Annotated in this window: 49 protein-coding genes, 1 tRNA gene and 1 pseudogene (1 of these 51 running past the window's edge); 45 read left to right on the forward strand and 6 right to left on the reverse strand. The window is 45.5% G+C overall.

Going from position 1 to position 49,138, the window contains the following annotated elements; translation table 11 throughout:
• Positions 1-157, reverse strand: the 5' end (the start) of a protein-coding gene (locus RIG68_RS20965; RefSeq protein ID WP_350126801.1) for a TetR/AcrR family transcriptional regulator. Its footprint begins 428 nt before the window's first position; the window shows 157 of its 585 coding nt (coding positions 1-157); it begins with the start codon at positions 155-157; its stop codon lies beyond the left edge, outside the window.
• 541 nt (positions 158-698) lie between these two features.
• Between RIG68_RS20965 and RIG68_RS20970 the strand changes: the two genes are divergently transcribed.
• The 43 genes and pseudogenes from RIG68_RS20970 (at position 699) to RIG68_RS21180 (ending at position 44,851) form a co-directional block, all read left to right on the forward strand.
• Positions 699-2,276 carry a solute:sodium symporter family transporter gene (locus RIG68_RS20970; RefSeq protein ID WP_350126804.1) on the forward strand — a complete coding sequence of 526 codons (1,578 nt, stop codon included), beginning with the start codon at positions 699-701 and terminating at the stop codon, positions 2,274-2,276.
• Positions 2,277-2,329: 53 nt separating this feature from the next.
• The gene (locus tag RIG68_RS20975; protein WP_350126807.1) at positions 2,330-3,187 is read left to right on the forward strand and encodes an inositol oxygenase family protein; all 858 of its coding nucleotides are present in this window, start codon (positions 2,330-2,332) and stop codon (positions 3,185-3,187) included.
• Between the two features lie 62 nt (positions 3,188-3,249).
• The gene (locus RIG68_RS20980; protein WP_350126810.1) at positions 3,250-4,986 is read left to right on the forward strand and encodes an arylsulfatase; all 1,737 of its coding nucleotides are present in this window, start codon (positions 3,250-3,252) and stop codon (positions 4,984-4,986) included.
• Positions 4,987-5,093: 107 nt separating this feature from the next.
• Positions 5,094-5,167: transfer RNA gene (locus RIG68_RS20985), tRNA-Pro, on the forward strand.
• 284 nt (positions 5,168-5,451) lie between these two features.
• Positions 5,452-6,699 carry a site-specific integrase gene (locus RIG68_RS20990; protein ID WP_350126813.1) on the forward strand — a complete coding sequence of 416 codons (1,248 nt, stop codon included), beginning with the start codon at positions 5,452-5,454 and terminating at the stop codon, positions 6,697-6,699.
• A 79-nt stretch (positions 6,700-6,778) separates the two neighbouring features.
• Positions 6,779-7,147, forward strand: a complete 369-nt coding sequence (locus tag RIG68_RS20995; protein ID WP_236587567.1) for an ArsR/SmtB family transcription factor — start codon at positions 6,779-6,781, stop codon at positions 7,145-7,147.
• Positions 7,144-7,533 carry a metal-sensing transcriptional repressor gene (locus tag RIG68_RS21000; RefSeq protein ID WP_201430308.1) on the forward strand — a complete coding sequence of 130 codons (390 nt, stop codon included), beginning with the start codon at positions 7,144-7,146 and terminating at the stop codon, positions 7,531-7,533. Before RIG68_RS20995 ends, RIG68_RS21000 begins: the two co-directional genes overlap by 4 nt.
• A gap of 34 nt (positions 7,534-7,567) precedes the next feature.
• Complete coding sequence (locus RIG68_RS21005; RefSeq protein WP_143156028.1) at positions 7,568-7,771, forward strand: hypothetical protein; 204 nt, start codon at positions 7,568-7,570, stop codon at positions 7,769-7,771.
• A gap of 42 nt (positions 7,772-7,813) precedes the next feature.
• The gene (gene merTP / locus RIG68_RS21010; RefSeq protein WP_350126816.1) at positions 7,814-8,413 is read left to right on the forward strand and encodes a mercuric transport protein MerTP; all 600 of its coding nucleotides are present in this window, start codon (positions 7,814-7,816) and stop codon (positions 8,411-8,413) included.
• Positions 8,414-8,626 (forward strand): GDCCVxC domain-containing (seleno)protein, encoded by a 213-nt coding sequence (locus RIG68_RS21015; protein ID WP_073094976.1) that lies wholly within the window; start codon positions 8,414-8,416, stop codon positions 8,624-8,626.
• Between the two features lie 149 nt (positions 8,627-8,775).
• Positions 8,776-9,156, forward strand: coding sequence for an HYC_CC_PP family protein (locus tag RIG68_RS21020; RefSeq protein WP_201430306.1), 381 nt, complete (start codon positions 8,776-8,778; stop codon positions 9,154-9,156).
• Between the two features lie 172 nt (positions 9,157-9,328).
• Positions 9,329-10,627: a hypothetical protein gene (locus RIG68_RS21025; protein WP_350126819.1), complete on the forward strand. Its 1,299-nt coding sequence runs from the start codon at positions 9,329-9,331 to the stop codon at positions 10,625-10,627.
• A gap of 221 nt (positions 10,628-10,848) precedes the next feature.
• Entirely contained in the window at positions 10,849-11,283 is a 435-nt protein-coding gene (locus RIG68_RS21030) for an HYC_CC_PP family protein (RefSeq protein ID WP_502880674.1), read from the forward strand.
• A 108-nt stretch (positions 11,284-11,391) separates the two neighbouring features.
• Positions 11,392-15,273, forward strand: coding sequence for an efflux RND transporter permease subunit (locus RIG68_RS21035; RefSeq protein ID WP_350126825.1), 3,882 nt, complete (start codon positions 11,392-11,394; stop codon positions 15,271-15,273).
• Entirely contained in the window at positions 15,270-16,502 is a 1,233-nt protein-coding gene (locus RIG68_RS21040; protein WP_350126828.1) for a TolC family protein, read from the forward strand. The genes RIG68_RS21035 and RIG68_RS21040 overlap by 4 nt, the downstream gene beginning before the upstream one ends.
• Before the next feature lies 1 nt (position 16,503).
• Positions 16,504-18,306 carry an efflux RND transporter periplasmic adaptor subunit gene (locus RIG68_RS21045; RefSeq protein WP_350126831.1) on the forward strand — a complete coding sequence of 601 codons (1,803 nt, stop codon included), beginning with the start codon at positions 16,504-16,506 and terminating at the stop codon, positions 18,304-18,306.
• Between the two features lie 140 nt (positions 18,307-18,446).
• Entirely contained in the window at positions 18,447-18,959 is a 513-nt protein-coding gene (locus RIG68_RS21050) for a DUF3347 domain-containing protein (protein WP_350126834.1), read from the forward strand.
• Positions 18,960-19,038: 79 nt separating this feature from the next.
• Positions 19,039-19,491: a 5-fold beta-flower protein gene (locus RIG68_RS21055; protein ID WP_350126837.1), complete on the forward strand. Its 453-nt coding sequence runs from the start codon at positions 19,039-19,041 to the stop codon at positions 19,489-19,491.
• Between the two features lie 96 nt (positions 19,492-19,587).
• A complete protein-coding gene (locus RIG68_RS21060; protein WP_350126840.1) occupies positions 19,588-20,025 on the forward strand; it encodes a hypothetical protein in 438 nt (145 codons plus the stop codon).
• A gap of 24 nt (positions 20,026-20,049) precedes the next feature.
• Positions 20,050-20,514 (forward strand): nuclear transport factor 2 family protein, encoded by a 465-nt coding sequence (locus RIG68_RS21065; RefSeq protein WP_221444439.1) that lies wholly within the window; start codon positions 20,050-20,052, stop codon positions 20,512-20,514.
• 19 nt (positions 20,515-20,533) lie between these two features.
• Entirely contained in the window at positions 20,534-21,220 is a 687-nt protein-coding gene (locus RIG68_RS21070; RefSeq protein ID WP_350126843.1) for a DUF2231 domain-containing protein, read from the forward strand.
• Positions 21,221-21,467: 247 nt separating this feature from the next.
• On the forward strand, positions 21,468-22,136 hold the full coding sequence (locus RIG68_RS21075) for a class I SAM-dependent methyltransferase (protein WP_350126846.1): 669 nt from the start codon (positions 21,468-21,470) through the stop codon (positions 22,134-22,136).
• A 55-nt stretch (positions 22,137-22,191) separates the two neighbouring features.
• Positions 22,192-22,773 (forward strand): DUF2911 domain-containing protein, encoded by a 582-nt coding sequence (locus RIG68_RS21080; protein WP_350126849.1) that lies wholly within the window; start codon positions 22,192-22,194, stop codon positions 22,771-22,773.
• A gap of 19 nt (positions 22,774-22,792) precedes the next feature.
• A complete protein-coding gene (locus tag RIG68_RS21085; protein ID WP_350126852.1) occupies positions 22,793-24,856 on the forward strand; it encodes a copper-translocating P-type ATPase in 2,064 nt (687 codons plus the stop codon).
• Positions 24,857-24,935: 79 nt separating this feature from the next.
• Complete coding sequence (locus RIG68_RS21090) at positions 24,936-25,331, forward strand: hypothetical protein (protein ID WP_350126855.1); 396 nt, start codon at positions 24,936-24,938, stop codon at positions 25,329-25,331.
• A 152-nt stretch (positions 25,332-25,483) separates the two neighbouring features.
• Positions 25,484-29,860 (forward strand): CusA/CzcA family heavy metal efflux RND transporter, encoded by a 4,377-nt coding sequence (locus RIG68_RS21095; protein ID WP_350126858.1) that lies wholly within the window; start codon positions 25,484-25,486, stop codon positions 29,858-29,860.
• A gap of 15 nt (positions 29,861-29,875) precedes the next feature.
• Entirely contained in the window at positions 29,876-31,078 is a 1,203-nt protein-coding gene (locus RIG68_RS21100; RefSeq protein ID WP_350126861.1) for an efflux RND transporter periplasmic adaptor subunit, read from the forward strand.
• Positions 31,079-31,090: 12 nt separating this feature from the next.
• On the forward strand, positions 31,091-31,507 hold the full coding sequence (locus tag RIG68_RS21105) for a Fur family transcriptional regulator (protein WP_349530781.1): 417 nt from the start codon (positions 31,091-31,093) through the stop codon (positions 31,505-31,507).
• A gap of 58 nt (positions 31,508-31,565) precedes the next feature.
• Positions 31,566-31,934, forward strand: coding sequence for a DUF3703 domain-containing protein (locus RIG68_RS21110; RefSeq protein ID WP_350126864.1), 369 nt, complete (start codon positions 31,566-31,568; stop codon positions 31,932-31,934).
• 14 nt (positions 31,935-31,948) lie between these two features.
• A complete protein-coding gene (locus tag RIG68_RS21115; RefSeq protein WP_349530783.1) occupies positions 31,949-32,566 on the forward strand; it encodes a hypothetical protein in 618 nt (205 codons plus the stop codon).
• A gap of 15 nt (positions 32,567-32,581) precedes the next feature.
• Positions 32,582-34,534, forward strand: coding sequence for a heavy metal translocating P-type ATPase (locus RIG68_RS21120; RefSeq protein ID WP_349530784.1), 1,953 nt, complete (start codon positions 32,582-32,584; stop codon positions 34,532-34,534).
• 39 nt (positions 34,535-34,573) lie between these two features.
• Positions 34,574-35,422 carry an RteC domain-containing protein gene (locus RIG68_RS21125; protein WP_350126867.1) on the forward strand — a complete coding sequence of 283 codons (849 nt, stop codon included), beginning with the start codon at positions 34,574-34,576 and terminating at the stop codon, positions 35,420-35,422.
• Between the two features lie 89 nt (positions 35,423-35,511).
• Complete coding sequence (locus tag RIG68_RS21130) at positions 35,512-35,793, forward strand: helix-turn-helix domain-containing protein (protein ID WP_350126870.1); 282 nt, start codon at positions 35,512-35,514, stop codon at positions 35,791-35,793.
• A gap of 15 nt (positions 35,794-35,808) precedes the next feature.
• Positions 35,809-36,573 (forward strand): hypothetical protein, encoded by a 765-nt coding sequence (locus RIG68_RS21135; RefSeq protein WP_350126873.1) that lies wholly within the window; start codon positions 35,809-35,811, stop codon positions 36,571-36,573.
• Entirely contained in the window at positions 36,557-37,222 is a 666-nt protein-coding gene (locus RIG68_RS21140) for a P-loop NTPase family protein (protein ID WP_350126876.1), read from the forward strand. Before RIG68_RS21135 ends, RIG68_RS21140 begins: the two co-directional genes overlap by 17 nt.
• 133 nt (positions 37,223-37,355) lie before the next feature.
• Positions 37,356-38,450 carry a Fic family protein gene (locus RIG68_RS21145; RefSeq protein ID WP_350126879.1) on the forward strand — a complete coding sequence of 365 codons (1,095 nt, stop codon included), beginning with the start codon at positions 37,356-37,358 and terminating at the stop codon, positions 38,448-38,450.
• Positions 38,451-38,453: 3 nt separating this feature from the next.
• A pseudogene (locus RIG68_RS21150) lies at positions 38,454-38,636 on the forward strand (HNH endonuclease signature motif containing protein); the annotation flags it as partial.
• Positions 38,637-38,693: 57 nt separating this feature from the next.
• On the forward strand, positions 38,694-39,128 hold the full coding sequence (locus RIG68_RS21155) for a hypothetical protein (protein WP_350126929.1): 435 nt from the start codon (positions 38,694-38,696) through the stop codon (positions 39,126-39,128).
• Between the two features lie 27 nt (positions 39,129-39,155).
• Entirely contained in the window at positions 39,156-39,740 is a 585-nt protein-coding gene (locus RIG68_RS21160; protein WP_350126882.1) for a Crp/Fnr family transcriptional regulator, read from the forward strand.
• 69 nt (positions 39,741-39,809) lie between these two features.
• Positions 39,810-40,913, forward strand: coding sequence for an MBL fold metallo-hydrolase (locus RIG68_RS21165; protein ID WP_350126885.1), 1,104 nt, complete (start codon positions 39,810-39,812; stop codon positions 40,911-40,913).
• Between the two features lie 6 nt (positions 40,914-40,919).
• The gene (locus RIG68_RS21170; RefSeq protein WP_350126888.1) at positions 40,920-42,113 is read left to right on the forward strand and encodes an MFS transporter; all 1,194 of its coding nucleotides are present in this window, start codon (positions 40,920-40,922) and stop codon (positions 42,111-42,113) included.
• Positions 42,114-42,211: 98 nt separating this feature from the next.
• Positions 42,212-43,168 carry a helix-turn-helix domain-containing protein gene (locus RIG68_RS21175; RefSeq protein WP_350126891.1) on the forward strand — a complete coding sequence of 319 codons (957 nt, stop codon included), beginning with the start codon at positions 42,212-42,214 and terminating at the stop codon, positions 43,166-43,168.
• 93 nt (positions 43,169-43,261) lie between these two features.
• Positions 43,262-44,851: a DUF2147 domain-containing protein gene (locus tag RIG68_RS21180; RefSeq protein WP_350126894.1), complete on the forward strand. Its 1,590-nt coding sequence runs from the start codon at positions 43,262-43,264 to the stop codon at positions 44,849-44,851.
• A 656-nt stretch (positions 44,852-45,507) separates the two neighbouring features.
• On the opposite strand, the gene RIG68_RS21185 is transcribed toward RIG68_RS21180, so the two are convergent.
• The gene (locus tag RIG68_RS21185) at positions 45,508-45,708 is read right to left on the reverse strand and encodes a hypothetical protein (protein WP_350126897.1); all 201 of its coding nucleotides are present in this window, start codon (positions 45,706-45,708) and stop codon (positions 45,508-45,510) included.
• Between the two features lie 286 nt (positions 45,709-45,994).
• Here RIG68_RS21185 and RIG68_RS21190 point away from each other — a divergent pair, with 286 nt between their 5' ends.
• A complete protein-coding gene (locus RIG68_RS21190) occupies positions 45,995-46,417 on the forward strand; it encodes a DUF6943 family protein (RefSeq protein ID WP_350126900.1) in 423 nt (140 codons plus the stop codon).
• Between the two features lie 63 nt (positions 46,418-46,480).
• On the opposite strand, the gene RIG68_RS21195 is transcribed toward RIG68_RS21190, so the two are convergent.
• The 4 genes from RIG68_RS21195 to RIG68_RS21210 are packed head-to-tail and all read right to left on the reverse strand — an operon-like array spanning position 46,481 to position 48,103.
• A complete protein-coding gene (locus RIG68_RS21195) occupies positions 46,481-46,690 on the reverse strand; it encodes a hypothetical protein (protein WP_350126903.1) in 210 nt (69 codons plus the stop codon).
• A complete protein-coding gene (locus RIG68_RS21200; protein WP_350126906.1) occupies positions 46,683-46,913 on the reverse strand; it encodes a hypothetical protein in 231 nt (76 codons plus the stop codon). Before RIG68_RS21200 ends, RIG68_RS21195 begins: the two co-directional genes overlap by 8 nt.
• A complete protein-coding gene (locus RIG68_RS21205; protein ID WP_350126909.1) occupies positions 46,910-47,317 on the reverse strand; it encodes a DUF5675 family protein in 408 nt (135 codons plus the stop codon). The genes RIG68_RS21200 and RIG68_RS21205 overlap by 4 nt, the downstream gene beginning before the upstream one ends.
• 12 nt (positions 47,318-47,329) lie before the next feature.
• Positions 47,330-48,103 carry a hypothetical protein gene (locus RIG68_RS21210; protein WP_350126912.1) on the reverse strand — a complete coding sequence of 258 codons (774 nt, stop codon included), beginning with the start codon at positions 48,101-48,103 and terminating at the stop codon, positions 47,330-47,332.
• A 189-nt stretch (positions 48,104-48,292) separates the two neighbouring features.
• Here RIG68_RS21210 and RIG68_RS21215 point away from each other — a divergent pair, with 189 nt between their 5' ends.
• Positions 48,293-48,493, forward strand: a complete 201-nt coding sequence (locus RIG68_RS21215; RefSeq protein WP_350126915.1) for a hypothetical protein — start codon at positions 48,293-48,295, stop codon at positions 48,491-48,493.
• The last annotated feature ends 645 nt before the right edge of the window (positions 48,494-49,138 follow it).

The following is a 49,138-nucleotide window of genomic DNA, read 5'->3' on the forward strand; positions in this document are numbered from 1 at the left end:
CTAACTGATACTCTATCAACCTCCAATACAAGTCCACCAAATAGATTAAAAGGCGGTGTTTGTTTTCAAAGTATCTGTATACACTTGATTCAGTTGTATTTAGATTTTTTGCCAGCTTTTTGAATGTAAACTGTTCAAAGCCCATGCTTTGTATCATGGTGGAACTGTGTTGAAGAATATTCCTTCCCAATTCGGACGTTGCTGGATTTCGAACGTAAAGTTTTTCGTTCAGTTGTATTTGTATTTGCCAGTTCATACACTACTTTCTGATCAGCAAAGGTAAGACTTATTGCGGGTTGGTGCATAGCAAGGAGTAAAGGCCAGGGTTCTGAAGTAAGGGAAATGGCTTTCAATTGTGATGCTATACTAACCAGCGCCGTCATTTTTGACCGTTCGTTTTGGCAGTAAGTGATACTCACAGGAAAGCCTGATGTATCAATACTTCAGTGGTCATTATTTCACTTCGCGACATGTTCGGGCAGCTAGTATTCGAGACTTATTCGCAAAAAATTCTTTTTTTCTCGCTTTCAGTCAAAACAAGCACCTTTCAATCCCAACAAAGCATCAGGCCATAACGGCCCGTGGCTTTTCTCACCTGGGTTCTTTCTCCTTTATTCATTACAGCCAAAATTTGGACATTTTTTCTGTTATTGGCAATATTATCGTTTGAACCTATCTACACTACACCCTTTACATATATGCTACTCACCGTTTTATCATTTCTGGCTTTTACCGGTTTCGTTGCCCTCTTTTCGTGGTACAAGCTCCGTAAAGACAAGCTGGACACACAGGATGGTTATTTTCTCGGTGGCCGGAGTTTGACGGGCGTCGTCATTGCGGGCTCCATGTTGTTGACCAATATTTCTACAGAGCACCTGATAGGAATGAATGGGTCGGCCTACAAAAACGGCTTCATCATCATAGCCTGGGAGGTTACTTCGGCAGTAGCGCTGGTCATTGGTGCGCTCTACTTTATTCCGACGTTCCTCAAAATGGGATTGACAACAATCCCGCAATACCTTGAGTACCGCTTTGATCGGATCACCAGAACACTGGTGGCTCTTTTCCTGATTGTATCGTTTGTAGTTACCCTGTTGCCGATTGTGCTTTACACTGGTGCTATCAATCTGGAAAGCATTTTTAATGTATCGGAGACTCTGGGTGTTACTCAGGGACAGGGGCTTTGGCTGACGGTCATCATTATAGGGGTGATAGGCTCTATTTATGCTATTTTTGGCGGATTAAAGGCTGTGGCTTTTTCCGACACGATCAATGGTATTGGGCTGTTTGCAGGAGGCTTGCTGGTGCTTGGATTTGCATTGTGGGATATTGGCGATGGTAATGTGATTGAGGGGCTTAGCAAAGTGTACAAGGCTGCTCCCGAAAAATTCAATGTGATCGGAGCAAAGGACTCTGTGTTGCCGTTTGAAGTGCTTTTTACAGGACTCATGATCAATCAGTTGTATTTCTGGAGCATGAACCAAACAATTATTCAAAGGGCTTTTGGTGCCAAAAATCTTGCTGAAGCTCAAAAGGGGTTGCTGTATACCGGAGTATTAAAGCTGTTTGTGCCGCTCATTATTGTGCTTCCAGGTGTGATCGGCTTTTACTATTTCGGCGACTCACTTTACGATAACCAGGACCTAATTTATCCTGAGCTGATCAAAAAAGTGTTGCCTGTCGGTCTGACTGGGTTCTTTGCTGCAGTGGTGCTGGGGGCTGTGTTAAGCACTTTCAACAGTGTGCTCAACAGTACCGCTACCATCTTTAGCCTTGGTATCTACAAAAGGCATTTAAACAAGGACGCTTCCGAGAAGCAGCTGGTTTGGATAGGGAAGTTGACTTCCATTATTCTGGCGGTGTGTGCTATCGCAGCGGCTCCTATGGTGGCTGGAGCCCCCGAGGGCTTGTACCAACTGCTACAGCAACTCAACGGTATCTTCTTTATTCCTATAGCTTCGATACTTATAGCGGGATTGTTCCTACCCAGAGTATCTGCTGTGGGGGCAAAGGCAGCGCTATTTATCGGCCTGGCTTTTTATATACTCACCAGCTTCGTGTTTAAGGTCGATATCCATTTTGTACACTTATGGGGCATTGAGTTCGTTCTCAATATGCTGGTAATGTTCGGAGTGTCTTATTTTTACCCAAATACCAATACATTTAAGCCTGCCGATATTGAGTCGATACAAATGCACCCGTGGAAGTATGCCCGACATCTTGGGCTGCTTTTGGTAGTGCTTACGGTCGCTATTTACATTTGGCTGGGGCAGTGAAATGGTTTAGAATCTCAGTTTGAATTATTATCTTAGTAAAAATTTAAGCACCCATGAAGGACGTTACACCGCATCAGATGGAAGAGCTTTGGGAGGAAGATCTTCTGGAAAGATATCCGGAAGAAGGAAAGCCTGCCAAAGCAAAAGACGAATTCAGAAACTACGATGACCCCGCCAGAGACACGGTAAGGGAATTTTACCGGGTCAACCACATCAATCAGACCTATGACTTTGTGATGGCGAAGGAAAAGGAGTTTCTCAAATTTGACAAGCGGGAAATGAAGCTCTGGGATGCAGTAGAGTTTCTGAATACCCTGGTGGATGATTCCGACCCGGATACGGATTTGGATCAGACCCAGCACCTGCTGCAAACTTCAGAAGCCATCCGTGCCGATGGGCACCCCGACTGGTTTGTGCTTACAGGCTTTCTTCACGACCTGGGCAAAGTGCTTTGCCTTTTTGGTGAGCCTCAGTGGTGTGTGGTGGGTGATACGTTTCCAGTGGGCTGCAAGCATTCAGACAAGATTGTATACCCGGAGTTTTTCAAAGACAATGCCGACACGTACAACGAGCGCTTTAATACCAAGTATGGCGTTTACGAACCAAATTGCGGACTGGACAATGTACACCTTTCATGGGGGCACGATGAATACATCTACCAAATTATGAAAGACTACCTGCCTGCTGAAGGGCTGGCAATGCTGCGGTATCATAGCTTCTATTCGCAGCACAGAGAAAATGCTTACGAGCATTTGATGAACAAGGACGACCACAAGCTGTTTGAGTGGGTCAACAAGTTTAATCCATACGATCTTTACTCCAAGGCGGCTCAACCACCCAATGTGAAAGAGCTAAGACCATTCTACGAAGACCTGGCTTCCAAATACCTGCCAGACACTTTGAAGTTTTGATCTGCGAAAACAATAACAGTTATGACCGGAAGAACCTCTTCCGGTTTTTTTAATTTTAGCTCATGAGAAATCTACTATTATCTTTTATTGCCGTGTTTTCTATCGGATGCCTTTCAGGTTGTGAAGAGCCAGAACTGAAGCGGCCTAATATTCTCCTTGTGCTTACCGACGACCAGGGTTGGGGCGACCTGGCTTTTCATGGAAATGATAGTGTGAGTACTCCACACCTTGATTGGCTGGCACAACATGCTACGGAGTTTACAAGGTTCTACGTTTCTCCAGTTTGTGCACCCACCAGGGCGAGTATCCTCACCGGGCGCTACCACCTGGCCACTGGCACCTCGTGGGTAACGCACCGAATGGAAGTGATGCGTGAGGGAGAAGTGACAATGGCTGAGGTAATGAAAGCTGCCGGTTACCGTACAGGGCTGTTTGGGAAGTGGCACAATGGCAAGCAGTACCCACATGATCCTGTTGGGCAGGGTTTTCAGGAGTTTTTTGGCTTCAAAGAAGGCCACTTTAATAACTACTTCGACGCTACACTCACGCACAATTTTGAGGAGGTAAAGACGCAGGGATACATGGCCAACGTGCTGGCTGACAAAGCCATGGAGTTTATGGCCAACGACGGCCCTTTCTTGTGCATGCTAACACTCAACACCCCTCATGGACCTTTTCAGGTGCCTGATGAATATTTTGATAAGTATGCGGCGATGGGATTGAGCAACAAGGATGCAGCCGTCTATGGAATGGTCGAGAACATTGATGACATTATGGGGCGTTTGCTTGATCATTTGAATGCCATTCAGAAAGAGGAAGAAACCATCGTCATTTTCATGACAGACAACGGCCCCAACGGCGTGCGTTACAATGGCGGCTTTAAAGGTATTAAAGCCCATGTCGACGAGGGTGGGGTGAGAGTACCTTTTTTGATCCGCTACCCCCGACTTGGCTGGGACAAGGGGGCGAAGATTGAAAAGATGGCGGCGCATATTGATATCCTACCGACGCTGGCTGAGCTGACAGGGATTGTGCTGCCCGATAGCCTGAATATCCATGGAAAGAGTTTGCTTCCAATGACTGAATCGGCACCTGGCTGGCCCAATCGAAAGTTTTACACACACCAGGTGATTCGTGAAGTGGATACTATTCCGTCGGCTGTTCGGAGCGATCAGTACTTGCTGACAATGAAGCCTAATGAAACGGCTCTTTATGACCTGCTGGCCGACCCATTCCAAAAGCAGAACATTATTGATTCGCTGCCAGAGCTGGCGGCAAGTATGCAGGCCGACTATCGAAAATGGTTTGCTGAAGTAACCAAAAAAGGAACAACGCCGGAACCCATCCAAATAGGTCATGCCCAAGTGCCCGAAATAGAGCTGCCTGCTCCAGATGTGTTTGCTAAAGAAGCGATAGCATTTAAAGGAGGTATTGGTTGGGCAAACGATTGGTTTACCAGCATGAGCAACGATTCAAAAGCAGCCTGGGACTTGCAGGTTGTTGATACAGCCACTTATGCGGTGTATGTGGAAATGGCATGTGAAACAGCGACACCTTTTAATGTTCGCATTTCACTTGGAAGAGAGGTTGTTCAAAAGGAGATTTCCGCAAGTCTTTCGGCTCCGCAACTTGAAAGCCCTGATCGTGATGACCGTGGAGAGGTATATGAAAGAAAATGGCCATTGGTATTTGTCGGCAACCTGAAAGTAAACCCGGGAAGTGGCGAACTAAGTGTCAGTGTTAACGGTTTTTCTGGAAACAGTTTGGAGATTAAGTCAATCAGGTTGAGGATGTTATAATGATTGATGAATTAAAGTGAAAAAAGTATTGTGTGGAAATGGAAGATTCCGCATCTTTGCAGCCTCGTTTGAGAATCAGGGCACACGGAACCTGATTGATTGAAGTACGGGATGTAGCGCAGTCCGGTAGCGCATCTGGTTTGGGACCAGAGGGTCCCAGGTTCGAATCCTGGTATCCCGACAACAAAGGTTCATCTGAACCCAAAAGCCTGCAAATCTTACGATTTGCGGGCTTTTTTATTTTTTATGTATCAGTTCGATTTAGACAATTTCAGCAAAAATGAGACCTATCCGGTGAACCAAATGAATGGTTTATTTTAGTTCACCAGATTGATGCAAATAGCTGTAAAACAGATAGTTGCATCACACATTTTGAACTGCTTTAGGTCTGTTTGAGTGGCCTTGTGGAAGCAGTTCACCACGAGAGGAATCATTTTAACACAAACACTCAAAAGCTGAATTATCATGAGAACTACAAACACCTTCGGAGTTCAGTTCATCACAAGAACTAACAAGGCCAAAGATGGCCTCCTCCCAATCTATGCCAGGGTCACCGTTGATGGCCGCAGAGTTGAAATATCATTGAAGCGCTGGATCAAACCAGGCGACTGGAATGGCAGCAAAGGCATGGCCAAGGGCAGCCGGGAAGAAATCAAATCGCTCAATCATTATTTGGATGAGGTTCAGGCCCGTATCATGGAATGCTACCAGGAGATGCAAGTGCAAAAGCGGTTGATCACCGCAGATGCCATCAAGAGCATGTTCCTGGGTACAGACCAAAAGGATTTCACCTTGTGTAAGCTGGTGGATTATCATAACCAGGCCATGAGGGATACACTGACTTGGGGCACGATGAAAAACTACTTCACCACACAGAAGTACATCCACCGATTTTTGAAAGAGCGCTTTGGAACTACCGACATGTTTCTATCCGAGCTCTCCTATAAGTTCATCACTGATTTTGAATTCTACCTCCGCAATTACAAGCCCAAAGACCACCAGAAGCCGCTTGGCAATAATGGAGTGATGAAGCACCTGGAGCGTTTCCGGAAAATGGTGACCATGGCTGTAAAAATGGAATGGGTAAGCCGGGATCCATTTGATAAGTACCAACTCAAATTTCATCGGGTGGATAGGGATTTCCTCAATCAAGAAGAGCTGGAGGCAGTAGAAAACAAAGACTTCAAAATTGTGCGTTTGCAGTGGGTAAGAGATCTGTTTGTATTCAGTTGCTATACCGGACTGGCCTACATCGATGCAATGAACCTGACGCCATCCAACATTACGATTGGCATTGATGGAGAATACTGGCTTTCGACCTGTAGGCAAAAGACTGACCAGCCAGTAAGGGTTCCTATCCTTCCCAAAGCCTGGGAAATAATAGAGAAATACAAGACCCATCCAAGGGCATTGCAGAAAGGATCTGTATTCCCTATGATCTCTAACCAAAAGCTTAACTCCTACTTGAAAGAAATTGCCGACCTCTGCGGAATTGAAAAAAACCTCACCTTTCACCTGGCCAGACATACATTTGCCACCACCGTTACCCTTTGTAATGGCGTCCCGTTGGAGACCGTCAGCAAAATGCTCGGCCATTCAAAGATTACTACCACCCAGGTTTATGCTAAGGTCGTAGAGAAGAAGGTAAGCGAGGATATGCAGGCTCTCCGTGAAAGGCTGGCAGCACCGAAATTAATGAGAAGGGCGAAGTAGCCCTTTTTTTGTATTTAAGTACTTGCTTAAATACATTTAATTTCTTAGCTTTGTTAAGCAAATGCTTAAATACGAAGTTATGAATACATGTATTCGTGTCTTTGCCGATAGCGACCAGATCAATAGGTGCAGGGAAGACTTGAAAAGCAAGGAGGAAGGACTTTTAGAACTGGCAGATGTACTGAATCTTGCCGGTAATGCGGTCCGCCTCAAAATCCTGTACCTCTTGAAGCAGGAAAATGAACTTTGTCCGTGCGACTTGTCAGACATCCTGGGCATGACCGTGCCGGCCGTCTCACAGCATTTGAAAAAACTGAAGGATGCAAGAATCGTGACGACTAAAAAATCGGGACAAACCATATTCTATTCAGTAGAAGCGCAAAGTCAGCGAATCATTTCATCTGTGCTCGATTTGTTTAAGCTCCCAAATTCAATTCCTACCTTATGATACCCCATGATCTCACTCAAAGCATAAAGGTTTCACTAAAAACAGCAACAGGTCAGCTGGGATACATCCTTAGCAAAATAGATGATGTGGACCAGGTTGAAAATATCCTTTTGCAGCTAAAAGCTGTGCAATCCATGCTTGCTAAGACTACTTACGAGTTATTGGATGATGCCTACAGGAAAGCACTAGCAGAAAGGATCTCGTCAGCTTACCAGAGCTGCCCTGGCGACTGTGGCAATGAAGAAACAATAGAAAAGCTGAGAAAACTATTTCCAGAGCTTAAACTCGAAGAAGTGCCTAAAAAACTACGAGAAGCCCGCATGGTGGAAGAAGAATTGAAGAAATTTTTATCCGAACGTTTGGATACCCCCTCCCCCCGTGACTGACCTTTGGAGAGATGTTTCATTAAAATAGATTGATATGAAAAGTAAACTCATGATTTTCGCAACAGCGAGTATTCTCGCAATTGGTGGCCTTGCCTACGGGATCAACTCATCTCCAAAAGCTTGTCCTTTGGAAGGTACTCCAGATTGTCCAAAAGTTACCTGCCCTTTGGCAGGCACTCCTGAATGTCCTTATGACATGAAAGTGGCGGAAGTACCCGCCTGCTGTAAGAAAAAGTAACTGGGAGGGCGCAGAGCCCTTCTTTTTTTGAAAATTAAGTATATGAAAAATTCCCTTTTAACCAGCGGCCTTTTAGCCGCTTTAGTAAGCTCCCTTTGCTGCATCAGCCCGGTGCTTGCATTAGTGGCCGGTGCAAGCGGGATTGCGTCCACTTTCTCATGGCTCGATCCGGCAAGGCCTTTTTTTGTCGGCATCACAGTGGTTGTATTAGGCTTTGCCTGGTATCAGAAACTCAAACCAAAGGCCAAAAAGGAAAAAGAATGTGCCTGTGAGGAGAACCTTCAGCCCTCCTTTTGGCAAACAAGAAAGTTCCTTTCAATAATCACGGTCTTTGCTGCCCTGATGTTGGCGTTCCCGCTTTATGCTCACATTTTCTACCCTAAATCTGAAAAGCAAGTGATCATCGTTGATAAGTCAGACATTCAGACCGTAAATTTTCAAATCAAAGGCATGACTTGTCAGGGGTGCGCAGCGCATGTAGTGCATGAAGTAAATAAGCTCAGCGGCATCCTGAATGTAACCGCCTCCTACGACCAGGGCAATGCCATCGTAGAATTTGATAAATCCAAAACGGACGTCCTTGAAATTGAACAAGCCATCAACTCAACCGGATATTCAGTGACCAATAAAACAGAGAAATAAATGGAAATCATCTTAGAATCTACCATCACTTGCCCCAACTGCGGACATCAGAAAGAAGAAACTATGCCGACTGACGCCTGTCAGTATTTCTATGAATGTGAAAACTGCCACCAGGTGCTAAAACCAAAGGAAGGGGATTGCTGCGTGTATTGCAGCTATGGTTCAGCACCTTGTCCACCAGTACAATTGGATTCTGATCAAGCATGTTGCTAGGGTAGACAATGCTTTATGTGACATACATCATGTTTTGACATGTGCAATGTCATAGCCCTCTCAATAACCGTTGCGTACTTTTGGGTCATATTGAAGGGAATACTAAATAGATACCCTTTCAATGAATGGCATTTTACATCAAAAGGCTCATGAAGCGCAACTTATATATCGTCCTGCTCATTGTAATGCTTCTCCCTGGCAAAGGGATGGCAGTGTTTCAGCACTTTTGCGGGGGCGAACTGATCAGCTTCGAGCTTTTTCTAAAACACCACGAACCATGCTGTGACGATCACAGCAACCCTTGTGATGGTTGTGAGGATCAGGAAACCATCTTCTCTCTCGATGATTTCAGGACACCTCATTCTGACATTCCGGTCATTGCTTCTTCACCAGCGGCATTGGCTCAGCCATCTTTTCATTTGCCTTCTACACAATTTTTCGAGTCAAGAAACTACACAACTTCTAAAAAGGCTCCCCCCGGCTGGTCAGGGCGGTATCGCTCTATCCTGTTCCAGTCATTTCTTCTTTAGCTAACATCTGATTATCAGTTAGTTGTCCGGGTTACAAAACCTTCGGGCAATGTTGGAAATGGTTCTGTGAAATATAGCTGTTCCGGGATATTTAAACAGCATTAGACACCATCTATCCGACAAAACTATCATCAAGTTTCTTTAATCAGACTTTCAACAAAATGTTAAAATCATGAAAACATTTCATAAAATTCAATTGGTATTCATTGCCTTGACACTGATGGTGATCAATACCACATATGCCCAACAACCAGGCTTGCAGTATTTCAGGCCAAACGATAAAAACGGCCTGAATGTATTCGAGCCCTCAAAAGAGGATACAATCATCTTTGATGGCCTCAAAGTAAGAGTAGGCGGTGATTTCGCCATGCAATTTCAGGGCCTCAACCAAAGTAATGATGCAGGTACCTTGGTTGAGCTTGGTTCCGATTTCAATTTACCTTCAGCTAACCTCAACCTTGATGTACAGGTAATGGAAGGTGTTCGGATGCACCTCAGAACCTATCTTTCTTCCAGAGCACACAACGAAGCATGGATTAAGGGTGGATACATGAGAGTGGATAATCTTGACTTTGTTAAACCCGGGTTTCTGGAGGGAGTCATGAAATATACAAGCATCACCATAGGGCTAGATGAGTTTAACTATGGGGACGCACATTTCAGGAGAACAGACAATGCCAGAGGTATTTTCAACCCTTTTGTGGGAAACTATCTTATGGATGCATTCTCCACCGAAGCATTCGGAGAGATTACCGTTCAAAAGAATGGCTTATTGGCAGTGGTTGGGTTGACAAACGGTAAGCTCAATCAAAATGTAACGGTGAATGACAATACGGACAATAAGCCTTCTTTCTTCGGAAAGTTGGGATACGATAAACAACTGAACGAGGATCTGAGAGTACGATTGACCGGATCTTGGTACATCAATAAAGGAACCTCAACAGGCACATATCTGTATGGTGGTGACCGAGGAGGCTCCAGGTATTACAATGTGCTTTTTACAGTACCGGATGTGGATGGCAATACAGAAGGTGGCCCTCGTGATGGGCAGTTCAATGCCAGGTTCACAAAACTCACAGCCTTGCAGATTAACCCATTCATCAAGTACAAAGGCTTGGAGTTCTTTGGTATTTATGAGCTGGCTGATGGAAGCAATGAATTCACAACACCTCAAGCCGACACAGAGGGTGCATTCACACAAATAGCCGCAGAGGTATTGTATAGGTTTGGAGCTGATGAACGTTTCTATCTTGGTGGCAGATACAATACAGTGAGTGGTAAGATGCGTGAAAGTGCCACGGAAGATTTGGAAATCAGCAGGGTCAATTTTGGTGGAGGCTGGTATCTTTCAAAGAACGTTTTAACGAAAGTTGAGTACATGAAGCAGCAGTATGAAGGGAATGCCTGGACAGGGCGTTTTGCCGGGGCTGAGTTCAGTGGAGTCGTGGTTGAAGCGGTGATTAGTTTCTGACGGAACTCCCGTGTGGGTGACTCATCCACACGGGATTCTTTTTACTGCTGTGTAAAAGATAATGACTCCAAAAATAAGCATCAGCAAACTATGATTTTCCAATAGAAATAAAGCATGAACATCCACATGTTGAATTATTTGAAATGCAAACCGTCATTTTTGACGTTAAAATCGAACATTCTGAACTAAATTCCGTAAATTCGCATTAGACTTTCTCCAAAGTGCAACGTTTTAGAAAAATATCGGCCATTATGCTTTCAGCCTTGGTGCTGCTCAGTTCCATGAGCTTCACCTTTGGCATGCATTTCTGTATGGGCCAGCTAGAGAGCATTGCACTTTTTGCCGGGGCTGAGCCCTGCGAAATGGCCACTCAAAAATCCCCTTGTGCCAATGATAAGCATGATCCGGATTGTGAACACCAGCAGGTGACTAAAAAAGGTTGCTGTGAAGACCAAACTTTAGTAATTGAGGGTCATGAAGACCTTACGCAAGTGACCAAAGTTGCGGTTCCTGATTTTCAAATGATCGCAGTTATCTACGCTGTGGTTTCGTTTCTTTTTAGTGACACTACCGTTGATCACTATACGTTTAACGACTATTCCCCCCCTCTGATTGAGCGTGACATACCTGTGCTCGTTCAGTCCTTCCTTATTTAAGCATTTCATTCAAATTTTTCTCTGAGTCGTAGTGTGTTGCTACGTCCCAAGTGCATGCTTTGGCGTGCGCTTTTCTCAAAACAGTTTCAAAGAAAATTGAATGAAATCATGCTTAATAAAATCATTAAATACTTTCTTGAGAACAAGTTAGTTACTGTTCTTATCCTCATAGGTTTTATTGCCTGGGGCATTGTAACGGCACCATTTGGCTGGCAGGTGGGTGCATTGCCCTCCGATCCTGTACCGGTTGATGCCATTCCTGATATTGGCGAAAACCAGCAGATCGTCTTTACCCAGTGGCAAGGCCGGTCGCCACAAGACATAGAAGACCAAATTTCGTATCCGTTGACTACCTATTTACTAGGTATCCCGGGCGTAAAATCCATCCGAAGCACTTCGATTTTTGGCTTCTCCAGCATCTTTATCATTTTTAGTGAAGATGTAGAGTTTTACTGGTCTCGCTCACGAATTATCGAGAAGCTCAATGCCCTACCCAGGGATTTGTTACCCGAAGGGGTGCAGCCCGCCCTTGGCCCTGATGCAACAGCCCTTGGTCAGGTGTACTGGTACACCATTGAAGGCCGGGACAAACAAGGCAACCCTACAGGTGGTTGGGATTTGCACGAAATACGCACCGTCCAGGATTTCTACGTGAAATATGGATTGAACGCCACAGAAGGTGTATCGGAGGTAGCATCCATTGGTGGGTTTATACAGGAGTATCAGATTGACGTCAATCCCGATGCTCTGAAGGCTTACAATATCCCGCTACATAAAGTGATGCAGGCCGTACTTAAATCCAACCGGGATGTAGGTGCCAAAACCATCGAAATCAACCAGGCAGAGTACCTAGTCCGGGGATTGGGCTATATCAAAAAAGTAGAAGACATTGAAAAGGCGGTAGTGGCCGTTCATGATAATGTACCCATCCGTATTAAAGACATTGGTGTAGTTACGTTGGGTCCTGCTACCCGAAGGGGGTTACTGGACAAAGGAGGAGCCGAGGTAGTAGGTGGTGTCGTTGTGGCCCGTTTTGGAGCCAATCCTTTGCAGGTCATCAACAATGTAAAGGCGAAAATCGATGAAATCGCTCCTGGGTTACCAAAAAAGACCCTGGCCAATGGCGTGGAAAGCCAACTTACCATTGTCCCCTTCTACGATCGCTCCGAACTTATTTACGAGACCCTGGGCACGCTTGAAGAAGCCCTGTCGCTGGAAATTCTGATTTCCATTCTAGTAGTGATCGTGATGGTGTATAACCTGCGGGCATCTTTCCTTATTTCCAGTCTTTTGCCGATAGCTGTGCTCATGGTCTTTATTGCCATGCGCTACTTTGGTGTAGATGCCAATATTGTAGCCTTGTCGGGTATCGCCATTGCCATCGGTACAATGGTGGATCTGGGTATTATCCTATCAGAAAATATTATCAAACACCTGGATGAAGCACCCCCCGGCCAAAAACTGATCGATACCATTTACAACGGTGCTTCAGAAGTCAGTTCTGCCATTCTAACCGCAGTATCTACCACCATAGTGAGTTTCATTCCCGTATTTACTATGCAAGCTGCCGAAGGGAAACTTTTTGGCCCCCTCGCTTTCACCAAAACGTTTGCCCTCGTGGCGGCACTTATTGTTTCCTTATTGATTTTGCCCACACTAGCCCATTGGTTTTTCGGAGCAAGGATCAAAAGTAAAAAGATTCAAAAATGGCTGAATATCGTACTGCTACCTGTAGGTGTTGCCTGCCTTTTTCTCGGACAGGTATGGGCAGGAATGATGCTGTTGGCCTTTGGCATTGCCGGAACTTTGAAGTCACTCAGAAGGGAACCAGGCAAAGATGTCGGAACTATCGAACCATCAACAAATCAGCCCGTCAAACCATTGTTCTTTCAGACCATTAGCAAATCCGCAAATTGGGTTTTAAATCATGCTGAAATTTTTATAGTCGTTATTGGTGTGGTATGGCTACTGGCCAAATACTGGTTGCCACTGGGCGCAAGTAAAAGCCTCCTGCTCAATGTTATTTTTGTCACTATGCTGGTCGGCCTTATTTTGGGGGCATTCTCCCTGCTGGAGCATTTTTACAAACCCATACTCAAGTGGTGTCTGGATCATAAAGGCACTTTCCTCACCATCCCTTCCTTTCTGATCCTATTAGGGGCAACCACCTGGATAGGGTTCAATTCCGTCTTTGGATTTGTGGCAAAGGGGTTTGATGTAGTGAACTGGGATGTACGTACCACTAAAGTATGGTCTGGGTTAACGGAAGCTTTCCCTGGTGTAGGTAAAGAATTTATGCCATCCCTTAATGAGGGCAGCTTCCTGCTGATGCCTACATCCATGCCGCATTCGGGACTTGAATACAACCGCAAGGTGCTTGGGCAATTGGATATGCTTCTTACCAATATTCCTGAAGTGGAATTAGCTGTTGGCAAACTGGGGCGGGTGGAATCCGCACTTGACCCGGCACCTATCTCTATGTATGAAAATGTCATCAACTATAAACCGGAATATATGCTCAATGAAAAAGGGCACAGGGTGCGGTTTAAAGTGGACAGGAAGGACGGTTTCATACTCGAAAGCGGTGATACACTTTCCAATGAGGAAGCCTTAACCCAGGGAGTGACGTATCAAGACTTAATACCAGATGACAATGGGAATTATTTTCGTAACTGGCGTCCCAACATCAAATCACCGGATGACATTTGGGATGAAATAGTACAGGTGAGCAAGATACCTGGCGTCACTTCTGCACCCAGGCTACAGCCGATAGAAACTCGGCTGGTTATGCTTCAAACGGGTATGAGGGCACCCATGGGTATTAAAGTCTATGGTCCTGATCTGAAAACCATTGAACAATTCGGGTTGGAGCTGGAGGAAATACTAAAAGGAGTGCCTTCGGTAAAGGCAGAAGCGGTATTTGCCGACCGGATCGTGGGAAAACCCTACCTGCACCTCAATATCAATCGGGATGAGATCTCCAGATATGGCTTGAATGTAGAAGATGTACAGCAAACAATAGAAACAGCTATTGGCGGCATGAAGATCACCTCAACAGTGGAAGGCCGGGAACGCTTTCCGGTGAGGGTACGCTATCCACGTGAATTGCGTGACGATCCCGAGTCGTTAGGCAAAATCCTGATACCTACTCCAACAGGGGCACAAATACCCATTTCGCAGATTGTTGATTTTGAATACGTTCGTGGGCCCCAGGCTATTAAAAGCGAAGAGACCTTTTTGGTAGGCTATGTACTCTTTGATAAGCGAGATGGATTTTCAGAAGTGGGGGTGGTAAATGCTGCCCAAAAAACCATTCTGGACAAAATTGACGCTGGAGAATTAAGTGTTCCGGAAGGGATCAGCTATAAATTCTCAGGGAGCTATGAAAACCAGGTTCGGGCAGAAAAGCGTTTGGCCATCATCGTTCCTTTGGTCTTAGCCACTGTATTTCTCATCCTCTACTTCCAGTTTAAGTCAGTCAGTACCTCCCTGATGGTATTTACAGGTATTGCCATGGCCTTTAGCGGTGGTTTTTTGATGCTTTGGCTCTACGGGCAGGATTGGTTTGCTGATTTCTCCATCTTCGGTACCAACATGAGGGATCTGTTCCAAATGCATACCGTCAATTTGAGTGTGGCCGTTTGGGTAGGATTCATTGCCCTCTTTGGCATTGCCACAGATGACGGGGTATTAATAGCCACTTATCTGGATCAGAGCTTTGAGCGAAACCGACCTGGTACTTTAAAAGAAGTCAGAGAGGCAGTAGTAGAGGCTGGGCTGAGGAGGATAAGACCCGCCTTGATGACGGTTTCTACTACAATGATAGCCTTGTTGCCCGTGCTCACCTCTACCGGACGTGGTGCGGACATTATGATCCCCATGGCGATCCCCTCCTTCGGAGGAATGGCGTTTGCCCTGGTGAGCATTTTTATTGTGCCGGTACTATACAGCTATCGTGAAGAAAGAAAATTAAACAAGACACAACCATGAAGATAATTGTAAATATCATACTACTTGTTTTTCTCGGAACGAGTGTGGGTCAAGCTCAGACCCTGGATGACTATTTCAAAATAGCAGCCCAAAACAATCCGGGGTTGCAATCGAAATACAAAGAGTTTGAAGCAGCATTACAAAAAGTAGATCAGGTCAGTACGCTACCTGACCCCTCATTTTCTTTTGGGTATTTTATTTCCCCGGTAGAAACCAGAGTGGGTCCGCAAAGGGCTCGGTTTTCATTGACCCAGATGTTCCCCTGGTTTGGTACACTCAGAGCGCAAGGAGATGCCGCTGCTTTAATGGCGGAAGCAAAGTACCAGTCCTTTCTGGATGCTCGTAACAAACTATATTATCAAGTTGCGGCAGCATACTATCCACTATACGAACTGAACCAGTGGAAGAAGATTGAGAAGGAAAATATCGACATCCTGCAATCCTATAAAACCATTTCCAATTCAAAATTTAAAAATGGAACCGGTACCATGGTGGATGTACTCCGGGTGGATATCATGCTTAAAGATGCCACCACGAATCTGAGCATCCTGGATCAGAAAGAAAAACCACTAATCACCACTTTCAACAAGCTGCTGGACAGAAGTGAAAATGATCCGGTGGTAGTAAGCGATTCCTTATTGGCAGAATCTTTAGCCGATGATTTCCGAAAGGACTCTTTGCTGACCAATAATCCGGTGTTGAATGCACTGGATCTTAGAATAAAAGCAAGTGTAGCGCAAGAACAAGCTGCCATAAAGCAGGGGCTTCCAAAACTGGGTATTGGTCTGGATTATGTGATGGTAGGCGAACGAACAGACATGGTATTACCTGACAATGGAAAGGACGTGTTGATGCCTATGGTTTCGGTCAGTATCCCCATTTTCAGGAATAAGTACAAAGCCGCTGTAAAAGAAGCACAGCTGATGCAAGAAAGCTATTCCCTGCAAAAGGATGAATACGCCAATTCTCTTACTTCCGGCTATGAAATGGCCTGGTTTGAAATACGGCAACAACAAGAGCTGCTTCAGCTATACGACCAGCAGATACAGGAGTCAGAACAAGCCTTAAACCTCTTGTTTACTGCCTATGGCAACTCTGGAAAAGAGTTTGAAGAAGTATTGCGCATGCAACAGCAGCTTCTAAAATATGAAAAAATGAAAGCCTCAGCAGAAGTCCAATATCAAGTTGCAGTGGCCAAACTCAATTATTTGACAGCAAAATCCTATTAAAATGAAAACGAATAGAAAAACAATAATCATAGCATTATCAACACTGGCAATAGGACTATTGCTGGGGTGGTTGATTTTTGGTGGTTCGTCTGAAGGCAAAACGGATGAAGAGCACCAGCACACTACGGAAGTTGCAGGTGAGGCTGTCTGGACTTGCTCCATGCACCCTCAGATCCGTCAAAGTGAACCGGGGGATTGCCCTATTTGTGGAATGGATTTAATTCCGCTAGATAATGAGCAAGATGAACAACTTGACCCCATGGCGATATCCATGTCGCCAACGGCCATGCAATTGGCAAACGTGAGTACTGCCGTGGTGGGCACCATGAATCCGGTAAAAATGGTCCGCCTGAACGGAAAAGTACAGGCTGATGAGCGTTTGGTTTATTCCCAATCTTCTCACATACCCGGGAGGATAGAAAAACTGACAGTCAATTTTACCGGTGAATTTTTGCGAAAAGGTCAAACGATCGCTGCTGTTTACTCACCTGATCTGGTCACCGCTCAGGAGGAATTGTTTGAAGCGCAAAAAATCAAAGAAACGCAACCGCAGCTTTTCAGTGCCGCAAAGGAAAAATTGAAAAACTGGAAGCTGTCAGACTCCCAAATTGATGAGATTATCCAAAGAGGAAGCATAAAGGAAGAATTTGCCATTACAGCAGATGTTTCTGGTTATGTGACTGAGAAAAAAGTAAACCTGGGTGACTATGTGCGCAAAGGCGAGGCAATCTATGAAATTGCGGATCTCTCAAAAGTATGGCTATTGTTTGATGTATATGAATCAGACATGTCCTGGATCAACAAAGGAGACAAGGTAAGTTTCACCATCGCTTCTTTACCCGGTGAAACATTTTCGGGTAAAGTAAGCTACCTCGATCCTGTGATCGACCCGAAAACAAGGGTCGCCAAAGCGAGAGTAGAAATCTCCAATGCAGGTCAGCGACTCAAGCCTGAAATGTTTGCCTCCGGCACAGTAGAAGCAACCTTACCTGCTAAGTCAGACAAACTTGTGGTTCCTAAAACCGCTGTGATGTGGACTGGAAAGCGGTCGGTAGTCTATGTAAAAAGCACTTCGGGCAAAGGAGTCAGTTTCCTCATGCGTGATGTGACATTAGGTGCTGCATTGGGGGAAAGCTTCATCGTAGAAAATGGATTACAGGAAGGGGATGAAATAGCGGTGAATGGCACATTTAGCATAGATGCTGCTGCTCAGCTGGCTGGCAAGCCAAGCATGATGCGGCCTGAAGGAGGAGTTGCCATGACGGGTCACAGCAATCATGGCGGTACTGCTGCGCCTGAATCTGCTACCCAGTCCGATCATGCCACCCATCAGGGCAAACCCAAAGAACTTGCGATTAGTGACCAAGCGAAAACCGCTCTTCGACCGGTTTATATGGCCTATATGGCTATGAAAGATGCATTGAGTTTAGATGATTTAGCTGCCGGCCAAAAAGCATCCGCTGATGTAAGCAAGTCCCTTTCAGCAATCAACATGTCGCTCTTTCCCGGAGAGTCACATGATGTGTGGATGAAATACAGCAGCGATATGGGTAATGCCTTGCAACACATACCTCATCAAAAAAGCCTGGATGAAGTGCGAAAATCCTTTCAGCAAGTCTCAAACATTTTAATTGCCATGAGCCAGGCGTTCAATCCGATGGATGAGCCATTGTATGTGGATTTCTGCCCAATGGCAGATGACAACAAAGGAGCCTATTGGCTAAGCCTGTCTGAGGTGATCAAAAACCCATACTTCGGTGAAGCTATGCTATCATGTGGTGAAGTAAAATCAATAATAAAATGAAGGAATGCTGTAAAACCGGGGATGAAAAAACCCCCTCAACAATAAAAAAATGGGTCAGCCGGATTACTTGGGGAATAGTCATTCTTCTAGTCACTGGTTTAGCCCTGATTCAAGTATTTAACCTTTAAACAAATAGAAAAATGAAAAAAACAATGATCATGCTATGTCTGGCTTTAGTAAGCTGGGGAGCAACCGCACAACACGACCATGCAGCACATGGTGCACAATCAAGTACCCAACAGATGGAGCCCATGTTCAAAGACAAGGCACTGGGTTCTTCCTACACGCACTACATTCATTTGAAGAATGCTTTGGTGGCATCTGATTTTCAGAAAGCAAAATCAGCTTCTGAAGCTTTGGTGAAAGCGATTCACAATGTAAAGGGAAGTGATAAAGTCCATGCAGAGGCGGCCAAAGTTGCGCAGGCAGGTTCACTGGAAAACCAGCGAAAGGCTTTTACCGCCTTAAGCAATGAGGTGGCCACTTTGGTGAAGGGTGCTGATATCAGCATGGGAGAACTCTATCTGGAATACTGCCCCATGGCCAACGGCAACACCGGAGGCTATTGGCTATCCAACGAAAAGGAAATCCGCAATCCCTACTTCGGTGACCAAATGCTGAAATGCGGGAGTGTAAAAGAGACAATAAACTAACACAAGTCCTAGTACTATTGATGGGGTCAACTCATATGGTTAAGCCCGATCCTGACACTAGGCACAAACACAATGAGAAATGAAAAAGAACATCATTTTCAGCATCGTATTCCTTGGAGGAATGCTGCTGGCAGCACATGGGCTCTTGGCACAGCCAAGTAGCAAGTTGGAACAACGCCTAATACACATCAATTCAAAAGGTGAGGTATCGGATGACCGGGGCACCAAGCTCGGGTACATCAGTAAAGAAGACATAGTCTTTAACAATCAGGGTCAAAAACTGGGCTTTATCAAAAATGGTAAAGTGTATGATGCCGAAGGTAATTCCCTTGGGAAAGCCAAAAAAGATGGCCGCTATTACAACAATGATGGAGTCTTCATCCTGAGCACCAAAACGATTGGGGATAAATGCGAGATTCTGGATCCGGAAGGTCACAAGAAAGGCACGGTACACAAAAACTATAAACTTCATGCGTGTGCTGCGCACTGTTTCTTCTTGGAACAGGAAATGAAAAAAGAGGAAGATAAGTAAAAAGTAAAGCCCTGTTGGAGAGTGGCCTCTGTGCAGGTGTAGTCTTGCATGCTACACTGCCGCCACTCTTCCATCAGGCACTAAACTCTTAATACGATGAAAACGAGAAAACACAACGCCAGTCCAAAGTCATTGAGCAAAGACAAGTTAGTGGCTTATCTGACCTTGGTATCACTGATAGTTGTAGCTACTGTTGCGGTGTTTTGGATTCAGGGTTACCGCATAGGCTCATCGGTTGGTATAGCCACTGATGAGATAAAGACTCCAATTGAACCGGGCTTGGTATGTATGGTCAATGACGCCTATATGGGCAAACCACAGATTCCTGTTCCGGTCAATGGCAAAACCTATTACGGCTGCTGCCAGGGATGCGTGGACAAGCTCAACAATCTGGAAAGTGCAAGGATCGCCATTGATCCGTACAGTGGTAATCCTGTAGATAAATCGGAGGCTTACATCGTGCTGATGAACCCGCAAGGCGCAGTTGCCTACTTTGAATCAGAGGCTAATTACAACGCATTTAAGAAAAACTAAAAACAATCCTTTAACCCAAAATCTATGAAATTGAAACTGCTTTTTTTTGGTCTTGCTGCCATAGTGGCCGTGAAGACTCAAGCGCAACAGTCGGATGAAATTAACCAGGTAAAACAAGTCCTGGAATCATACAAACAGGCCATTGAAAGCCTCGATACAACCGGCACAGGTAATTTATTTGTATCGCAATCAATTGTTATTGAATCAGGCAAAGTTGAAGGCCGATATCAGGACTATCTGGCCAACCACCTGGGCCCGGAGCTCCATCATTTCGAATCTTTCAAGTTTAGTGACTATGAAGTAGCCATTGAAGTCGCTTTGCCATTTGCCTTTGCTACTGAAACCTACAAATACACCATTGTGCTAAGCAAGGACAAGTCAGTTATTGAGCGAAAAGGAGTTGCCTCCAGCATTTTGAAAAAAGAAAACGGTCAATGGAAAATATGGCAAACCCATTCATCAGCAAGAAAACCACAGACCAATCATTAACCAACTAAATAATATGACAATGAAAAATACTCTAAAAGCAGTTGTACTGGTACTATTTGCTACAGCAACCGTATCGGCTCATGACGGCCACAAAAGCAAACAAGACAGTACCGCCCAACAAGCGGATACCGTGATGAATGCTCATTCCACCGAGGAAGGGCATAAAGACCACACCCATACCAGCGAGGCAGACAGCCATGATGCGCATCCACAAGATGCACACCACGAAAAAAAGGTTACGGCTGACCTTGCGGATTTTCCTACAATCCACCCGCTAATTGTCCATTTCGCTATCGTATTGCTGATTGTGGGAGCCCTTCTGGCGGTCGTCAACATCTATTTCATCAAAAGGGAATTGGCGTGGACAGCATTCGCTTTGGTGCTGGTAGGTTTTGTAGCTGCTTACTTAGCTGGCAGAAACTTCCATCCGCATACTCACGGACTAACCGAACATGCCAAGCTCGTGCTCGAACAACATGACTTCTGGGCTGACTGGACGATCAATCTTGGGTTTATTGGAGTGTTGTTGCAAGGGGTCAACCTGTTCATTTTCAAATCCAGAAGATGGGCAATGGCTATTGTAGCAGTTGTGTTATTGAGCGCTGCTTATGCTGTGGCACAGGCAGGACATTACGGAGCACAATTGGTACACATAGAAGGTGTAGGGCCGGAAGGTAAATTTTTGGAACTGGAGCATGACCATTAAATGACTTGAAATCACCAGTATGCCTGGGTTATTTTTTGATTCGGTACTTACCTGTCCGGTATGTGGCCAGCAGCAGGTTTGCAGAATACCTTATAACGAGCGGCTGGATAGCTTCATTTGTAAGGGATGTGAATGCGAGATTACTGTTCCGGGCGATCAATGCTGCATTTTTTGTGCATTCGGCTCACATAAATGCTTGGTCAGCCAAGGCTGGGAAAAATTAGAACAAAAACAATTAAGAGAAAATATGAAAAACACAGAGCATAAAAAAGAAAAGGAATTCATCCCTGCATTAGGCTACAATTTCCTTACTGGCCTTTATGATACCACCATAAGGCTGACCATGCCCGAAAAGAAATTCAGGAACCTGCTGATACAGAAGCTGGATCCTCAACCGGATGAAAGCATTCTTGAATTTGGTTTTGGCACGGGGGCTAATCTGGTATTGGCGGCTCAGAAGTCTCCCCGGTCACATTTTCACGGGTTGGATATCGATCCAAAGGTTAGGGAGCTCGCCTCCTCAAAATTGAAGAAGAAAAACTTGCACCTGGACCTTCAACTATATGAAGGATCGGTCTTTCCTTATGAAGATCACACTTTTGACAAAGTCTACAGTTGCCTGGTTTTTCATCAGTTGGATGATCAGGCCAAACTGGAAAGTTTGAAAGAGATACACCGTGCCCTGAAGCCAGGCGGTAAGCTCATCATTGGCGATTGGGGCAAGGCAAAGAACCGATGGATGCGCATAGCTTTTTACACTGTGCAGCTTCTGGACGGTTTCAAAACAACAACGGCCAATGTAAAGGGTTTGCTGCCTGATTACATTCGTGAGGCCGGTTTCTCGGGCGTGCAAGAGACTGGCTTTATCAACACCCGGATCGGGTCATTTTGCTATTATGAGGGAACTAAGAATTAAAATTGAATGATGCACTCCACATGCAAAATTCATCTAAATCATAAAACTAAAAACAATGAAAAAACTCATTTACACACTTGCACTGGGATTGCTGATCGCATCCTGCCAAAACAAAAAAAGCGAACATGGTGGGCATGAACACCATCAGCCGGAAAAAGCACCTACTGAACAATCGGACAACTCGAAAAAGAGTCTCCCGCAGGAGGCTCATGCCGAAGTAGGTAATACGCACATCACCATCAAGTACCACTCTCCTGCCGTTAGAGGTAGGGTCATTTGGGGAGGCTTAGTACCTTATGATGAGGTTTGGGTAACTGGGGCACACAGCGCCACCAGTATTGAATTTTCCAAAGCAATCCAGGTCGAAGAAACTACGATTCCAAAAGGGAAATATGCATTCTTTACCATTCCCGGACAGGAACGCTGGACATTGATCCTGAATAAAAATTGGGAGCAGCACCTGGCCGATAATTACGATCAGGCAGAGGATGTCATCAGAATTGAGGTAACACCGGAAACGGAAATGCCACTTACCGAACGACTAACTTATACCATTGAAGACAAGGGAGAGGGCTCAGGTGCTATCCGCATGTCATGGGAAAAGCTCAGTATTTCCCTTCCCTTTAAAACAGATTAAACACTAAAAATTTTCACTCATGGAAAAGCATAACCACGACCATCAAAAGCATCACCATCATGAGCATGGTAGCGAGACTAAAAAGTCCCATTCATCAGGGCATCAAACCAACAACAAATCAGACCATCAGCATGGACACCATGACCACCATGCCATGATGATCGAGGATTTCAAAAAGCGTTTTTGGATATCTCTGGTACTCACTGTGCCAATCCTGGCATTGTCTCATATGATCCAACAATTACTGGGATTTGAGCTAACCTTTTTTGGTGATCAGTACGTCCTTTTTGGGCTTTCCACCATTGTCTTTTTTTATGGGGGCTGGCCTTTTCTCAAAGGACTTTGGGATGAGTTGAAAGACAAAAACCCGGGTATGATGACCCTGATTGCAGTAGCCATTACTGTGGCCTACGTGTACAGCTCGGCAGTGGTGTTTGGTTTGGAAGGGATGGACTTCTTCTGGGAGCTGGTCACACTGATTGTCATCATGCTGTTGGGGCATTGGATCGAGATGAAATCGGTCATGGGTGCATCAAGAGCGCTCGAATTACTGGTGCAGATGATGCCTTCCGAAGCGCATTTGGTACAAGGAGACCAAATCAAGGACATCAAGGTTGATCAACTGAAAAAGGAGGATATCATCCTGATAAAAGCCAATGAGAAAATACCTGCGGACGGCACAGTGGTGGATGGGGAAAGCCACCTGAACGAAAGCATGCTCACCGGTGAGAGCAAGCCGGTGAAAAAATCCAAAGGAGACCAGGTCATTGGTGGATCGGTAAATGGCAGCCAGTCCATCAAAGTAAAGGTGTCCAAAACCGGAAAAGAAAGCTACCTCAACAAAGTGATCACGCTGGTAGAAGAGGCTCAGAGAGCTAAATCGAAAACTCAAAACCTCGCAAATGTTGCGGCCAGATGGCTCACTTTCATTGCCATAGGTGCCGGTACAGCTACGCTGGTGACCTGGATCAGCTTGGGTAAGCCGTTAGATTTTGCACTGGAACGAATGGTGACCGTCATGGTTATTTCCTGTCCACATGCATTGGGTTTGGCCATACCACTGGTTGTAGCCATTTCCACTGCTGTTTCAGCAGGAAAAGGCTTGCTGATCCGCAACCGTACTGCTTTTGAAAATGCCCGGAAGATTACCGCAATGGTGTTTGACAAAACAGGCACGTTGACCGAAGGCAAATTTGGTGTTTCACGATATGAGAGTCTTTCGAATGATATGGACAAAAAGGAGCTGCTGTCCTTTGCCGCTTCGCTGGAGCAGCAATCGGAGCACCCAATTGCACAAGGCATTGTGAAAGCAGCGAAAGAGGCAGACCTGGCATTGAAAAAGGTAGAAAATTTTGAATCACTAACGGCCAAGGGCATTCAAGGCAAGATCGAGGGAAAAAATTGGAAAGTAGTCAGCCCCGGCTACCTGAAAGAAAGCAAAATAAAAATCCCCGAACAGGTAGGATCTGATGCTGCAGAAACCATTGTGTATGTGCTGCAGGAGAACCTACTGGTAGGCTTCATAGCCCTGTCCGACCAAATCAGGGAAGAAAGCCCTAAAGCCATCGAAACCCTTCGGGAAAAGGGCATGAAGCTCTATATGGCTACCGGAGACAATGAGAAAACCGCCAAGGCAGTCAGTGAAAAACTCCGGCTGGATGGCTACTACAGTGAAGTGCTTCCACACCAAAAAGTGGAAATCATTAAGAAACTCCAAAAAGAAGGGCACTTTGTTGCCATGACGGGTGATGGAGTAAATGATGCCCCTGCACTGGCACAGGCCAATGTAGGTATTGCAGTAGGTTCCGGTACCGATGTGGCTGCCGAGACAGCCGATATCATTCTGGTCAACAGTAACCCAAAAGACATTGCAAATCTGGTTCTATTTGGAAGGGCTACTTACAATAAAATGATCCAAAACCTTATTTGGGCCACCGGCTACAATGCCATCGCATTGCCTTTGGCCACAGGGTTTATCCCCGGTCTGGTGATTAGTCCTGCCATAGGTGCAGTATTCATGAGCCTGAGTACAATCATAGTGGCCATTAATGCGCAATTGCTGAAAAAAGGAATGAAAAGCTGAACTATCTAGGAATCTCCCAAGGGTACTTGCTCGCTTTGCAATACCCTTGCACCTTAATTTTGCGTATATTTGCAGATAAATGAATTCCATTCTATCCATATCGTTCAGCTTTCTGTTCCTGATGCAGGCAATGGGACCTACTTTGGATTTATGTTGTGAATTAGCAAAGCTTCCGGTGCTTTTTGAACACTACGAGGAATATGCAGAACATAATGGAACTTCATTCGCAGAGTTTATTGACTTTCATTATGGTGACGGGCAAAATGCAAAAGGCCACCATGATGACGAGCATGACAAAAACTTACCTTTTCACGGTCAGCACCAGTGCTGTCACGGGTACACTTACATAGCCCAACCATGGGGGTATGCAGAAATGACTCCTATTCACATTACAACAGAAACCAGAGCAACACGCTATAGTTTTTCCCTTTGCTCCGAATACTCTGAGTCCCCATTCCAGCCTCCCAAGGCCTGATTTACCGGACATATTAAAATGAGCCCTTTTACTTCGTAGCACTGCGCAATGAAGTAAAGCGTAGTTTTTCTATTGCCGTCCGGCATCCCTCTGATGGGCATTTTCGGCCCAATCAATTCATTATATAAATCAGGATTCAAAATGCAAAATAAATGCTGGATAAAATCATTCAATTTTCGGTCAAAAACAAACTGATCATTGGCCTGCTCACGCTGGGCCTGGTCATTTGGGGAGGCTACTCGCTTACGCAGCTTCCCATTGATGCCGTACCGGATATTACAAACAATCAGGTACAGGTCATTACCGCTTCCCCTTCGCTGGCCGCTGAGGAAGTGGAACGTTTAATTACATTCCCCATCGAAATCACCATGGCCACCATCCCGGAGCTGGACGAGATCCGTTCCTTTTCCCGCTTTGGGCTCTCTGTGGTGACCATCGTGTTTAAGGAAGATGTGGATGTGTATTGGGCTCGTCAGCAGGTAAGTGAGCGCCTGACTGATGTACAAGCCCAAATCCCACCAGGAGTGGGTCAGCCGGGTATGGCCCCCATCACCACCGGATTGGGCGAAATCTATCAATATGTGGTAGGTACCGAACCGGGTTATGAAGATCAATATGACGCCCGTGAATTACGTACGATCCAGGACTGGATTGTGCGAAGGCAGTTGCTCGGTACTCCAGGGGTAGCTGATGTAAGCAGCTTTGGCGGCTACCTCAAGCAATACGAAATCGCCATAGACCCGGATAGGCTCAAGGCCATGAACGTTTCCATTGCCGATATTTTCCAGGCATTGGAAGAAAATAACGAGAATACCGGAGGGGCTTACATTGAAAAAAACCTCAGTGCCTACTTTATCCGAAGCGAAGGCCTGGTGAGCGACATGGACGACATCCGTAACATGCTCATCAAAAATAATCAGGATGGGATTCCTGTCCTCATAAAAGATGTGGCCAAGGTACAGCTTGGCAGTGCAGTACGATATGGAGCCACTACCCGTGATGGTGAGGGTGAAGTGGTGAGTGCCATAGTGATGATGCTAAAAGGAGAAAACTCAGCGGAAGTCATTGAAAATGTAAAAAGCCGGATTGCCGAAATCCGCAAAACTTTACCTGAAGGCGTGACCATTGAGCCTTTTCTGGACCGCACAAAATTGGTAAATACGGCCATCGGTACAGTGAGCAAAAACCTGGCTGAAGGAGCCTTGATTGTGATCTTCGTTTTGTTGCTGCTTCTGGGAAATCTCCGTGCAGGTTTGATAGTAGCATCGGTCATTCCCCTTGCGCTCATTTTTGCCTTTGGCATGATGAACCTCTTTGGTGTGTCGGGCAACCTGATGAGTTTGGGGGCTATTGATTTTGGGTTGATTGTGGACGGAGCGGTGATCATTGTGGAGGCTACCCTGCACCACTTAGGTTTATTGAAACTTGGAAGAAAGCTGACCCAGCAGGAAATGGACGAAGAAGTTTATCAGTCGGCCAGCAAGATTCGGAATTCAGCCGCATTCGGAGAGATCATTATTCTCATCGTGTATCTACCCATCCTTGCTTTAGTAGGGATTGAAGGTAAAATGTTTGGCCCTATGGCACAGACCGTGAGCTTTGCCATTCTTGGGGCTTTTATTCTTTCACTCACTTATGTGCCCATGATGTCGGCACTTGTACTGAGCAAAAAGACAGAATACAAGCCTAATATTTCAGACAAGATCATGGCTTTCTTTCACAGGCTGTACGACCCGACAATCCGTTGGGCGATGCACAAACGGCCATTGATGTTAGCCATTGCGCTTGGATTATTTGGCACCTCCCTATGGGTGTTTTCCAATATGGGTGGGGAATTTATTCCAACACTTGAGGAAGGCGACTTTGCGGTAGAAACCCGGGTGATTACAGGGAGTTCTTTACAAAATACGGTTGCAGCTACTACCCAGGCGGAAAAAATTCTACTCGAACAATTCCCGGAAGTAAAGCAGGTGGTATCAAAAATTGGTGCAGGAGAAATTCCAACCGATCCCATGCCGGTAGAAGCTGCTGACATGATGGTGATTCTGAAAAACAAAGATGAATGGGTCACAGCCTCTAACAGGGAAGAACTGGCCAACAAAATGGCCGAAGCTCTGGAGGTCATTCCGGGAGTTACTTTTGGATTTCAGCAACCCATCCAGATGCGCTTTAACGAACTCATGACAGGGGTTCGTCAGGATGTGGCGGTTAAGATATACGGAGAGGATCTCAATGAGCTTTCGGAGTATGCCGAACAGATAGGACGGCTAGCTTCTGGTGTAGAAGGAGCTGAAGATTTGTACATAGAAGAGGTAACTGGTGTTCCGCAAATTGTCATTAACTACAAGAGAGACCAGCTGGCCAAGTATGGCCTGAGCATCCGGGATGTAAACCGATCGGTACAGGCAGCCTTTGCCGGGGCTTCCGCAGGATTGGTGTATGAAAATGAAAGACGTTTTGACCTTGTGGTCAGGCTGGATAAGACCAACCGGGAGGATGTGGAATCAGTTCGCAACCTCTACATCGCCCGCAAAGATGGACACCAGATTCCGCTGCATCAGGTGGCAGAAGTGGAAATCAAAGAAGGGCCCTACCAAATCCAGCGGGACGACACCCGCAGACGAATTATTGTAGCTTTCAATGTACGTAATCGTGACGTAGAAAGCATTGTGACGGAACTTCGGCAAAAAATTGATGAATCCGTAGTGTTCGCTCCGGGCTACACGGTTACCTACGGAGGTCAGTTTGAAAACCTCGTGGAAGCCCGTGAACGCCTTGCTTTTGCCGTGCCTCTGGCCTTGTTACTGATTTTCGTTTTGCTCTATTTCACTTTTGGTTCCATCAAACAGGGCATCCTCATTTTTACAGCCATCCCACTTTCTGCCATCGGGGGCATCTTCGCCTTATGGCTAAGGGATATGCCTTTCAGTATATCGGCAGGCGTTGGCTTCATTGCCTTATTTGGGGTGGCCGTACTGAATGGAATCGTACTGATCAGCGAGTTCAACCACCTGAAAAAAGAAGGGGTCACAGATATTTTCGAGCGGATTTACAAAGGCACAAGTGTACGTCTGCGCCCGGTAATCATGACGGCTGCCGTGGCTTCCCTGGGCTTTCTGCCGATGGCACTTTCCCAATCAGGTGGAGCAGAAGTACAGCGTCCACTGGCCACCGTGGTGATTGGCGGGTTGATCACTGCTACTTTCCTGACACTGGTTGTGTTGCCTATCCTTTACTATTATTTTGAAAGAGGGATTAAAGTAAAACCCGGAGCAGTAGCCCCATTGTTGGTTATTGGTTTACTGAGCATTCAGGTTTCCAAAGCCCAGGCCCAGGAATCACCTGCTTCCTTTCAGTCCCTGGATGAGGCGATACAAGTAGCGATCCAAAACAATCCGACCCTGAAAGCTGCAGACCTGCAAACCCAACAAGAAAGGGCTTTGAAAGGTGCCAGCTGGAATTTGTCCAAAACCAATTTCAGTCTTACACACGGGCAGTACAACAGCATTTACGACAATGACAACCAGTTCAATATCTCTCAATCCATCGAATTTCCTACGGTTTATGCCAACCAAAGCAAGTTGGCCAAAGCGAGAATAGAAGCCAGTGAGTGGCGAAAAAACGCCACCCAAAATGAACTGGTGCAGCAGGTAAAAACAACCTGGTATTTCCTCTGGCTGGAGAAAAGCAAAAGACAATTGTTGCTGGAGCAGGACAGCATTTACCAGCGCTTCGTAAGGGCTGCCAACCTTCGCTACGAAACAGGGGAAAGCAACCTGCTTGAAAAGGCCACAGCCGAATCGCAGGTCGCTGAGATCAAGGCCATGCTGCAACAAAGCTTGTCTGATATCGAGATTTACCAGACGCAGTTACAAACCTTACTCAATGTAGAAAGTCCGGTGGACATCACGGTTGGCAATCTGGAAGCAAGAGAAAGTAGTGCACTAATCGATACGCAGGGCATTGCCAATAACCCTACCCTGGCATGGTTCCGCCAACAAATGGAGGTAGCTGAAAGAGAAAAGTCGGTAGAGAAATCACGGCTACTACCGGATCTCACAATAGGTTATTTCAACCAGTCGCTCAATGGTCCAAATCAGGACTTGGATGGCAATCCGGTTACTTTCACTTACAGCGACCGTTTTACTGGTTTTCAGGTAGGTATAGCCATCCCCATTTTTGGTGCCAAGTCGCAAGGATCGGTCATCAAGGCTGCCGAATTGAAAAAGCAGGAAAACGAAGCAAGGCTACAGGCGGTGACCAACGAACTGCAAGGCAGGCTAAGGTCTCTCATCCAGCAGTACCAAAAATTTCAGACCAGTATCGACTATTACGAGCAAAACGCCCTGCCTCAGGCAGAGCTAATTCTCAAACAAGCTCAGAAAGGATTTGAAAACGGGGAAATTGGCTATGTGGAGTATATCCAGGGACTTAACAGGGCATTGACAGTCCGGTTCAATTACCTGGACATTCTCAACCAATACAACCAGACCATTATCCAGATTGAGTTTATCTCAGGCGTTCAATAAAAAAGAAATCAACAAATGAAAAATACAATCAAATACATCAACAGAATCTCAATGGTTTTTATACTGGGATTGACTATTGCCTCCTGTGGTTCAAAAAATGAAGGAACAACAGAAGAACACCACGAAGAAGGTGAAAATACGGTAGAACTTACTGAGGCACAGTACGAGCAGGCAGCCATTCAGATTGGAACTGCCGAAAGAAAGGTTATCGGTTCAGAGCTACGGGTAAATGGAACAATTGACGTGCCTCCTCAGAGCAATATTTCCATCAATATGCCCTATGGTGGCTTTGTAAAATATACCGAAATGCTGCCGGGCAGCAAAGTGAAAAAAGGCCAGCTTTTGGTTGTGATCGAAAACCCAGAGTTCATCCAGTTTCAGCAAGAGTATTTGGAGGGCCTGGCCAATCGGGACTTTCTTAAAGCCGAGTTTGAACGGCAGGAGGAATTATACCAGGAAAAAGTAGCTTCCGGCAAAAACTACCAACAGGCCAAAAGTGACTATCTGGCCAATGAGGCCCGTATTAAAACGATGGAAGAACGGTTGAAGCTTATTGGCTTCAATCCTGCTAAAATTGAAGGAGGTACAGTATCTGCTTCGGTCAATATTTATGCACCGGTAACAGGCTCGGTCCGTGAAGTGTACACCAATATAGGCAAGTACATCAACCCACAGGATGTGATCATGGACATCACCAATGCCGAGGATCTGCATGTGGAACTGACGGTATATGAAAACGACATCCCACGGGTAAGGGAAGGCCAGCGCATCCGGTTTGCCCTGGCAAATTCACCTGAAGAATGGCGGGAAGCTGAAGTCTTCCTGATAGGCAGTGGGGTTAGGGAAGACCGTTCAGTAACCGTACATGGGCATTTAAAAAAGATGCATGAAGACCTGAAGCCGGGCATGTATGTAGCTGCAAGAATCGAAACCGACAGTAATGAAGTGCTTGCTGCCCCGGAAGCCTCCATTGTGCGGTTTGGCGGCAAACAATACATTTTTTCATATGCGGGTAAGAAATTAGAGAACGGTGAAACCGTACACGATTTTGAAATGCTGGAAGTCATCAAGGGATATACCGAAGACGGCTATACGCAGATTTCGTTGGCCGATACAGCGAAGGACTTGAGTGCCATTCAACTGGTAACCAAAGGTGCCTTCACTTTGTTGGCGAAAGCCAAAAATACCGAAGAAGAAGGAGGAGGACACGGGCATTAAAATGAAGGACACATGATTAAAGAACTCGAAAATAAACTCAAAGAAAAGGACATCCGACCAACAGCCATGCGGCTGTTGGTGCTGGAAGCCCTGACCAGTCAGGAGGCCGCCATCAGCCTTTCTGACCTGGAAAAGGCATTTGAAAAGTCAGACAGGGTGACACTATTCCGCACCCTGAAGACCTTTCAGGAAAACGGACTGGTGCACAGTATAGATGACGGTACCGGAGCACCTAAATACGCCTTGTGCGAAGAGGGATGCGAGTGCAATATCGAACGGGACTTGCACGTACATTTCCATTGCCGGGTGTGTAGTGAAACCTTCTGTTTGCCCAAGTACAAAATCCCTGAAATTGACCTGCCAAGCAAGTTCATGGGCGAAGAAGCCAACCTGGTGGTAAAGGGTGTTTGCGGGAAGTGTGCAGGATGAAAATTGCAATGACTGTGCATTGTGTTTACACGTATTTTCAGATAAAACACTTAACGCTATGAAGTTTAACACTGCCATGCCTAAGGGCCTCAAACCACACTATCGTCAGGAGCTCATTCTGTACAAAGAAAAACTCGCCAAGCGTCACCTTCAGGAAGCTTGGCGACATCTGGAGCGGGCGCACGTCCTTGGTCAGCCCTATCCATACCAGCACTCGGAAGCGCATTGGCTTATGCTCCGGTTCGGCTTCATGATCAAGGATTGGGCAGAAATCCGGGGGCAGATTCTTAGGCTACTTGTAGGAGGAGTAAAATCCTTTGTAGGTAAAGTACCTGTAGGCAATACCGGAGGAGCCAATGTTCCGCCTCTTTTGCCCATGGAAATCCCAGAAGACCTGAAGGCAATAATAGATCAATTCAAAAAATAAATTGATACAAGACTATGACCACCTTGCTCACTGGTACCATCATGCTCAGCCTCCTCCACGGGCTGATTCCCAGCCACTGGCTGCCGGTGCTGGCTCTGAAAGAAAGTTTTGGCTGGCAAGGTAGCAAGACGGTTCGCATTGCGGCTATGGCAGCTTTGGCTCATTCGCTGAGTACCTTTCTGCTGGGCGTGTTTCTGGGCTTATTCAGCCTTTCACTGGCAGAAACGCTTAACAGTTACACCCGTTGGGTCATTCCTGCTTTGCTCATTGCCATAGGGTTTTATTTCATCATCCAACACCACAGGCACCATCATTTTCACTTCAATGAAAAACAAAAGCTGGATCAGGCCGGAGCAACCCAAGTGGTGACCTTGCTGGTATTTATGATGTTTCTTTCGCCCTGCCTGGAAATTGAAGCCTACTTCCTGATGGCAGGTACTCATGGATGGCCGATGATCATGACAGTGGGCTTGCTCTACACCTTCGTTTCCGTGTTAGGGATCACGTTTTGGGTGTATCTCGCACAGAAAGGTCTGCACCGTTTCAACTGGCACAGGCTGGAGCATAATACCGGGCTGGTTTCGGGGTGCATCCTCATTATCACAGGCATCATTTCCTTTTTCACACATTAAAAAACTGACAAGCGTATGACTAATGCAAACAATATAGAAGACAAAGCTTGCTGCAGCACCGACCAGCATCCAGGCAAACCAAAAAAGCAGGGGGAGAAATCCTCCTCCACTTTCCTGCAAATCTGGGGAAGTGGTATTGTAAGCCTTGTCATGCTGCTTGCAGGAATAGCCGCTGACCAATGGGGACAGCCTGCATTTTTCCACGGCTGGATCCGCATCGGTTGGTATGTGCTGGCCTATTTGCCTGTGGGTTGGCCGGTATTGGTCAAAGGCTGGAAGTCAATACTGAAAGGTGATGTGTTCACTGAATTTTTCCTCATGGGAATAGCCACTCTGGGGGCTTTTGCCATAGGCGAATATCCCGAGGCGGTGGCGGTAATGCTTTTCTATGCCATCGGTGAGTTGTTTCAGGATGCAGCAGTGAACAGGGCCAAACGTAATATCAAAGCTCTGCTGGATATCCGTCCGGATTCTGCCTCTGTGTATAGAAGCGGGCAAATGGTGTCCGTACACCCGGAAGAAGTACAAATCGGGGAAACCATACAAGTAAAGCCTGGAGAAAAAATACCTCTCGATGGGGAAATGATCAGTGAAAAAAGCAGCTTCAATACCTCCGCCCTGACTGGCGAAAGCAAACCAGCTACCTACAACAAAGGAGAAAATGTGCTGGCTGGGATGGTGAACCTCGACATGCTGATTGAATTGAAAGTCACAAGGCTGTTCAATGAAAGTTCGCTGGCACGCATCCTGGAACTGGTGCAGAACGCTACCGCACGCAAGGCAAAAACCGAGCAGTTCATCCGCAGGTTTGCACGGGTTTACACACCCATTGTTACCTTTCTGGCCATTGGCCTGGTCTTCCTACCTTATTTCTTTGTAGAAAGCTATGTGTTTGAAGACTGGCTTTACAGGGCTTTGATCTTTTTGGTGATCTCGTGCCCCTGTGCGCTGGTCATTTCTATTCCGCTTGGTTATTTCGGAGGGATTGGGGCAGCCTCCCGCAAAGGCATATTATTCAAAGGCTCCAACTTTCTTGACCTCATGACAAAAGTCAATACCGTGGTAATGGACAAAACTGGAACACTTACCAAGGGAGTGTTTGAAGTTCAGAAGGCCGTGACCATGGACGGTATCACTACAGAGTGGCTTAGCCTGGCGGCAGCTATGGAAAGCAAATCCACCCATCCCATCGCAAAAGCCATTACAGAATACACTAAAAAGCAGGGAGGAGAAATTTCAGAACCCGAACAACAGGAAGAATTAGCCGGACATGGCCTGAAAGGAAAAGTAAATGGTAAGCATGTGCTCACCGGCAACCAAAAGCTGATGGACAAGGAAGGGATTGTTACCTGTGCTGATGCTGCCGGAGAGGTCAATACCGTCATCCATGTAGCAGTGGACCAAAAATATGCCGGTTACTTGGTGATAGCAGATGAATTAAAAGAGGATGCTGCACAGGCGATTGAAGCATTGCACAAAGCAGGTGTAAAAGAGCTGGTCATGCTATCAGGCGACAAAGACGCTGTGACACAACAGGTGGCAAAATCACTGGGAATAGATAAAGCCTTTGGTGATCTGCTGCCAGAGCAAAAGGTGGAAAAAGTAGAAGAGTTGAAAAAGGATACCAACCGTGTCATTGTATTTGTGGGGGACGGTATCAACGATGCTCCCGTCCTTGCTCTGGCAGATGTAGGCATGGCAATGGGTGGTTTGGGCAGTGATGCCGCTATCGAGACAGCCGATGTGGTCATTCAGACTGACCAGCCCTCTAAAATTGCTACTGCTATTCAAATAGGCAAACAAACCAAACGGATCGTATGGCAAAATATAGGCCTGGCATTTGGAGTGAAGCTTATTGTGCTGGCACTGGGAGCCGGAGGTCTAGCCACCATGTGGGAAGCCGTCTTTGCTGATGTGGGAGTGGCGCTGTTGGCTATTTTAAATGCGGTAAGGGTGCAACGAAACTAATTTAGAACATGCTATGGAATCAATAAACTCACTTTTTAAATGCCTGAAAATTATAACCAACAATATGAAGAATTAGAAGATAAGCTTCGAATGATTGATCTGGAAGAGGACGACATTCTAAAAAAATCAGAGCAAAGCTTTCAAATAGCCCTTCAGGCAATTAATCAGTTGAGAGATGATTTGAAGGGTGATCGGTTGTGTTCACAAACCGATGAAATCTACTTTTTCAAGGAGATCAAACCGAAATTCGTTAGTAAGCTCATCTACCACCTCAGCGTATTCAATATTGAAACCAACAAACCTAACGGAGGAATCAAGGTAAAACGTAAATACTATCAAAATGAGTTGGATAAGCTCAAACGGTACTTCGACAACAACCTGGAATTTTACCGCTACTTTCGTACCCACAGTAATTATCTGGATCACAAATATTTTGTCAGAGGCAAACAGGACATAAGGTTAACGCTTGATTCTTTCTTCTTTGAAACCGATCCTAATTTTTCTACCAGCCATGATTTTAAGGTTTCCAACATCCTGGCCAACGACCTGCTCAATGTCTACTTGGAAGATGAATTGAACAAACTGGATATGAGGGATTTAAGCAATGGAAGATCACAAGGTGAACCGAAGGGGAAACTAACATGGACAGATTCTAAAGTAGCTTTAATCGAGTTGATGTATGCCTTACAAGCCCGTGGAGTATTTAACAACGGCATTGCCGATCTAAAAGAAATCGCAGCATTTTTTGAAGATACCTTCGGTATCGAGGTGGGCCAATATCACCGCACATTCCTTGAAATCCGCATCCGCAAGACCGGACGCACTAAATTTCTGGATTCTCTAAGGGATAGTCTGACCCGAAGGATGGATGAAGCTGATGACAAATAACAAAAAATCTTTCCCAACTTCGGTTTGACTTGTGAATAAAACCCATCAAACGGTAACACCTTCGCAGTTCAATCAACATTTGTTAAGAAATGGCAACAGAAGTTATTACCACAGATGACCTTCGAGAGTTCAAGATCGAGCTACTCGAAGATTTAAAAAGATTACTTAAAGAACATTCAGGACAGCCATCCAAGAAATGGTTAAAGTCCTATGAAGTCCGCAAGCTCCTTAGCATCTCACCAGGTACATTGCAGAACCTGCGAGTGAACGGCACATTACCCTTTACCAAGATTGGGGGAGTGATTTATTACGACTATGCAGACATTCAAGGGATGCTGCAGTCCAACAAGTTTCACAACCGGTTGAAGTAAAGCGTATGGCTGGGCATGAACTACATCAGGCACCTTTCGGCAGCATTCGGGCAGATGGATGCAGATACCAGGCTCACGCCCTACCACATCAGTTTGTATATGGCCTTGTTCAGGCGGTGGAACCTCAACTTTTTCAAGAACCCCATTTCTGTATCCAGGGACGAGCTGATGAGGTTGTCAAAAATTGGTTCGGTGAACACCTACACCAAGTGCCTGAAGGAACTAGATCGATACGGCTATATCCGCTACGAACCTTCCTACAATCCGCACCGGGGCAGCCTCATTTACCTGTACAGTTTTGATAAAGGTAGTGATACAGGTACTGATAATGGAAGTGAAATAGCAGTGAGACCTTATACAAACAATACAAACTCTTTAAACAGTGAAAACGAAACAAACTTGGGTGAGCGATCCAAAAATTTTGATAGAGGTTCAAATGACTCAGAAATGAAGGAAAAAGAAAAGTTGCGGCAAAAGAAAAAGGAAGCTGCTGGCTATGGCCCGGACATTCCGCCTCTGGAAGCCCATGTGAAAATCTACTTTGATGAAAAAGGCTATCCGCCCGTGGAGGCTGAGAAGTTTTACAACTACTTCCAGAGCAATGGCTGGTTGGTAGGTGGCCGCTCCAAGATGAAAGACTGGAAAGCAGCCGCCCGAAACTGGATGTTGAACGCTCAAAAATTCAATGCCTATGCAAAAGATCAGAGAAACCATCAGCAAGGCCCTAAACCCGGAAACCTCCACACAGGAACCGGCAAGGACTATGGCGAACCGCTCTAAGTCTTCTGTTGATGAAGAGGTTCAAAGCAATATCATTCAGTTTGACAAATGTCTTGAATTCCTGGAGAAAGCAGGTACAGCTTACATCAGCCCAAAATTCAGGATTTGGCAGGAAGACCATCTCATTCTTTTCAAGCTTCTGGTCTATTTCTACCGTGATGGGGTCAATGCTGAAAAACATAATATTGATCTCCACAAAGGCATCTTATTGACAGGCCCGGTCGGTTGTGGCAAAACCTCCCTGATGACCCTACTTCGCTTCATGCTTGCACCCAAAGAACAGTACATCATCAAATCCGCTCGTGACATCACCCTGGAATTCATCCAGGATGGCTATCCTGTCATCAATAAATATTCTAAGTCAGCATTCCAGCAAACAGGTGGAGAATTGATCCCTAAAGCCTACTGCTTTGACGATCTGGGCGTGGAATCCAACATCAAGTATTATGGAAACGAAACCAATGTTATGGCAGAGATCCTTTTGAGCCGCTACGATATGTTCATCGGCCGGCACATGCTTACCCATGCCACAACCAATCTTTCCGCCAGCGAAATTGAAAGCTGCTATGGCAACAGGGTAAGGAGCAGGTTAAGGGAAATGATGAATGTTCTAGCGTTTGATAAGGAGGCTAAAGATAAGCGGGTATGAACATGTCCCATCGTGGTACATGTGCTGGTTTTCATGTCCTATTCTTGAGGTTTTTGTCTCATGTCCCATGATGGTACATATAACTTGTTTCATGTCCCAATTTTTGTATTTTTGTCTCACGTAATTAATAGGAATGAAGAATATCGATCCATCGAAACCACTCAATGATTTACCTCTACTGCCTCCTCAGGTGGATAAAGTGGAGACTATCGAAATCCTCAAACAGGAAAGTAAAGCAGCGGTTGCCCTTGCTGAGCTGAAGGGATTGGCAAGAACACTACCCAATCAGGGTATTTTGATCAATGCCATTGTACTCAAAGAAGCACAGGCCAGTTCAGAGGTGGAGAATATTATTACTACACATGACAAGCTCTACCAGGCTTTGGCGGCCAAGTCAATGACAATTGACCCATCGACAAAAGAAGTCCTACGGTACAGGGAAGCCCTGCTCTATGGCTTTGAAGAGATCAAAAAGAAAGGCTTCCTGAATACTAATGGTATTGCACGCATTCAGGCTATACTGGAAGAGAACGAGGCTGGGATCAGGCAGCTACCAGGTACTTCCTTGAAAAATGATCTGACAGGGAAAACAATTTATACACCGCCAGATGATAAGGAAGTAATTGTCAGACTAATGAAAAACCTAGAAGACTTTATCAATGATGAACCTGATGGAATGTCACCCCTGATCAGGATGGCCGTACAACACTACCAGTTCGAAAGCATCCACCCATTCTATGATGGAAATGGCCGAACGGGAAGGATTATCAACGTGCTTTACCTCATCCTTCACAACCTGTTGGAAATACCCATGCTTTATCTCAGTGGCTACATTATAGGCCACAAAGGAGCTTACTACAAATTGCTACAAGAGGTGAGGACTAAAGACAATTGGGAAGGTTGGATATTGTTTATGCTCAAGGCAATTGAAGATACTGCGACAAAGGCTATTTCCCAGATCCACGGAATCAACAGCATCTTCAATGAGATACAGGATAAGGTAAAAAATGAAGCCCCGAAAATCTACTCGAAAGACTTGATCGAGCAATTGTTTGTCCACCCCTATACCAAAATAGAATATATCTCTAATGGGCTGGGCGTAGAAAGAAAAGCCGCTTCCAGGTACTTAAAGACTTTGGAATCCATTGGAATCCTAAAACTCGAACCTATCGGGAAAGAGAATATTTTCATCAACCAGCAATTGTACCAACTACTGAAGCAAAGTTAGACCATGGCCAAAGCTCGAAAATCCATACCCCAAAAAACGAAATCTCTTTTACAGCAAGAGATTAACTCCCAGTGCCCAATCTGTGATGATCAGAATGTAGATCATTTTGAAATTCATCATATTGACGAAATTCCCGAAAACAATTCCCCTGACAACCTTTTGATGCTTTGCCCGATTTGCCATTCCAAGATTACAAAAGGTGATATTAGTGAGGAGGAGGTCAAACAAATCAAGAACTATCTTATGATTAAAGCTAAAGGCAAATCCAGCGCAAAGTCATCAAACACCATCAACATCAAAGGCAATATATCCAACTCCACGGTAGCCAATTCGATCAGTGCACAGACCATTGTTTATAAATCCAGAAGCAAACCAAAGATGGAATTCGCTGATGGTGCCATAGGTAAAAAAGCGGAATTGAAAAACTATGTGAAGCACCTGATAGATCGATATAACAAATACAAGGAAGGCGATGTTGGTAAATCCAAAATGAACTATGCTGCCATTTGGGGCATCATCAAAAAGGAATTTAAAGCTGATGCCTACCAGATTCCGGAAACCCAGTTTGAGGCTCTTTGTTTGTTCCTCCAGCATCGCATCGACAATACAAAGCAAGGCAGGATCAACAGAGGGAAAGGACACAAAAATTACTCAGGGTTCGGTGACATTTATAAATAGGTATTCATTTTCTGTGATCAAAACCTGATGAAACATTTGAGCGGTAAACAGCAATTCGTCATTCACCTGAATGATATAAGTCCATTATCCTCACAGGTAAGTGATGCAATTTTGAATATGCTGTCTGAGGTCAAAATCAAAAAGAACCATGACCTCCAGTCCATCGGCCAGACCTGCAAGACGATCTACTTTGTACAGCAAGGAGTGGCAAGGATTTATTATTACAAAGATGGAAAGGACGTGACAGAATATTTTGCGTTCGAAAATGACTTGATCATCCGGGCAGAGAGCCTCTTTACGGGAAAGCCCAGTCACAAAGCAATTCAGTCCATCAGCGACACCAATTTTATAGCCATTCCAGCCCGGCAACTTTTTGCGCTCTTTGACCAGCACCGGGATATTGAGCGGTTGTTTCGCAAAATTGTAGAACACTCCTATGTCGACACCATCAATCGCCTCGAAAGCTTGCAATTCCATGCCGCTGAAGAACGCTACCGCTCCCTGATCGAAAAGTCCCCTGAAGTGATACAAGAAATCCCACTCAAACACATTGCTTCTTATTTGGGCATCACCCAGGTAAGTCTAAGCCGGATCAGGGCTAATATTTCCTGATTATTTAACAAATGTAAAAGGATTCCATTGCCACAATCCGGTCTTTTGCATTATCAAAAGATTAAAGCGATGGAGCAAAAAGAGATCAATACCCAAATACTCAGTGAATGGCTGGACACTGGCAAAAAAGTAAATGTGCTTGACATCAGGCCAACACACGAACGTGAAGAATGGCACATCCCCGGAAGCATTCATATCGATGCTTATGAGGAGCTGAAGAAGAACTACCCGGACGCTTTAAAGTCAGTAGATTTTGATAAATCCATTCCGGTAGTTACCGTTTGCTCAGGGGGAAAAACCAGCTTGGTAGCTGCCCAACTATTGCATCATTCAGGATACGAATCCTACAACCTGCAAGGCGGCATGAAGGCTTGGAGCTTGTCATGGAACACCGCTTCCCTGGCATTTGACTATTTCGAGATCATCCAATTCAGACGAACTGGCAAAGGATGCCTTTCCTACATGATCGTTTCAGGTCAGGAAGCCATGGTTGTAGATCCCTCGTTACCTGTGGAGGTTTATCAGGAGGTCATTGACCAGAGAAAACTGACTTTAAAGTACGTTGCGGATACACACATCCATGCAGACCATTTAAGCCGGTCAAAAGAACTGGCGGAAACCTTCGGCCTTAAACCTTCCATTCCGGAAAATGATAAATTGACATTCCCATTTCACTCCATTTCAGACGGTACCACCTTTAAATTTGGTGATATTCAGATAAAAGCCATCCACACTCCGGGGCACACACTAGAAAGCACTTCATACCTCATTGAGGATAAAGCACTGCTTACAGGTGATACACTGTTTACCAATGGAGTAGGCAGACCTGACCTGAAAGCCAATGAAGCGGAAGCCAGACACAAAGCAAGTCTGCTTTACCACTCACTAAGAAAACTGCTCGAACTGGATAAATCCATCCTGGTGTTGCCTGGCCATACCAGCCAGCCGGTTGCTTTTGACCGTAAACCCATTCAGGCCAGTATCGAGGAGGTATTAATGAATGTGTCAATGCTTCATCAGGAAGAAGATGCTTTTATCCAAACACTCCTGAACCGGATACCTACCACTCCTGCAAACTACCTCACCATTGTCGAGAAAAACCTTTCAGGTGATTTTACAGGCATCAACCTGACTGACCTGGAGGCTGGTGCCAACAGGTGTGCTATTTCGTAAGGAGTTATGGAGGTCAAACTAGGATTAAAAGAGAACTGGAGGCAGTTCACCTTACTGGTCATTATCAATGGCTTTGTGGGTGGTATGGTCGGACTTGAACGTACCATTCTCCCCCAGATTGCCGAAGCAGATTTTGGTATAGCGGCCAAAACATCCATACTATCATTCATTGTAGTTTTCGGTATTTCCAAAGCCATTACCAATTATTACACCGGTGCTTTCGCCAACAGGATTGGACGTAAGAACCTGTTGGTCATCGGTTGGTTGTTAGGGCTTCCTGTTCCTCTTATCCTGATCTATGCCACAAACTGGAATTGGATCATAGCGGCCAATATCCTGCTGGGGATCAATCAGGGGCTTACCTGGTCCAGCACGGTAGTAATGAAAATTGACTTGGTAGGTGATAAGAACAGAGGACTAGCCATGGGGTTGAATGAATCCGCAGGCTATCTGGCTGTGGGAATAGTGGCATTCCTTACCGGGTGGATCGCATCTGAATATGGCCTTCGTCCCTATCCGTTTTATTTGGGAATCGGCTTTGCCATAACTGGTTTGCTGGCCAGCCATTTCCTGGTAAAAGACACAGTTCACCATGTCAATTCAGAGATCAAAGTAAGCCAGGTTCAGAAATTGAAAAACATATTTCGAGAAACAACCTGGACAAACCCAAATCTTGGTTCCATCACGCAAGCCGGACTAGTCAACAACCTCAATGACGGCATGATCTGGGGGCTATTTCCAATTCTCTTAGCAAGTAAAGGTTTTAGTTTAGGAGAAGTCGGAAAAATAGTGGCTATTTATCCGATAGTATGGGGATTGGGTCAACTGGCTACCGGGAAACTGGCTGATATACTAGTAAAAAAATCCATGCTGTTTTGGGGAATGCTAATGCAGGGCATTGCCATAACGGCTATGATATATGCCACTTCATTTGTCCAGTTTACAATTTTGAGTATCATTTTAGGAATCGGTACGGCTGTCGTATATCCTACATTCCTGGCAGCAATTGCGGATTACACACACCCAGAACAACGGGCAAACAGCATCGGTGTATTCAGGTTGTGGCGGGATCTGGGTTATGCTATCGGAGCAATTTTGACGGGAGTTACAGCCGACTTTTTTGGGATTGAAACGGCAGTGGTATTGATCGGGGCAATTACCCTGCTATCATCATTTATCATAAAATTAAGGATGAACTAAAGTCCATGCCAACCCGACTGATTGCCAGATTTAATTTTTAGTTTTATGAAGTGACAGAAGCTCTATACCCATACGTAAATTCTCTTACTGCATACAGCATGATCATTTCTGCCATCCTGGTTCTTAAGGACAGAAACAAGATCAGAGGAGCCTATGCGGTTCTTGGGTTTATCACCTGCGTTTTCCTGTATCTCATAATAGATTTTGTGACCTTTCCTTTGCTCAAATGGATATTTGTAATAGGCCCGTTTTTACTTCCATTCTCTTTCTGGATGATGGCAAGGACGCTTTTCAATGACGATCCGTTATCACCCAAGCGAATATTGATTTATATAATCACAGCCACCTTCGTTTACTACGGTCTTTATTGCACTACAAATCTCACAGATTGGGATAAAATCTCGTCAATTGCAGGTAGGGCGCTATCGATTTTTTTTATTGGCCTGGCAATAATCGAGGCACAATCGGGGAAACGCTCCGACCTGGATGAGGAAAGAATCCGGTTGAGGAAGTACTTCACCTACTTCATCGGATTGGTGGTGTTCATTACCATTCTATCAGAATTGGGATTAACTAAAGATGAGCAGGAACTGCCCAAACTAATCCAACGAAGCGCCATTCTGCTTTTCAACACGTTCTTTATTGGCTTGAATGTTTCCATTAAAAGCCAATTGTTTGATACTCGCAGGAAAAACACAGAGGTAAAGCACCCAGACCTGATTGAAAAGATCCAGAAAATCATGATTGACAGAGAGTTCTACCGAAAGGAAAAACTGATGATTGGCCAGTTGGCAGAAGCGATTGGTGAACAGGAATACCGGGTGAGAAAAGTGATCAACCAGGAAATGGGATACCGCAATTTCATTGACTTTGTTAATTCCTATCGGGTCAGGGAGGCGTCAACCCTTCTGAAAGACAGGGAAAAATCTAATCTTACAATACTTGAAATTGCTTACAAAACAGGGTTCAACTCCATAGGTCCATTCAATCGATCATTTAAACAGGCGACAGGGTTCACCCCCACTGATTACAGAAGAAAACACTCCGGCAATTAATCCTTGCCGATTTTGAAATCGGCCAGCATTCTCCATTACAGGAGAGAATCTCATGATGTCCATCCCTAGTTTGGCAGAAAAAAATCACGGATTATGGATACACTTCTCAACGAGTTTTTATCAGCCTATGGCAAAATTATCATTATCGATTTCCTCAGGTACTTTATCCCTGCCAGTGCAGCCTTTTTAATCTTTTGGTTACTGCTCAAAAAGGCATTGAATCATCGGTTTATCCAGTCCAATTGGCCTAAGACGACCAAACTTTGGTATGAATTCCGGTACTCCCTGAGCACAGTACTCATCTTTGCCACAATTGGCACAGGTGTCCATCTGGCCAATCAAAAAGGCTATTTTCACATTTACCACGATATACCAGAATATGGATGGGCTTACTTCATGTTGAGTCTGGTAATCATGATTGTATTTCACGACACTTATTTCTACTGGACTCACCGGTGGATGCATCATCCCAGGATTTACAAATATATTCACAAGGTACACCACATGAGCACCAATCCGTCTCCTTGGGCAGCTTATTCTTTCCATCCTTTGGAAGCCATTGTTCAAGCCCTGGTGTTACCAATAATGTTGGTATTCATGCCCGTTCACGGGCTCATTCTGTTCATTTTTCTAACTTATATGATCCTTCGAAATGTACATGGACACTTAGGCTTTGAACTGTTCCCAAAAGGCTTTATCCGAAATAATTGGATCAACTGGCATACCACAACCACACATCACAACATGCATCACCACTATTTCAACTGCAATTACGGACTATACTTCTTGTGGTGGGATAAGTGGATGAAAACAAATGACAAGAGATATGAAGAAGAATTTCAAGAGGTAACGTCCCGAAAAAAATCTTGCCCTGTGAAACTTAAAGCCCTTACGCTGTTACTCCTCTTTACAGTTTCAGCTCAGGCTCAATCTCCTACAGGCAAGTGGATGACCTTTAATGAGAGTACTGGAGCACCTTTATCGGTTATTCATATCTATCAGAATTCTCAAACCAATTCGTGGGAAGGCAAAATTGATAGTGTGATCCTGCAACCTAATCAGGGAAAAAATCCCATCTGTATTAGTTGTCCTGATGATTTTAAAGATCAGCCTGTCTTAGGTCTTCAATTCGTTTGGGGCTTTAAAAAGTCAGGAAACGAATGGATTGATGGTAAGATCCTCGACCCGGAAAGTGGGAGTATTTACAACAGTAAAATATGGTTTGAAAGCGAAGATGAAATAAGAGTGAGAGGTTATGGGGGGCCGTTTGATCTATTTTACCGGACACAAACGTGGAGGAGGCTTTCAGGAAATGGAATCAACGGACTATGGGAGACAATTGACGATCGCTTTCAACAGGTGAAAGCACATGTGAAACTCGAAGAGAAGGGTAATGAACTGACAGGAACTATCCAAAAAATATTTCTCCTGCCTCATGAGGGTAACTATCCTATATGTGTTGAGTGTGATGGCCATCTCAAAGACAAACCAATTGTTGGGATGAAATTTATGTATGGGTTCAAAGAAAATGGCGATGATTGGGACAATGGTTCCATTCTTGATCCCGCCAATGGAGTTACGTATTGGGCGAAATTCTGGTTGAAAGACAAGGATACATTGATGATCCGTGGCTATTGGGGGCCGTTTTATCGCACACAAGAATGGAAGCGGTACAAGCTTTAGATAATCATCCAACCCCAATCCCTTGTGCCTTCAGCCTGCTCATTCCGCTACGCTTCACTCACAAGCTTACAGCACCGCACAGCAAGAGTAGCCCGTTATTCCGTTCCGTTGCACTGCACTCCATACCGTGCCACACTTGCTTTTCCCAACGCTCAAACCCCACGCAGGAAAAGCGGTGTTCGTCTTTCGCCCTCGGCATAGCATCATGCCAGGCCACCACAGCCCATTTTTTGAAAGTGTTTGTCTTTTATTGGTCAAAAAATAAGCTGTGTTGCCTTACGGTCTCCGCTAAAGCTCCGAGCCTGTCATGCTGCTTGCAACTCGGTTGTCATCCTCACGGCAGCCTACTCTGTCTTTTTAGCCCTGCCAGTCGTCCCTTTGTGGCATAGCTAAAAATCCACCGGCTGCCAGTGTTTTTGCTCGCCTGCGGGTCGCTGCGGGCTGCGGGACTGTCATGCTTTTTGCAACAACCCAACGGTATCCTTGCACACAGGCAATCGCTTATACCTTTCCCAATGCTCAAAGCAAAAAATCACGCCAGCCCTTGTGTAGTTCCGTTTCATTCCGGGCTTTTGTGGAGGATCAAATTACAAAAGCCCTGCATTCCACTTCACACATAGCAAGCCCCCGCAGCTCGTCCCTCACTGCTTTCCGGTCTAGCCCCCTTGCTCCACTCGCAGGCGGCTCGCAAGCCTCCGTTCGTTCCTCTCTACGGCTGGCTTGGCCGTTCGTCCATTACGCTGCGCTCCACAGCCTCCGTCCAGCCGTTTTAGCTCAAGGCTGTTTTTTCCTGCGTGGGGTTCCTGACGCACTATCGTTCCAAACCACATTCTCGTTTGCAGTTGAATGTTATCCATGATTCCTTTTGAATCGAAGTGACCTCTCCGGAAAGAAAACAAAACAAAGAGTGCAGCTAAGTTAGGCGGGCCCCACAAGGCCAACCCTAATCAGGACCGTCAAGGTCAAGCCCTTCGGGTTTTTGAAAAAATCTCCACCCTCTGGGTAGTATTTTTCCAAAAAACCTTGACTGCCCTGTCCATGCCCACCTGACTAAAGGCTTTCTCTTTTCTTTTTTTCCCTTTTTTCTTTTCTCTTTTGAAATGTGTGCGAAGCGCAGCGAGCAAAACTTTAAATGCTCATACTATGCACACTTTTCAGATCAAAACTTATCGAAAAAACTCCACCAGCTCTAAGCCTCATTTCTTCATTCTTTCCAAAGGACTGAATGCGGGAAAGCCGCTCGAAACCCCTTGTCCCAATTGCTTCGCCATCAACACAGAATCGGAGGAGGCACGGAACTTTTATTTCTGGCTCTCTTACGGTCTTTGGCAGGCACAGGCGTTCACGCCATACCTGACCGGTTCTGTTGTCCCATTCATCAGGATAGGTGATGCCAGGGCGGTATTGCTGGCAGGGCAGGAAAAGGCCTTGAAAGACCGTAGGAAGTACCTAAAGTCATTGGCACTCCTTCAGGACTTTGAGCAGAAAACCAATATCCTGCAAAAGCAGGTGGAGCTCGTGAAACAGGTCAAGAGGGCTATCATGTTTCAGATACTCCTGGAATGAAAAAAGGCCCCACGAGGAGGCCTTTTCATTGAGAGGAACACAAACTTTCCCGACTTGCGGGAATCACATCCCCTTCGGAGGTGGATGTTTTCTTTTGAACCGTTGGAATAACACCTTTAGCAGAATGGACACGGTAAAGCTCACTAATGCTCCGACAGCAGCCAATACACAGGTGTGGAGGATATCCCCGGAGCTGACGTTCACCAAGACACTCAGCAACGTACCTCCGGCAGTTCCTGCCTTCATGCCTCCTCCACTTACCAGGTTAGCCATCTTTCCTGTCCGCTTTTGCGCTATCCTCTACGGTCACTTGACTGACTGCAGTCAGTACCGTTCCACCTACGGTGAGATAGCCGCCCAAGGCAACTATTCCGGCCGGTAAACTGATTGGTGCTGCCAACAGAGCACCACCAGCTGCCGCTAGTGCCAAACCTACGTTTCGGAGCACCTTAAAAAACTTGGGAGTTGGGGCTTTCGCCCTTTCTATGATCGTCATACGCTTTTTGCTTTTTGAATATTGAGAAATACACTTTCGTCTCTTTCCATGGCCTCAAACACAAGTGTTTTCAGCCTGGAATCGGCAGCTTTGGAATCCGTCCCTCTACCTGGACCGATTACCTTTGAAACTGGGGCTATACAGCCCTTCAGTTCCTTCAGGGCTTCATTGGCAGGGTGAAAGAGGATGCCGCTTCTGTTCTGGATATTTTTGACCAGCAGGTGCCACCCCCGTTTGTCGGTATATCGCTTTACAAGCTCATACCTCCCTTCCGGGATGCAGGATACCATTCGCTGGTTTTCCCTCCAGGGAAGCTCGATGGTGGAGCTGAGCAGCAGCTCCCCATCATAGAGCTCTCCGTTGGTACCGTCCTGATGATAAACTCTGAATAGGGTTAATTCCATTTCAGGGCATCATTAGTTTTCCGGTAGCTGGACAAACTTGTCTACCTCAACCAAAGCCAGACAGTTAAACCCACCATTCTTCATGGCATACATCTGACCATTGACGGATTGATAGAAATCAATGCCAAAGGCCACTAATAGCACCTCTTCGCTGTTGGCATTAAAAGCCAAATCCAGCTCCAGGGGACCGGTTGCCACATTGCCGATTTCCACATCTGCTGACTCTGCCAGGTTGAAAGTGAATTCATCATTCTCGAAGTTCACCTCCGATAAAGCCGCTACCATCTTTAAGTGTGTAGCACCTTGGGGATAGGCCAGGCTATTGGCTGGAATGAACTCAGGAATGTCAATGGATGCGGTACCGGCCGCACGGTCAAAACTCACTTCATAGGGAGCGTATAGTGTGGCCTCCAGTCGGCCAGCCGCATTGAAATCAAACCCCTGGATCAAGTCCAGGTTTCCATTGGAAACCGTCCGCTCTCCTCTTGAATTGTCTTCATCCGATTGAAGGACGATCATTAATTGCTTGGTCAACCTGGAGGCTACCTTGCTGTCTGAAGTTTTCAATAAGAGCGGCCTGAAGGCCGTGCGGATTAGCTTACCAGCTTTCCCTGCCCGTCCAAACTCCGACCCATTCTCCCGGGTCCTTTGGAAGGCCGGATCATTCTTGATACGATCCCCATCAACTCCACCTTTTTCCCTGGCTAAATAGCCGTCTTTGCTCTTGTAGAAGGACACATCCCCGATGGTTCCTTGCAGTTTAATGATGCCTTTTTGTCGCGCCATATCGTCTTGATTTAGTTCGTTGCTTCGTTGCAACTCACCGAAAATCAACTATCTCCTTCAGGCAGACAAAAGGCAGGTTCCGTATAGGACGATAGGATACCGTTTATTCCGATTGGTTCAAAAAGAACTGCGGAGGTCATTTAGTATATTTACAGTATAGCAAAAGCATAGATGAAGTATAGATAGAGTATGATCGAAACCAAACGAGCCTGTATTTATCCAAAAGACGTGCAGCGCATCACCGGCAAGAGCGAGAGATACGGAAGGAAGCTCCTAAACAGGATCAGGGAGGAGTTTTCCAAAGAACCGCACCAGTTCATCAGTGTAGATGAATTCTGTGAGTTCACCGGCCTTGCACCGGCCATTGTTGAGCGTTACATCACCGATTGACCCTGGCAGATGAAGGCAGTCAAACGGCACTAAAATCTATGCTCCGTTACAATAAAATTTAGTACTTTTTGCCACGATTTGAACCCAAAAAGCGAGCTTTTTTGTATATTTACAAAGGTTTCGGAGTTCACCAAATGCACTCAAACCAGTTCGAATAAATTGAGAACTGAACGGTGAACCCGCTGAAATTACGTTTTGTAACTTACTGATACATAAAGATTTGCACGGGGTGGTTGTAATCCTGGTATCCCGACAAAAAGCAGACAGCAATGTCTGCTTTTTTGCGTTTAAGGCCCATGAGAACCTGGGGGCCAGCGGGTGGCGTTCGACACCGACGCAGGAGGTGCACGAGGGGAAGTGCGGCATGCCTGCGGGTATGAGTAATCCTGGTATCCCGACTCCGCCCGCCATAGCTTTTCAGCGACGTCGGGCTTTTTTGTTTTATACTCACAAAAAAGCTGCTTCACAAAAGATGATGAATCACCTTTTGCGAAGCAGCTACAAAGGGCTCCCTTGAAAATTGATTAAATGAGGGCAAAAAGTGGAAATGGGAAGATCTATTTGAGCCTTCCTATTTCGATTTTGTAGTGTATCGTATCATCTTTGGCCTTGGAAGAGTACAATTGGGCTATAAATCTGAGATGA

The organism is Imperialibacter sp. (assembly GCF_040222385.1).
In the GTDB taxonomy this organism is placed as follows: Bacteria; Bacteroidota; Bacteroidia; order Cytophagales; family Cyclobacteriaceae; genus Imperialibacter.

Excerpts from the sequence above, each read along its gene's own strand:
- RIG68_RS20980 (WP_350126810.1), top strand. The coding sequence starts at position 3,250 with ATGAGAAATCTACTATTATCTTTTATTGCCGTGTTTTCTATCGGATGC.
- RIG68_RS21070 (WP_350126843.1), top strand. The coding sequence starts at position 20,534 with ATGAAAAATACTCTAAAAGCAGTTGTACTGGTACTATTTGCTACAGCA.
- RIG68_RS21105 (WP_349530781.1), top strand. The coding sequence starts at position 31,091 with ATGATTAAAGAACTCGAAAATAAACTCAAAGAAAAGGACATCCGACCA.
- RIG68_RS21115 (WP_349530783.1), top strand. The coding sequence starts at position 31,949 with ATGACCACCTTGCTCACTGGTACCATCATGCTCAGCCTCCTCCACGGG.
- RIG68_RS21040 (WP_350126828.1), top strand. The coding sequence starts at position 15,270 with ATGAAGATAATTGTAAATATCATACTACTTGTTTTTCTCGGAACGAGT.
- RIG68_RS21075 (WP_350126846.1), top strand. The coding sequence starts at position 21,468 with ATGAAAAACACAGAGCATAAAAAAGAAAAGGAATTCATCCCTGCATTA.
- RIG68_RS21020 (WP_201430306.1), top strand. The coding sequence starts at position 8,776 with ATGAAGCGCAACTTATATATCGTCCTGCTCATTGTAATGCTTCTCCCT.
- RIG68_RS21160 (WP_350126882.1), top strand. The coding sequence starts at position 39,156 with ATGAAACATTTGAGCGGTAAACAGCAATTCGTCATTCACCTGAATGAT.
- RIG68_RS21120 (WP_349530784.1), top strand. The coding sequence starts at position 32,582 with ATGACTAATGCAAACAATATAGAAGACAAAGCTTGCTGCAGCACCGAC.
- RIG68_RS21005 (WP_143156028.1), top strand. The coding sequence starts at position 7,568 with ATGAAAAGTAAACTCATGATTTTCGCAACAGCGAGTATTCTCGCAATT.
- RIG68_RS21130 (WP_350126870.1), top strand. The coding sequence starts at position 35,512 with ATGGCAACAGAAGTTATTACCACAGATGACCTTCGAGAGTTCAAGATC.
- RIG68_RS21055 (WP_350126837.1), top strand. The coding sequence starts at position 19,039 with ATGAAAAAGAACATCATTTTCAGCATCGTATTCCTTGGAGGAATGCTG.
- RIG68_RS21135 (WP_350126873.1), top strand. The coding sequence starts at position 35,809 with ATGAACTACATCAGGCACCTTTCGGCAGCATTCGGGCAGATGGATGCA.
- RIG68_RS21185 (WP_350126897.1), bottom strand. The coding sequence starts at position 45,708 with ATGGATAACATTCAACTGCAAACGAGAATGTGGTTTGGAACGATAGTG.
- RIG68_RS21145 (WP_350126879.1), top strand. The coding sequence starts at position 37,356 with ATGAAGAATATCGATCCATCGAAACCACTCAATGATTTACCTCTACTG.
- RIG68_RS20995 (WP_236587567.1), top strand. The coding sequence starts at position 6,779 with ATGAATACATGTATTCGTGTCTTTGCCGATAGCGACCAGATCAATAGG.
- RIG68_RS21095 (WP_350126858.1), top strand. The coding sequence starts at position 25,484 with ATGCTGGATAAAATCATTCAATTTTCGGTCAAAAACAAACTGATCATT.
- RIG68_RS21180 (WP_350126894.1), top strand. The coding sequence starts at position 43,262 with ATGGATACACTTCTCAACGAGTTTTTATCAGCCTATGGCAAAATTATC.
- RIG68_RS21215 (WP_350126915.1), top strand. The coding sequence starts at position 48,293 with ATGATCGAAACCAAACGAGCCTGTATTTATCCAAAAGACGTGCAGCGC.
- RIG68_RS21085 (WP_350126852.1), top strand. The coding sequence starts at position 22,793 with ATGGAAAAGCATAACCACGACCATCAAAAGCATCACCATCATGAGCAT.
- RIG68_RS21110 (WP_350126864.1), top strand. The coding sequence starts at position 31,566 with ATGAAGTTTAACACTGCCATGCCTAAGGGCCTCAAACCACACTATCGT.
- RIG68_RS20975 (WP_350126807.1), top strand. The coding sequence starts at position 2,330 with ATGAAGGACGTTACACCGCATCAGATGGAAGAGCTTTGGGAGGAAGAT.
- RIG68_RS21140 (WP_350126876.1), top strand. The coding sequence starts at position 36,557 with ATGGCGAACCGCTCTAAGTCTTCTGTTGATGAAGAGGTTCAAAGCAAT.
- RIG68_RS21200 (WP_350126906.1), bottom strand. The coding sequence starts at position 46,913 with ATGACGATCATAGAAAGGGCGAAAGCCCCAACTCCCAAGTTTTTTAAG.
- RIG68_RS21045 (WP_350126831.1), top strand. The coding sequence starts at position 16,504 with ATGAAAACGAATAGAAAAACAATAATCATAGCATTATCAACACTGGCA.
- RIG68_RS21000 (WP_201430308.1), top strand. The coding sequence starts at position 7,144 with ATGATACCCCATGATCTCACTCAAAGCATAAAGGTTTCACTAAAAACA.
- RIG68_RS21125 (WP_350126867.1), top strand. The coding sequence starts at position 34,574 with ATGCCTGAAAATTATAACCAACAATATGAAGAATTAGAAGATAAGCTT.
- RIG68_RS21210 (WP_350126912.1), bottom strand. The coding sequence starts at position 48,103 with ATGGCGCGACAAAAAGGCATCATTAAACTGCAAGGAACCATCGGGGAT.
- RIG68_RS21080 (WP_350126849.1), top strand. The coding sequence starts at position 22,192 with ATGAAAAAACTCATTTACACACTTGCACTGGGATTGCTGATCGCATCC.
- RIG68_RS20970 (WP_350126804.1), top strand. The coding sequence starts at position 699 with ATGCTACTCACCGTTTTATCATTTCTGGCTTTTACCGGTTTCGTTGCC.
- RIG68_RS21050 (WP_350126834.1), top strand. The coding sequence starts at position 18,447 with ATGAAAAAAACAATGATCATGCTATGTCTGGCTTTAGTAAGCTGGGGA.
- RIG68_RS21065 (WP_221444439.1), top strand. The coding sequence starts at position 20,050 with ATGAAATTGAAACTGCTTTTTTTTGGTCTTGCTGCCATAGTGGCCGTG.
- RIG68_RS20990 (WP_350126813.1), top strand. The coding sequence starts at position 5,452 with ATGAGAACTACAAACACCTTCGGAGTTCAGTTCATCACAAGAACTAAC.
- RIG68_RS21195 (WP_350126903.1), bottom strand. The coding sequence starts at position 46,690 with ATGGCTAACCTGGTAAGTGGAGGAGGCATGAAGGCAGGAACTGCCGGA.
- RIG68_RS21090 (WP_350126855.1), top strand. The coding sequence starts at position 24,936 with ATGAATTCCATTCTATCCATATCGTTCAGCTTTCTGTTCCTGATGCAG.
- RIG68_RS21060 (WP_350126840.1), top strand. The coding sequence starts at position 19,588 with ATGAAAACGAGAAAACACAACGCCAGTCCAAAGTCATTGAGCAAAGAC.
- RIG68_RS21015 (WP_073094976.1), top strand. The coding sequence starts at position 8,414 with ATGGAAATCATCTTAGAATCTACCATCACTTGCCCCAACTGCGGACAT.
- merTP (WP_350126816.1), top strand. The coding sequence starts at position 7,814 with ATGAAAAATTCCCTTTTAACCAGCGGCCTTTTAGCCGCTTTAGTAAGC.
- RIG68_RS21025 (WP_350126819.1), top strand. The coding sequence starts at position 9,329 with ATGAAAACATTTCATAAAATTCAATTGGTATTCATTGCCTTGACACTG.
- RIG68_RS21205 (WP_350126909.1), bottom strand. The coding sequence starts at position 47,317 with ATGGAATTAACCCTATTCAGAGTTTATCATCAGGACGGTACCAACGGA.
- RIG68_RS21165 (WP_350126885.1), top strand. The coding sequence starts at position 39,810 with ATGGAGCAAAAAGAGATCAATACCCAAATACTCAGTGAATGGCTGGAC.
- RIG68_RS21175 (WP_350126891.1), top strand. The coding sequence starts at position 42,212 with ATGATCATTTCTGCCATCCTGGTTCTTAAGGACAGAAACAAGATCAGA.
- RIG68_RS21100 (WP_350126861.1), top strand. The coding sequence starts at position 29,876 with ATGAAAAATACAATCAAATACATCAACAGAATCTCAATGGTTTTTATA.
- RIG68_RS21035 (WP_350126825.1), top strand. The coding sequence starts at position 11,392 with ATGCTTAATAAAATCATTAAATACTTTCTTGAGAACAAGTTAGTTACT.
- RIG68_RS21190 (WP_350126900.1), top strand. The coding sequence starts at position 45,995 with ATGCACACTTTTCAGATCAAAACTTATCGAAAAAACTCCACCAGCTCT.
- RIG68_RS21170 (WP_350126888.1), top strand. The coding sequence starts at position 40,920 with ATGGAGGTCAAACTAGGATTAAAAGAGAACTGGAGGCAGTTCACCTTA.
- RIG68_RS21155 (WP_350126929.1), top strand. The coding sequence starts at position 38,694 with ATGATTAAAGCTAAAGGCAAATCCAGCGCAAAGTCATCAAACACCATC.